Consider the following 43,676-nt stretch of genomic DNA (forward strand, 5'->3'; position numbering starts at 1 on the left):
GCCCTCGCCACGCTGCTCGACGACCTCCCACCCCGCCAGGCCACCCAGGCCGTCGACCGCCTCATCGCCACCTACCGGGGCGCCACTCCCACCCACACCCCCATCCTCCGCGACCGCGCCGACGTGGCCGCCTACGCCGCGTACCGCATGCCCGCCACCTTCGAGGCCGTCCACACGGCGCTGGAGGCGTTCGCGCAGACCGTCCCGGACTGGACCCCCGACAGCCACACGGACGTCGGCGGCGGAACCGGCGCGGCAACCTGGGCCGTCACCGCGACATGGCCCGGCAAGCGCAGCGTCACCGTGCTGGACTGGGCCGAGCCCGCCCTGGCGATCGGCAGGGAGATCGCCGAGGCCAACCCGGCGCTGCACAAGGCCCGTTGGCAACGAGCCCGGATCGGATCCGGCCTCACCCTGGACCCCACCGACCTGGTCACGGTCTCCTACGTCCTCAACGAACTCACCGCACCGGACCGCACCACCCTCCTCGACACGGTCGCGTCCGCAGCCCAGGCCGCCGTGGTGATCGTCGAACCCGGCACCCCGGACGGCTACACCCGCGTCATCGAGGCCCGCGACCACCTCATCGCCGCCGGCTTCCGCATCGCCGCCCCCTGCCCGCACAGCGCCGCCTGCCCCATCGTCCCCGGCACGGACTGGTGCCACTTCTCGGCGAGGGTCAGCCGCTCCTCGCTGCACCGCCAGATCAAGGGCGGCTCCCTCGCCTACGAGGACGAGAAGTTCGCCTACGTCGCGGCCACCCGCCTCCCGGCAACTCCGGCCCCCGCCCGCGTCGTACGCAAACCCCAGATCCGCAAGGGCCAGGTCCTCCTGGACCTCTGTGAGACCGAGCCGGCCCTGCACCGCACCACGATCACCAAGCGCCACGGCGACCTCTACAAGGCGGCCCGCGACACAGCCTGGGGCGACGCCTGGCCACCGGACGCGGACCAGGACTCCCCAGAGTCCTAGGACTCTTCGGCCGTGGCCGTGGCCGTGTCCTCTTCCCGCGGTGGGCTCTGTTTCGCCTGGAGCTTGCGCAGCAGCTCCTTCTTCTGGGCCTGGGCGTCGGCCCCGCCGCCGATCCGGCCGTTGCGGCCGCCGCCGCGCAGCGCCTTGCGGCCGAGGTTTCGGCGTGTGCCGCCGACTCCCAGCATGTTTCCGCTTCGGGTCATGTGAGGCTCCTTTCAGTACCGCTCAATATCACAAGCGGAACGAGACGTAGCGTCTCGCAATCTTGACTCTCACAGGGTCCGGCGAGACGCTCCGTCTTGTCAACCTGATAAATTCGACCCATGGCAGCCCAGAAGTCCGTCCAGCCCCCGCCCAGCTCCACCCGCCGCAGCGAGAAGTCCCGGCGGGCCATCTACGACGCCGCCCTCGCCCTCGTCGCGGAGGTCGGCTACCCCAGGACCACCATCGAGGGCATCGCCGCCCGTGCCGGTGTCGGCAAGCAGACGATCTACCGGTGGTGGTCGTCCAAGGCCGAGGTGTTGATGGAGGCGTTCCTCGATCTGGGGGAGCAGTCCGCGCAGAGTGCCGGGCACGAGCCGTACGCCATCCCGGACACCGGAGACCTCGCCGCCGACCTGAAGCTCGTACTGCGCGCCACCGTCGACGAGTTGAAGGACCCCCGCTTCGAGGCCCCGTCCCGCGCCCTCGCCGCCGAGGGCGTGGTCAACGAGCAGCTCGGGCGGGAGTTCGTGGCCAAGCTCCTCGAACCCTCGCTCCAGCTCTACGTCGACCGGCTGCGCGCCGCGCAGGAGGCCGGGGACGTGCGCCCGGACATCGACCCGCGCATCGCGCTGGAGCTCTTCGTGTCGCCGCTCGCCCAGCGCTGGCTCCAGTACACGGGGCCGATCACGTACGACTACACGGACACCCTCGTCGACTACGCCCTGTACGGACTCGCACCGCGCGGTCAGTAGGGAGGTAAATCCCGCCAAAGTGGTGCATTACCCCTGATCGCAGCGCTGTGTACACCTCGCCCCACCTGGCCCGGTTGTCCGCTACGGCCCCCCGGGGCGCACGATGGTGGGACCATAGGGCATGCTGTTCCGCACGACAGCGAGGCGAGGGGATAGATGAGCGCGGAGTTGGGCGGCCGGACCGGACTACAGGGCAAACTCTCCCAGTGGCTGCGCGGACGCCGCCCCAAGGACACCGCCGACGAAGGCGGCCGGGAGACCCTGCTGCTCGCCGCCGCCGCGGCGGGACTGCCGCTCGCGCCCGCCGCACACCCGGCCGGCTTCCGCTGCTCCTGCGACCGGGTGGGCTGTCCCACCCCGGCCCGGCACCCGGTGTCCTTCGCCTGGCAGACGCAGTCCACCACCGATCGAGGACAGATCGAGCGGTGGGCCCGGCACCAGCCGCAGGCCAACTTCATCACTGCCACCGGCATGGTCCACGACGTGCTCGACGTGCCGGTCGAGGCCGGGCGTGAGGCGCTTGAGCGGCTGCTCGACGCCGGCATCGAGGTCGGGCCCGTCGCCGTGAGCGACGACGGCCGCCTGCTTTTCTTCACCGCCACCCGCGGCACCCCCGAGGACGAGGACGAGTGGTGGCCCTGCGAGCTGGACTGCCACCCCGAGACCATGGACGAGCACCCGGGACTGCGCTGGCACTGCCGCGGGTCCTACGTCCTCGTACCTCCCGCCCAGCTGCCGGGCGAGAACCAGACCGTGCACTGGGTACGCGGACTCGAACACCCGCTGCCCGACCCGCTGAGCCTGCTGGAAACCCTCACCGACGCCTGCGCCCGCCACGCCGGCGCGGAGCCCGACCACGCATCCGCGGCCTGGCCCCTGCGCCGCCACTGAGCAGCCTTGAGGGGCGGTGTCACTCGCCCTTCGCCGACGTCAGTCCCTGGATCCGGCCGAGCACGTCCACCTTGCCGGAGCCCTTCGGGTCCAGGGCCACCTCGTTGGAGACGAACTCCATCGTCAGCGACTGCTTGATCTCGCCCTCCGTCAGCGCCTCCACGGCCTTGCCGGGCGAGGGAACCGAGGTCCCCGCGTAGGCCGTCCGCTTCTCGTAGTAGCGCGTGGTGAAGAACACCAGCGCGCTGCCGTCCGCGGTGCGCAGCGCCAGCGGGGCGTAGTCGCCGTCGGTCATCGGCTCGTCGATGAACTGGCTGACCAGGCCCGGCCGCTTGGCGTCCTTCTCCCGGTCCGCACGCCAGGTGCTGGTGTGCCGGCCCTGCGCGAAGGTGTCCCCGCCGTTCTTGAGGTAGCCCGCGTAGTCCTTGCTCAAGTCCCTGGGTGCCACGGCCAGTTCGGTCGAGTTCGCGGGCACCGCCTCGGCCCAGCCGTCCTTGTCCGTCTTGAACTTCGGTACGTCGTCGGGGGCCATCAGCGTCAGATACGACGCCTCCCACGGATCGTCCAGGCCGTCCCGGGTGAACACGAAGACCCAGCGCGCCTTGCCGCCCTTGTTCGCGGCCGTGTCGGCCACGAACCAGCGCGGCCAGCCCGCCTTCTTCGGGATCGTGAACTTGGTGTCCGACAGCTTCAGCGGGGTGTGCGCCGCGTTGCCCTCGGGGCTGAGCGCCTTGCCCGCCTTCAGCCGCGCCCCGTCGATGTCGCTCAGCGCGCCGGTGACATGGTCGGCGTAGAGGGCGTTGTCGTACGCCTTGTCCGCCTTGTTGTATGCGGTGGTGAACTCCTTGAGGGCCTCGGCGGCCTCCGCCTTGGTGGCCGAGGGGAGGATCTCTCGCTCCCCGTGGACCACCACGCATCCGCTCGCCGTCAACGACAAAGCGGTCGCACAGGCCGCTATCAGTGCGCTCCGGTCAAGCCTGCGGAGCCTTCGAGGGCCGCGTTCCCTGCTCATCAGGTCCCTTCACCTTCCCCTTCCCGGAGGCGAACCCTACCGGGGCGAGGAACAGCGCGAGCGTCGGGATCAAGTACAGCAGCCACACCGTGACCTGGAGGACGGTCGGATCCGGCTGGAAGTTGAAGATGCCCTTCAGCAGGGTGCCGTACCAGCTCGACGGATCGATGGTGTCGCTGATGTCGAACGCCTTGTCGCTCAGGCCCGGCAGCCAGCGCGCCTCCTGCAGGTCGTGGAAGCCGTACGCCAGCACGCCCGCCGCCACGACGACCAGCATGCCGCCGGTCCAGGTGAAGAACTTCGCGAGGTTGATGCGCAGGGCGCCCCGGTAGAACAGCCAGCCCAGCACGACCGCCGTGGCGATGCCGAGGGCGACGCCGACCAGCGGGCGCGGGGTGCCGTCGCCGGCCGCGCGCACCGACGCCCACACGAACAGGGCCGTCTCCAGGCCCTCCCGGCCGACGGCCAGGAACGCGGTCGCCACCAGCGCGCCCGTGCCCATCTGCAGGGCAGCGTCCAGCTTGCCGTGCAGCTCGGCCTTCAGGTGCCGGGCGGTGCGCCGCATCCAGAACACCATCCACGTCACCAGGCCCACCGCCAGGAGCGACAGGGAGCCGCCGAGCGCCTCCTGCGCCTCGAACGTCAGCTCCTGCGAGCCGAATTCGAGGGCGCAGCCGAAGCCGAGCGCGAGGGCGATCGCGACGCCGATGCCGATCCAGATGGGCTTCAGCGCGTCCCGCCGGTCCGTCTTCACCAGGTAGGCGATGAGGATGCAGACGACGAGGCTGGCCTCAAGACCCTCGCGCAGGCCGATCAGGTAGTTGGAGAACACGGGCTACGCCTCCTTGGCGAACAGCGTGCTGCCCCACCAGTCGTCCTTGTCACGGACGCCCGGCGGGACCGCGAAGATCGCCGAACCCACGTGCTGGATGTACTCGTTGAGGACGTCGATCGCCAGGCTGCGCTGGATGGGGATGAAGCCTTTGCGGACGTCCCGCTGGTACGCGAGGAAGAACAGGCCCGCGTCCAGGCGGCCCAGGCCGTCGGTGCCGTCGGTGAAGGAGTAGCCGCGCCGCAGGATCGTCGCCCCGTCGTTGGTGTCGGGGTGCGCGAGCCGCACGTGCGCCTCGGGCTTCATCGCCTTCAGGAACGGCTCGTCGCGCTCCTTGGCCTTGCCGACGGGGGCTCCCTCGCCCTTGTCGCGGCCGAAGATGTCCTCCTGCTCCTGGAGCGGAGTCCGGTCCCAGGTTTCGATGTTCATCCGGATGCGCCGGGCGACGAGATACGAGCCCCCGGCCATCCACTCCGGACCGTCCTTCTCGCCCACCCACACGAACTTCTTCAGACGGTCCGTCTCCGTGCCCGCGATGTTGCGGGTGCCGTCCTTGAAGCCCATCAGGTTGCGCGGGGTCTGCTCCTCCGGCGTGGTCGAGGACGTCTTGCCGAAGCCGAGCTGCGACCAGCGCATGACGACCTTGCCGAAGCCGATGCGGGCCAGGTTGCGGATGGCGTGCACGGCGACCTGCGGGTCGTCCGCGCAGGCCTGGATGCACAGGTCGCCGCCACTGCGGTTCTTGTCGAGGTTGTCGCCCGCGAACTTCGGCAGGTCGACGAGCGCCTCCGGGCGCGCGTCCGCCAGCCCGAACTTCTCGAACAGCGACGGCCCGAAGCCGATCGTCAGCGTCAGCCGCGACGGCTTGAGGCCCAGCGCCTCGCCGGTGTCGTCCGGCGGCGCCTCGGCCAGACCGCCGTACGCGCCCTCGCCGACGGCCTGCCCGGCGGTCATGCGGCGCGCGGCCACCGTCCAGTCCTTCAGCATCTGCACGAACTCGGCGCGGTCGTCGATCTTCACGTCGAACGCGGCGAAGTGCAGCCGGTCCTGCACCGGGGTGGCGATGCCGGCCTGCCGCTCGCCGTGGAAGTCGATCGCGGCGCCCGTCTCGGCTGCGGCCGGGGCCACGTCGTCGCCGGTGCGGGTCATCGCGACGGCACCGCCGGCCGCGACGGCACCGAGCGCGAGCCCGGCACCGCCCCAGCCGATCAGCGAACGCCGGGAGGGGGTCGTGGCGTCGTTCGAATCCGTCATGTCCTGCACCTACTTCACGACGACGGCGGCGGCGAGCTTGGACAGCGGCTCCGCGAGCGCGTTGACACCGTCCGACAGCTCCTTGCGGTCGGCCTTGCCGACCTTGTCGTACGAGGTGAACTCGTATGACGACTTGTCCGCGCGGTACTTGTCCAGCAGCGTGTTCAGCGCGCCGAACTGCTTGTCGAGCTCGGTCACCAGCGCCGGGTCGTTCTCCTTGACGACCGGCTTCAGCAGCTCGTACGCCTTCTGCGCGCCCTCGACGTTGGCCTTGAAGTCGACCAGGTCGGTGTGCGAGTAGCGCTCCTCCTCGCCGGTGACCTTGCCGGTGGCGACCTCGTCGAGGAGTTCCTTGGCGCCGTTGGCCATGGAGGTCGGGGTGATCTCGGCCTTGCCGACCCGGTTCTGCCAGTCCTTGAGGTCGGTGATGAGCTGGTCGGCGAGCTCGGTGTCGCGGTCGGTGAGCTTGTTGTCCTTCCAGAGCGAGCGCTCCAGACGGTGCCAGCCGGTCCAGTCCTTCTCCAGGTCCTGGCCCTCTTCCAGACCGTCCTCGCGCAGGTCGACCTTGGGGTCGATGTCGCCGAAGGACTCCGCGACCGGCTCGGTGCGCTCCCAGCCGATGCGGGAGGTGGCGTAGGCCTTCTTCGCGGCCTCGATGTCGCCGTCCTTGACCGCCTTGGCGAAGGCCTCGGTGAGCGGCAGGGTCTCGTCGGCCTGCTCCTGCGCGTACTTGCGGTAGGCGGCGACGGCCTCGTCGAGGCGCGGGTCGCGCTTGGCGGCCGTGCCCTTGCCGGTGGCCTTCACGGTCTGGCGGATGCCGTCGCCCTTCATGCCGGGCTTGCAGGCGATGGTGTAGTCGCCCTCCTTCACCTCGGCGGTGACGGTCTGCTTGGTGCCGGGGCCTATGTTCTCGCGCTCGGTGACGATGCGGTCGTCCGGGAAGAGGATGTAGACCTCGGTGACCTTGGAGCCCTTGTTCTCGATGGCGAGCTCGACGTGCCCGGCCGGGAACTCCTTCTTCGACACCTCGCACTTGTCGTCCGTCGAGGTCACGCTGACGACCCGGTCGTCACCTGCCGAACTGCCCTTCTCGGTGCACCCCGTGACGGCGGTCAGAGCCGCCACGGCGGCGATGGCGGTGCTGACAGGGAGTCTGACGGTGCGCATGAAGGCTCCAGAAGGTGGCCGGAAAGTGTGCGTGACGAGCCTCACAATAGGAAGGTGAGGCTCGCCTAACGGAGATAAGGATTACCTAAGTGGCCAAAATTGACCCCATAGAAAAGTCAAAGGATGGTCAAAGGTTCCGTCTCGGAGTCACCAGGACCGCTCCTGTTCGAGGGTGCGGAAGCACTTCGACGGGCTGGTCATAGACGTCCGACAGCAGCCTCTCGGAGAACACTTCGGCCGGGGCCCCGTCGGCTGCGACCCGTCCGGCGCGCAGGATCGCGACGCGGTGCGCGTACGCCGCCGCGAGCCCCAGGTCATGGAGTACGACCACGACCGCGTCCCCGGCCCGCGCCCGCTCCCGGCACACCCCGAGCACCAACTCCTGATGCCTGAGGTCGAGTGCCGCCGTCGGTTCGTCGAGCAGCAGCAGGGGGGCGCGCTGCGCGAGCACCCGGGCGAGCGCGACACGGGCCCGCTCGCCGCCGCTGAGCGCGGAGAACGGCCGCACGGCGAAGGCGGTCACCTCGGTGGCGGCCATCGCCTCGGCGACGGCGAGGTCGTCCTCGGCGGGGGAGGAGGCGTGGGGTGCGCGGCCCATGCGTACGACCTCCTCCACCGTGAAGGGGAAGGAGAGCGTCGCCGACTGCGGCAAGACCGCGCGGCGCAGGGCGAGTTCCGGGGCGGACCAGTCGGTCGCGGGGCGGCCGTGGATCCGTACGACACCCTCGGCGGCCGGCAGGTCGGCGGCCAGGGCGCTCAACAGGGTGGACTTCCCGGCCCCGTTGGGCCCGACGAGCGCGAGGACCTCACCGGCCCGGACGGGGACGGAGACGCCGTGCAGGACGGGACGGGTGCCGAGGCGGACGTGGAGGTTCTCGGCTTCGGCGAGGAGGTCGCCGGGTTCGGCTGCCGGTGGAGGTGTGGGGCGCGGGCGGAGGAGTCTCATGAACGGGTCCTTCGACAGAGGGTCAGGTGTCGGCGCGGTTGCGAGCGGCGCCCTTGGGGGCGCGAGGCTGTATCGACAAGCCCCCACCCACCCGCAGTCGGCGACAACCTCTAGGCCCACCCCCCTTGCCGCCGCCGAGTCCGACGCAGCAGCCAGAAGAAGAACGGACTCCCCAGCAGGGCGGTGAGCACCCCGAGCGGCAGCTCCGCGGGGGCGGCGACCGTACGGGCCGTCAGATCGGCGGCAAGGAGCACCACCGCGCCGAGCAGAGCACTCGCCGGAACCAGGAAGCGATGACCCGACCCCGCCGCCATCCGCAGCAGATGCGGCACGACGAGACCGACGAAGCTGATGATCCCGGAAACGCTCACCGCGGCGGCCGTCAGCAGGGCGATGACCAGCACGAGCACGATCCGCAGCCGCTCCACGTCAACGCCCAGATGCCGCGCGGGCCGCTCGCCGAGGGCCAGCAGGTCCAGCCGGCGGGCGTACAGCGGCGCCACGGCCAGTCCGAGCGCGGCGCACGGCAGTACGGCCAGTACCTTCGGCCAGGTCGCCTGGGAGAGCGAGCCGAGCTGCCAGAAGGTGATCTGCTGGATGGCGGCGGCATCCGCGAAGAACAGGAACAGACCGATCACCGCCCCGCCGAAGGCGTTCACGGCGATGCCGGTGAGGATCAGCGTCACGACTTCCGTACGGCCGCCGGAGCGCGACATGGCGTAGACGAGGAGGACGGTGGCGAGTCCGGCGATGAACGCGAAGACGGAGACCGTCCAGGTGCCGAGGAAGTTCACGCCGAGCGCGATGGCGCCGACCGCACCGACCGCCGCGCCCGAGGAGACGCCGATGACGCCGGGCTCGGCGAGGGGGTTGCCGAACACGCCCTGCATCAGCGCGCCGGCGCAGCCGAGGGAGGCGCCGATGAGGAGGGCGAGGACGATGCGTGGGAGGCGGACGTTCCACAGGACCGACTCGGCGACCCGGTCGAGCTGCGTACCGCCGAGTCCGACGCGGTGCTGCACGGAGGCGAGGACGTCACCGAGCGGCACCGGGTACGCGCCGATGCCCGCGGCGATCGGGGTCAGCACGAGGAGGGTGAGGACCAGTCCTGCGGTCAGCAGCCAGGCGGTGGTGTGGCGTCCGGGCGGTGGAGCGTGGTCCGGGGCCGCCTCGGGGGCGGTCTTCTCCAGTACGGTCACGCTGCTTCCCCCTAGTGGAGCTCACCGTTTCGGCAGGTAGTTTAGGTTAGCCTTGCCTTTGTTCGCCATGGGGGCCGCTCCCGTGCCCGCCGCTGCCCGCCCGCCCGCGCGGTGCTTGAATGCCCCCGTGACTGACTACGACGTCCTGCGCGTCTTCTGCGGGCCGACGGGCGGATACGGCAACGAGCTCGGCGTCGTCCGCGAGGGTTCGGTGATCCCCGAGCGCGGCGAGCGGCAGGCGTTCGCGGCGAAGCTCGGGTTCAGCGAGACCGTGTTCGTGGACGACCCCGAGCGCGGGGTCATCGACATCTATACGCCCTCCGTGCGGCTGCCCTTCGCCGGGTATCCCTGCGTCGGTACGGCCTGGCTTCTCGACGTGCCCGAGCTGGTCACCCCCGCCGGTGTGGTGGGCGCCCGGATCGACGGGGAGTTCTGCTGGATCGAGGCCCGGCCGCAGTGGGCGCCGCCGCGCACCCTGCGGCAGTACGGCAGCGCCCGCGAGGTCGACGCACTCGCCGTGCCCCCGCAAGGGGAGTGGATATACGCCTGGGCCTGGGAGGAAGAGGCCGCCGGCCGTGTCCGCGCCCGAGGGTTTCCCGGCCGGGGAGACGGCATCGAGGAGGACGAGGCGACGGGCGCGGCCGCCATGCAGCTCACCCACCGGCTCGGCCGGGCGCTCAACATCACGCAGGGCGCGGGCTCGCAGCTTCTGACGGCTCCTCAGCCCGGGGACTGGATCGAACTCGGCGGCCGGGTGGTCCTGGAGCGCTGACGGCCTCACGCCGACAGCGGGAACTCCTCGCCCAGTGCCCGGAACACCGCCGTGTTCAGCGCGAACGCCCGCTTGCACTCCGCCACGATCCGCTGCTTCTCCAGGTCGTCCGCGCGCACGGCGTCCAGCAGCTCCCGGTAACTCCGCTTGAACGCGGCCGGGTTGGAGATCTGCTCGAAGACATAGAACCGGACCCCGTCGCCCTTGCGCGCGAAACCCCAGGTCTTCTCCGCCTTGTCGCGGATGATCTGGCCGCCGGAGAGGTCGCCGAGGTAGCGGGTGTAGTGGTGGGCGATGTAGCCGGCCGGCCACTGCCGGGCGCACTCCCGGACCCGCTCCGCGTAGGCCTCGGTGGCCGGCAGGGCGGACACCCGTGAGCGCCACTGGGGGCCCCGCAGATGCGCCAGGTCCCGCTCCAGCGACGCCTGCCGGAACAGCTCCGGCTGGATGAACGGACCGGCCACCGGGTCCGACGCCAGCCGCTCGGCGCCGGCCTCGAGGGCCTCGTACACGAACCACAGCTGCTCGGTGTACCGCGCGTACGCGTCCACGCCCAGCCTGCCGCCGAGCATGTCGCTCATGAACGTCGAGGTCTCCGCCTGCACGTGCTCTTCGTGGGAGGCGGTGCGGATGACTGTCGAGAAGGAGTCCATACCGACATTTTCTGAGGTTAGGCTTACCTAAGTCAATAGGTTTGCCGACGTCATGTCGGTAAAAGCGTACCGAGAAAACCCGCCCTCCGCAGAGGACGGGTTTCGACGGAACGTACGACTTCGGCTACGGCAGCGTCAGGATCTCCGCGCCTGTCTCCGTCACCACCAGCGTGTGCTCGAACTGCGCGGTGCGCCCGCGGTCCTTCGTGACGACCGTCCAGCCGTCGTCCCACATGTCGTACTCGTGCGTGCCCAGCGTCAGCATCGGCTCGATCGTGAAGGTCATCCCGGGCTGGATGACCGTCGTCGCGTGCGGGCTGTCGTAGTGCGGGATGATCAGGCCCGAGTGGAAGGACGAGTTGATGCCGTGGCCGGTGAAGTCGCGGACCACGCCGTAGCCGAAGCGCTTGGCGTACGACTCGATCACGCGGCCGATGATGTTGATCTGACGGCCCGGCCTGACCGCCTTGATCGCGCGGTTCAGGGACTCGCGGGTGCGCTCCACCAGCAGGCGGCTCTCCTCGTCGACGTCACCCACCAGGTACGTGGCGTTGTTGTCGCCGTGCACCCCGCCGATGTACGCCGTCACGTCGAGGTTGACGATGTCGCCGTCGCGCAGGACCGTGGAGTCCGGGATGCCGTGGCAGATCACCTCGTTGACGCTGGTGCACAGGGACTTCGGGAAGCCGCGGTAGCCGAGCGTCGAGGGGTAGGCGCCGTGGTCGCACATGTAGTCGTGCGCCACCTTGTCCAGCTCGTCCGTCGTCACACCCGGCGCGATCAGCTTCGCCGCCTCGGCCATCGCACGCGCGGCGATACGGCCGGCGACCCGCATCGCCTCGACGATCTCCGGAGTCTGCACCTCCGGACCCGTGTACGGCGTCGGCGCGGGCTTGCCGACGTACTCGGGCCGGCGGATGTTTCCGGGCACGGAACGGGTGGGAGACAGCTCCCCTGGTACGAGCAGCGACTGGCCAGACATGCCAGCGAGTCTAACCAGCGGCCATGGGGGAACATGTCGGTGGCGAGAGGAGCTGGTCATGGCCTTGTTCAAGAAGCGCACGGTCGGGAAGCCCGGCGAGTGGTACTACTGCCTCGTCCACAAGAAGGTCGAGGAGGGGCCGGACTGCCCGGCCAAGGACCGTTTCGGGCCCTACGCCACCCGCGGGGAGGCCCAGCAGGCGATGGACCTCGCGCGGGAGCGCAACCTGGAGTGGGAGAACGACCCGCGGTGGCACGACGCCCCCACGGGCCCTGCGGACGACACCTGATCAGCCCGGCGCCGGTTCCGGTGCGGCTGCTGCCGCCGTCCGCTGCTCCCGCAGCCGTACCGCGTGCTCGTTCGTGCGCGCGTCGTACGTCATCAGCTTCGGCAGGCACAGCGCCAGCAGCCCCACCGCGCCCACGCACAGCAGGCCGCCCGACCAGACGGAGGTCCGTACGCCCTTCCAGGCCGCGACGCCGCCCATGTAGGTCTGGCCCAGTTGCGGGCCCACCGAGTACGACAGCAGTTCGATCCCGGCGAGCCGGCCGCGCAGCTCGTCCGGGATCGTCTGGTTCCACATCACTCCGCGGAAGACGCCGCTGACCATGTCGGCCGCGCCGCCGAGCGCCAGGAACAGCAGCACCAGCCATACGTTCCGCGACACACCGGCGGCCGCCACGGCCACGCCCCACAGCGCGGCCGCCAGCACCACGGCCCGCCCGTGCCGGTGCACCCGCGAGGTCCAGCCGCTGGTCAGGCTCACCACCATCGCGCCGGCCGGCATCGCGGCGTACATCAGGCCCAGCGACCAGGGGGCGTTCAGCTCGTCCGCGAGGAACGGCAGCACTGCGAGCGGCAGCGCGAACAGCATCGCCGCGATGTCGACGACATACGTGCCGAGCAGCTCCTTGCGGCTCCAGGCGTACCGGGCGCCCTCGGCGATGGCCTTCAGGGACGGCTTCGCGGCCTCGTGGGAGGCGGGGGAGGGGGCGAGGCCGATGACGAAGACGACAGATACGACGAACGTCACCAGGTCCGCGCCGTACGCCCAGCCGAGCCCCGCGTACGCGACGACCACACCGGCCAGGGCGGGACCCGCGACACCGCCGACCTGCCAGCGCAGCGCGTTGAGCGAGGCGGCCGCCGGGAGATGGTCGTGGGCGACGATCCGGGGCAACAGGGCGTCCATGGCCGGGCGCTGGACCGACACCAGCGCGGAGGACAGGGCGGCCACGACGTACAGCGGCCAGATCGCGGGGCTCGGCAGCAGCGCGTTGACCAGCAGCACCGCGCTCAGCACCGCCTGCCCGGCCTCCGTCCACACGATCAGCCGCCGCTTGTCGAGCGCGTCGGCGAGCGCGCCCCCGTACAGCCCGAACACGATCAGCGGCACCAGCTCCACGGCCCCGATCGCCCCCACCGCCGCGGCGGACCCGGTGAGCTCCTTGATCTGCACGGGCAGCGCGACGAAGGTCAGGAAGCTGCCGAAGTACGTGATCAGCCCCGCCAGCCACAGCCTCCGGAAGTCGGCGGAGGCCCGCCAGGGGGCGAGGTCGGGGAGCACGGAGCGAAGGCGGGAGGAAGGGGTGGGGTCGGGTGTGGGGGAGTTGGCGGTCACGAGGGGTCATGGTCGGACGGGTAGGTGGCTGGGGCAACCGGTTTTCGGGTGGGGTCCAGCCGACGCGATGGCAACGCAGTCCAGGGGCGCGGGGATGCCCCCGACAGCCGATGTCCGCCCGACGACCGCCCGACGGCAGAAGCCACCCCCGTCATCCGGCGCATTCACCACCGCGGCGGTGGCGGTGCCGTCAGTGACTGCGCCAGCCTCGACAGGCGGTCCCGCAACCGTCGGCGCCCCCGCCCGGAGGGCACCGCGTTCTCGCCCGCCGCCGCGCTCACCAGGTGCTGCACCGTGTCCAGGTCCAGCTCCGCGCCCTGCGGCACGACCAGCCGCTCGTGGGCCATCGTCGTCAGCTCTCCCTCGCCGGTGCCGAGCGCCAGCACGGTCGCCCCGGCCCGCCGGGCGTCGTGCACCCGTTCCAGCAGCGGTGCCCCCGGCTCGGCGGGCGACACCACCAGCAGCGTCTCGCCGCGCCGCGCCGCCGCCAACCGCCCGAGCCCGACCGCCAGATGGGCCGGATCCGAGGCGCGCGCGTCATGCCGTACGAGGGTGGGAGCGAGCTCCGGCGTTCCCGACCACGCGGCCTCGTCCACCAGATGGGCCGCCAGATGCCACGGCTCGTACTCCCGCGTGCCGACCAGCAGCAGCCCGCCGCCGTGCGCCACCGCCGACGCCCGCAGCGCGCCCGCGAACCGCCGGGTCGACCCCAACCATTCGGTTCCGGCGAGTACTTCGCGCAGCAACGCGACACGTACGGCATCCATGCGACCGCATCCTGCCGTAACCGACCACTCGTGACCCGGAGTTCACCACGAATTCGCCCAACCTGGGCAGAGGCAGTCGTTACCCGTCCGTACCGCGACCACCCGCCGCCGGGCCGTGGCGGCCGGCCTCCGAGGAGCCCTCATGACAGAGACCAGCGTCCCCTTCCGCGCCGGCCGCGAGGGCTACGCGAGCTTCCGTATCCCGGCCGTCGTCGCCACCGCCTCCGGCACGCTCCTCGCCTTCTGCGAGGGCCGGGTCAACTCCGCCCGCGACTACGGGCACATCGACATCGTCCTGAAGCGGTCGACGGACGGCGGCCACACCTGGGGTCCCCTCACGGTGGCCGCCGACAACAACTGGCACCTCGCCGGGAACCCCGCCCCCGTCGTCCTCGACTCCGGTCGCATCCTGCTCGTCTACGTCCGCTCCACCGCCGGCGCCAGCGAGGACGCCATCCTCCGCGGCGAGGTGAGCGACACCGACGGCCGCCGGGTCTGGGTGCGCCACAGCGACGACGACGGCGTCACCTGGTCGAGCTCGAAGGAGATCACCGCACAGGTGAAGAAGCCGGGATGGCGCTGGTACGCCACCACGCCCGGCCACGCGATCCAGCTGGGCACCGGACGGGTCGTCGTCGCCGCCAACCACACGATCCCGCCCGCCGGCACCGACAGCGGCACGGAGGCCAGGTACAACAGCGGCCACTGCCTGCTCAGCGACGACCGCGGGGCCACCTGGCGCATCGGCTACATCGACGAGAACACCGACGGCTACATCAACGTCAACGAGAGCACGGCCGCCGAACTCCCCGACGGCCGCGTCTACTTCAACACCCGCAACGACTCCGTGTCGCCCGGCAACCGCGCCGACGCCTACTCCGACGACGGCGGTCAGACGCTGGTCAAGCCCTTCCGCCCGCAGGCCGGCCTCGTCGCCCCCATCTGCGAGGGCAGCGTGCTCCAGCTCCGCGACCCGGACGTGCTCCTCTTCTCCGGTCCCGCCGACCCGGCCGCCCGCGCCCTGATGACGATCCGCGTCTCCACCGACCACGGCGTCACCTGGCGGTCCGCATACACGGCGGACGGGCTGCCCGCCGCGTACTCGGACCTGGTCCGGATCGACGAGGAGACGGTCGGACTCCTCTACGAGACCGGTGACTTCGGGCCGTACGAGAGCATCACCTTCCGAAGGGTGCCCGTGAACCGGCTCACCTGAGCCGTCGGCCCGGCACGGGCGGACGTAAAGTCGGCCCATGACCTCTACCGACAGTGCACAGCAGCCCACCGACGCCCCCGCGAAGGCCCCGGCCAAGGACCCCTGGGACCTCCCCGACGTCTCCGGGCTCGTCGTCGGCGTGCTCGGCGGGACCGGGCCCCAGGGCAAGGGCCTCGCCTACCGGCTCGCCCGGGCCGGCCAGAAGGTGATCATCGGCTCGCGGGCCGCCGAGCGTGCCCAGGCCGCCGCCGAGGAGCTCGGGCACGGCGTCGAGGGCGCCGACAACGCCGAGTGCGCGCGGCGCAGCGACATCGTGATCGTCGCCGTGCCGTGGGAGGGCCACGGCAAGACCCTCGAATCGCTGCGCGAGGACCTGGTCGGCAAGCTGGTCGTCGACTGCGTCAACCCGCTCGGCTTCGACAAGAAGGGCGCCTACGCGTTGAAGCCGCAGGAGGGCAGTGCCGCCGAGCAGGCCGCCGCCCTGCTGCCCGAGTCGCGGGTGACGGCGGCCTTCCACCATCTGTCGGCGGTGCTGCTGGAGGACCCGGCGATCGACGAGATCGACACCGACGTGATGGTGCTCGGGGAGGACCGGGCGGACGTCGAGATCGTCCAGGCGCTGGCCGGCCGTATCCCCGGCATGCGCGGCATCTTCGCGGGGCGGCTGCGCAACGCGCACCAGGTGGAGTCGCTGGTCGCGAACCTGATCTCGGTGAACCGGCGGTACAAGGCGCACGCGGGGCTCCGCGTCACCGACGTATGAGGGGATGCACCGACGGATGAGGGGATGGGGGACACTGTTCGCGTAGCAGTGTCCCCCGAAGGAGCCGAGTGAAATGCCCCGCCTTGGTGTCTATGCCTTGATCGTCTGTGTGCTCGCCGTGGCCGCGGCCGTGGTCTCCTTCGCGCAGGGCAACTTGCTGGGGATCGTGTGGGTGCTGCTGGCGGGACTGTCGTCCAACATGACCTGGTACTACGTCAAGCGGGGCAGGGACGGGCGACGGGACTCCGCCGCGAGCTGACCGCCGTCACGAGCCGATCGTGCAGAGCTCGTTCGAGTCCCGCCAGAAGCGGAACAGGTCGTAGCCGCAGTAGGTGTCGAAGTCGCTGATGCCGAGGCCGCGCAGGATCGTGTCGATCACGTCGAAGAATGCGCTGTTGACCGGGCCCAGCCACAGCAGCGCGAACACGAACAGCAGGCCGAACGGGGCGAACGGCTCCACCTGGCGCTTGATCTTGTGCGACAGCCAGGGCTCGATCACGCCGTAGCCGTCCAGGCCCGGGACCGGCAGGAAGTTCAGGATCGCGGCCGTGACCTGGAGCAGCGCGAGGAAGGCGAGCGCGAAGCGGAAGTCCCTCGGGACACCGTCCAGCGCGTCCAGCCAGAACGGTGCGGTGCACACCACGGCGAACAGCACGTTGGTCAGCGGCCCCGCGGCCGAGATCAGACTGTGCCGCCAACGGCCCCGGATCCGTCCGCGCTCGATGAAGACGGCGCCGCCCGGCAGGCCGATGCCGCCCATGATCACGAAGACGACCGGGAGCACGATGCTGAGCAGCGCGTGCGTGTACTTCAGCGGGTTGAGCGTGAGGTAGCCCTTCGCGCCGACCGAGATGTCGCCGCTGTGCAGGGCCGTACGCGCGTGTGCGTACTCGTGCAGACACAGCGACACGATCCAGGACGCCGTCACGAACAGGAACACGGCCAGGCCGGGCTGCTCGGCGAACCCGGTCCAGGTGGCCCAGCCCGTCACCGCGGTGACGGCCAGGATCCCGACGAAGACGGGGCTGATCCGCCGTTCGCTGCGGCGGCTGAGGGCGGTCGTCATGTGGGGAGCTCCTGTGGGAAGGGACGGGACGGGACGGCGGGCCTGCCCGACCGTACCGGGCGCACCGGGAAAACGTCTCGCGGTGGGTGGCTGGTTCCAGGGAAGGTGGGGCCATGGGGCTGTGGCATGTGTTCTACGCGGACTGGCAGATGGAGTGTTGCGGTACGCCGTTCAAGGTGGGCGACGAGGTGAGCTGGCCGTTGCTGTTCCAGACGTCCGAGGACGTGCTGGGCGGTGGCTGGCACGATCAGCTCACCAGGATCGCCGGACCGGTGGAGGACATGGCGGGGGACGACGAGGGCCCGGTTCGGGTCCTGCGCGAGGAGAACGGGCTGGTGGTGGCCCTGCGCGGGCATCCGCCCGACACCGCCGCCGACGAGGAGGCGGGCGCCGTGCGGCCGGGGGACCGGCTCCGCCTGGCCGGCCTCCTCACGGCCGAGTTCCACGGCGACGCCCTGCCCGAAACGAGTGGCAGCATCCGGGCGATCCAGGTCCTGGAGCAGGGCTTCGCCGAGACACCGCCGGGTTCGTGGACGCGCGAGCCGGTCCCCGGGCAACGCTCGCTTCGCTCGGTGCGGGAGTGCCCGAAGTGGTTCGCGGATGCCGAGGCGGGCGTGCTGGTGACCCTGGAGGTGCCCGGCACGGACTCCCGGCTGTCGTACGCGGTACGCGAGGCCCGCGGCCTCCCGCACGAGAGCACGGCCCCCGGCGCCGAGGTGACGGGCCTGACCCCGGCCGCCCTGACCGAACTGCTGGAATCCCTGAGCACCGTCCCGGAACCGGGCTGACGGCGCCCCATGTCCTCGCCACTGCCCGCAAGCGGGCTGCCACCCCGCCTCACGTACTCGCCCGCCGCGCCCGCCAACCCTGTGACCGTCCCCGACCGACCAGAGACAATGGACCCCGTGCGCTATCGCATCCTCGGCACCACCCAGGTACTTCGCCCCGACGGCCGCCCCGTTCCGGTCGGCGGGGCGCGGCTTCGCGCACTGCTGACCGTGCTGGCGCTGCGGGCCGGCCGGACCGTGCCCGCAGGGCTGCTGGTCGACGAGGTGTGGGGCAGCGAGCCGCCCGCCGACGCGACGGGCGCGCTCCAGGCACTGGTCGGACGGCTGCGGCGGGCCCTCGGGGCGGACGCGATCGTCTCGGCGGAGGGCGGATACCGGCTCGCCGCCGCGTCCGACGACATCGACCTGCACCGCTTCGAGCGGCTCGTCGGCGAGGGGACGCGCGCGTTGGCCGACGGCGACCCCGCCAAGGCGGCCGGCGTCCTGGACGACGCCCTCGCCCTGTGGCGCGGCCCCGCCCTCGCCGACCTCCCCGACCACACCGCCGAGGCGGCCCGCCAGGAGACCCGTCGCCTGGACGCCCTGCGCGCCCGCCACGGCGCCGCCCTCGCCCTCGGCCACGCCGAGCAGTCCCTGCCCGAGCTGACCGCCCTGTGCGACACCCACCCCCTGGACGAGCCCCTCCAGGCCCTGCGCCTGCGCGCCCTGCGCGACGCGGGCCGCACGGCCCAGGCGCTGGCCGGCTACGAGGACGTACGACGACTCCTGGCGAACCGGCTCGGCTCGGACCCGGGCCCGGAACTGCGGTCGCTGCACGGGGAGTTGCTCCGGCCGACGCAGGACGGACGGGGGACCGGGCCGGGCGCGGGCGGCGGGAGCGGCGCCTCCCACCGCGGTGAGCACGGCCTCGGGGACGGCCGCGGCGTCGTCGACCGGCGCGAGCTCGGCCAGCCACACCCCGTCCGGCGCACCGCCGCGCACCCTCTCGGCGGCCTCCTGCGACAGCCGCGTCTTCCCGGCACCGCCGCCCGGCTGGTCACCCTGCTCGGCCCCGGCGGTGCCGGGAAGACGCGGCTGTCGCAGGAGGCCGCCGAGAGGGTGCGCGGCGGTGCGCCGGACGGGGTGTGGCTGGCCGAGCTCGCGCCGGTCGACGACGCCGCGGCCGTCCCCGAGGCCGTGCTCACCGCGGTCGGCGCCCGCGAGACCGTGCTGTACGGCGCCGGCGCCGAGGCCATGCGAGCCGGCAACGAACGGCACGACGACCCCGTGGAGCGGCTCGCCGAGCACTGCGGCAGGCGCCGCATGCTGCTGATCCTCGACAACTGCGAGCATGTCGTCGAGGCCGCCGCCCGGCTCGTCGAGGAGCTGCTGGAGCGCTGCCCGAACCTGACGGTGCTGGCCACCAGCCGCGAACCCCTCGGCGTACCCGGGGAGTTGCTGCGCCCCGTGGACCCGCTGCCCGAGCCGTTCGCGCTGCGACTGCTCGCCGACCGGGGCGCGGCCGCGCGACCGGGGTTCCGGATAGAGGACGACCCGGCGGGGTGCGCGGAGATCTGCCGGCGGCTCGACGGTCTGCCCCTCGCGATCGAGCTCGCCGCCGCCCGGCTGCGCATGCTGACCCCACGCCAGATCGCCGACCGGCTCGACGACCGCTTCCGGCTGCTCACCTCCGGCAGCCGCACCGTCCTGCCCCGCCAGCAGACGCTGCGCGCCGTCGTCGACTGGTCGTGGGAGCTGCTCGACGAGGACGAACGGGAGGTGCTGCGGCGGCTGTCCGTCTTCGCGGGCGGCTGCGACCTCGCCGCCGCCGAGGCGGTGTGCGGGCCGTTCGCCCTGGAGGCGCTCGGCTCCCTCGTCGACAAGTCCCTCGTGGTGGCGGCGCCCCTGCCCGGAAAGGGCACCGACGGCGAGATGCGCTACCGGCTGCTGGAAACCGTCGCCGAGTACGCGGGCGAGCGGCTCGACGAGGCCGGGCAGCGGGCGCAGGCCGGACGCGCGCATCTGACGTACTACCGCGAACTCGCCCGCACCACCGACCCGTTGCTGCGCGGCCCCGGCCAGTTCGCCGCGATCGAGCGGCTGGAGCGCGAGTACGAGAACCTGCGCACCGCCCTGCGCCACGCCGTCGCCGGCCGCGAGGAGCAGGAGGCGATGTGCCTGATCCTGTCGCTGGCCTGGTACTGGCAGATGCGCGACCTGCGGATCGAGGCCCGCAACTGGTCACGTGAGGTCATGGCCCTCGGCCCCGACCCGTTCCCCGAGCCGCCGCTGCCCGCCGCCCCCGTGTGGGAGCGCTGCACGGCCGCCCCGCCGCCGTGGACCGGCGAGGTCCTCGCCGAGGCCCGGCGCGGCACCCACCTGGTCCATCTCGCCTGCATGGACACCGAGTTGGACGCCTGGCAGACCCCCGAGGCGCAGACGAAGCTGCGGTCCATCGCGGCCACCTACGAGCCCGGCCAGCCGCAGACCTGCCGCGTCCCCGGCATGCTCTGGTTCTTCGGCGTCATGCTCTCCGGAGACGTGGAGCGGCTGCGGACGGTCGTCGACGCCACCGTCCGCACCTCGCGCGAGACACCCGGCTACGACTGGGAGCTCGCCTCCAGCCTCCAGTGGCGCGCCAACCTGTACTCCAACCGCGGCGACTGGGCGGGCGACGCGACCCGGGACGCCGAGGAGTCGCTGGAGATCTACCGGCGCATCGGCGATCTGTGGGGCACCGCCGAGGCGCTCGCCGCGCGGGCCGAGTCCCATGAACGCAAGGGGCGCTACGACCTCGCGGGCGCCGACTACGAGGCGGCGATCGAGATCGCCGAGCGGCTCGGTGCCCGCGCGCAGGGCGAGGTGCTCAAGGCCCGGCTCGGCAGTGCGCTGCTGGAGGCCGGGGAGTCCGAGCGCGGCGAGCGGATGCTGCGTGACGTGATCGCGGGAGTGGACGGCGCGAGCAACGAGGCCATGCCCTTCGCGCGGCTCGCCATCGCCGGGTGGCTCTCGCTGACCGGCCGGACAGCCGAGGCGCGTGAGCAGATCGTGTTGCTGCGCGAAGATTTCAAGATCGCCCACTTCATCATCTTCGACGCCTTCATCCTCGGCGGGGAGGCCTTCGTGGAGGCGGCCGACGGCTGCTACGAGGCATGCCTGGACAAGGTCCGCCTGGCCCTGGAACGGGCCGAGGACCCGCTGTCGCAGGCCATGGCCCCGTACATGCGCGCGATGTACCTGCACGTCGCCGCGCTCGCCCTCGCCGGCGTCGACGGCGGGAGCCGCGCCCGCGACGGAGCCCGCTGTCTCGCCGCGGGCGACGTGATGCTGCCGGCCAGTCATGCCCCGACGACGATGGAGCGCGAGACACACGCCCAGGCCGCGCGGGCGCTGCGGGCGGCACTGGGCGACGAGGGCTTCGAGACGGCGTACGCCGAGGGCGGCGGGCTCTCCCCCCGGGAGGCCGCCGCCCTGGTCTGACGCGATCACGCGGCGCCCGACGCGTCAGCTCTTCGTACGGAACTTGTGGATGGCCACCGGCGCCATGACCGCGGTGATGGCCACCGACCAGCCGAGCGTCACCCACAGGTCGTGCGCGACCGGCCCGCCCACCATCAGTCCGCGCGAGGCGTCCGCGAGGGTGGACAGCGGGTTGTAGTCGGTGAAGCCCTGGAGCCAGCCCGGCATCGAGCCCGTCGGCGCGAAGATCGACGAGCCGAACTGGAGCGGGAACAGCACCAGGAAGCCCATCGCCTGCACGGACTGCGCGCTCTTCATGATCACGCCGAGGGTGAGGAACACCCACATGATCGACGACGCGAACGCCGTCGACAGGGCCACGGTCGCGAACAGGCCGGGCCAGCTCGTGATGTCGAACCCGACCAGGACCGCGACGATCATCAGTACGGCGGTGGCGAACAGCATCCGCAGCAGTTCCACCGAGATCTTCGCGAAGAGCACCGAGCCGCGCCCGATGGGCAGGGACCGGAAACGGTCCATGACACCGGAGTTGAAGTCCTGGCTGAACCCGGTGCCGACGCCCTGGGAGAGCGTCATGCTCATCATCGCGATCATGCCGGGGATCACGTACTGCACGTACTGGTCCTGACCGCCGCCCAGCGCCTGCCCGATCGAGCCGCCGAAGACGAACACGAACAGCAGGGTGAAGATGACCGGCATCAGCAGCGCGTCGGCCATGGACTCCGGGTCCTGCCGGATCCACAGCAGATTGCGGCGCACGAGCGCACCGGTGTGCCGCAGGTGCCCGCGCAGCGTGATGCGGGCGTCGTCGGTGGTGCGGGGTTCGGTGGTGACGGTGGCGGCGCTCATACGGCGACCTCCTCGCGGTCGTCGGTGGGCACGGTGTCCTGCGGGGCGCTGGCGCGGTGGCCGGTGAGGGACATGAACACCTCGTCCAGGCTGGGCAGTTCGGTGGTGATGGAGGCGAGCGTGACGCCGCGCGCGGTGATGGCGCCGACGACGGCGGTCAGCTGCTCGTCGCTGAGGATCGGGACCAGGAGGGTGCCGGAGGCGGTGTCCACGGTGGTGGCCGCGAGCCCGGTGATGCCGAGGTCGTCGAGATACCCGGCGAGCGGGCGCAGTTGCAGGGCGTCGACCGGGCGGACCCTGAGCGTGCGCCCGCCGACCTTGGCCTTGAGCTCCTCGATGCCGCCGCCCGCGACGACCTTGCCCCGGTCGACGACGGTCAGCTCGGAGGCGAGCTGCTCGGCCTCCTCCATGTACTGCGTGGTCAGCAGCACGGTCACACCGTCCCCGACCATGGCCTTGACCTCGTCCCACACCTCGTTGCGGGTGCGCGGGTCGAGCCCTGTGGTCGGCTCGTCGAGGAACAGCACGTTCGGCCGTCCGATCATGGAGGCGGCCAGGTCGAGGCGGCGCCGCATTCCACCGGAGTAGGTGGAGGCCGGCCGCTTCGCCGCCTCGGTCAGCGAGAACCGCTCCAGCAGCTCGTCGGCACGTGTGCGTGCCTCCTTGCGGGGCAGATCCAGCAGCCGCCCGATCAGATACAGGTTCTCCCACCCGGGGAGCTTCTCGTCCACGGAGGCGTACTGCCCGGTCAGCCCGATCACGCGGCGCAGCTGCCGAGGCTGGCGCACCACGTCGTATCCGGCGACGGTCGCCTGCCCGGCGTCCGGCGCCAGCAGTGTCGACAGGATCCGCACCAGGGTGGTCTTGCCCGCCCCGTTCGGTCCCAGCACCCCCATGACGGTGCCCTCACGTACGTCCAGGTCCACACCGTCCAGAGCCTTGGTCTCGCCGTAGTGCTTGACCAACCCCCGCACGGAGACGGCGCTGCTCACGCCGCCCGGCTTGTTGTCGATTCGCTTCATGGGGACGACGGTGCCACCCCACACCGACAAAACACCGACAGTCCACCGACACCGCCGCCAAGAGGCCACCAACAGCAGCGACGGGGCCACGGACGGGCGTGCGCAGTGCCTGCGCTGCGCGCCGTGCCTGCGCCGCGCCTGCGCTGTGCCGTCGGGCCTGCGCCGTGCCGTCGGGCCTGCGCTTTGCCGAGGACCGCGCGTGCCGCCTGGGCCGCTGCTTGTCGACGGGCTTGCGCGATTCCGGCGGGCCTGTGCCCTGTCGCCTGGGCCGCGGTCTGCCGACGGGCCCGATTTGTTGACCGGCCCGCGGCCTGCGGACGGTCCTGCAACTTGTCGACGGGCCCGCGACCAGCCGCCTGGGCCGCTGCCTGTCGACGGGCCCGCACGCTCCCGGCGTGCCTGCGACCGGCCGCCAGGGCCGCAGCCTGCCGACGGGCCCGAGACCTGTCGATGGTCCCGAAACTTGTCGGCGGACCTGCTCCCTCCCGCGAAGCCGCGACCTGCCGAGGGCCCCCAATGTGCCGACAGACCTGCAAGCTGCCGCCGGCCGCGCCCCGCCGCCGGGTCCGTGCCCCATGCGCAGGCCCTCAACTCGCCGCCGGGGCCGTGCCCTACCCACCGGCCCCCAACCCGCCTCCAGCCCTCTGCGCCGCAGGCACCCCGCCGACAACAAACACCAAGGGGCGCCCGGTGATCACCGGGCGCCCCTCACCGCAGGACCCGCGAAGGTCAGTGCTGGACCGTTTCTGGCTGCTGTGGGACGTGTCCCGCGACCAGGTGTTCTCGCACGGTCCGCGGAGCGACCCGGCGCCGGTCCACCGCGTACGCGGTGCCCGCGACCCCGAGTCCGAGCACGGCCAGCGCCGCGCCCGCCAGGGCAGGGGAGGTGACTCCGAAGCCGGCCGCGAGGGCGAGGCCGCCGATCCAGGCGCCGCCCGCGTTCGCGAGGTTGAAGGCCGCCTGGTTGGCCGAGGAGGCCAGGGACGGGGCCGACGACGCCTTCTCCATCACCATCAGGTTGAGCGGGGAGCCGGTCACGAAGGCCGCCATGCCGAGCAGCATCACCGCCAGGGCCGCGCTCCACGCCGTGGACATCAGGAGCGGGAACAGGGCCAGCACCGCGGCCAGGGAGAGCAGCCCCCCGAAGAGCGTCCGCCGCATGGCGTGATCCGCCAGCCGTCCGCCCAACAGGTTGCCGATCGTCGCGCCCACGCCGAACAGCGCGAGCAGCAGCGTCACGCTGGCGTCGGCGTACCCGGCGGAGTCGGTCAGCATCGGCGTGATGTAGCTGTACGCGGCGAACAGCGCGCCGAAGCCCGCCACCGTCGTGCCGAGCGCCAGCCACACCGGGACCGAGCGCAGGGCGGCCAGCTCGCCGCGCAGGCCTGCGGCCGGAGCCGCGTGCGCCGCGCCGCGCGGTATCAGCAGCGCCAGCGACACGATCGCCGCGAGGCCGATCACGCTCACGCCGAGGAACGTGGCCCGCCAGCCGAGGTGCTGCCCCAGGAGCGTGCCCACCGGCACACCCGCGATGTTGGCGACCGTGAGGCCCAGGAACATCAGCGACACGGAGCGGGCCTTGCGCTCCGGTGCGACCATGCTCGTCGCCACGACCGCGCCGACGCCGAAGAACGCGCCGTGCGGCAGGCCGCTCAGGAAGCGGGCGGCCATCAGCCAGTGGTAGTCGGGGGCGAGGGCGGACAACGCGTTGCCCGCGACGAACAGGGCCATCAGACCGATCAGGACCGTGCGGCGGGGCATACGTGCCGTGAGCGCCGCCAGCAGCGGGGCGCCGATCACGACACCGAGCGCGTACGCCGAGACCAGATGCCCGGCGGTGGGGATCGAGATGTGCAGGTCGTTCGCGACTTCGGGCAGCAGGCCCATCATCACGAACTCGGTCGTGCCGATACCGAAGGCGCCTACGGCGAGGGCGAGCAGGGCCAGTGGCATGAAGTGCCTTTGCCTTTCGGGGTGTCGAGAGCGTCGTTCCGTGACTCGTATGTTCAAGTACGGAACAAAGCGTCTCAGGCCCAGCATTCCGGCAGATGACAACCCGGTTGCAAGGATCCATCCAGAAGGCGCTGACCTGCGACTTTCAGGACGCGGATGTGTCGACCTTCACACGCGCGGCCACCGGCAGATGGTCGCTCCCGGTCGCCGGCAGCGTCCACGAGCTCATCGGCTCGACGCCCTTCACCATGATCTGGTCGATCCGCGCCATCGGGAACGACGCCGGCCAGCTGAACCCCATCCCGCTGCCCGAGGCGCCCTGCGTGGAGCGCATCTGGGCGGTGACGGCCCGCAGGGCGCGGTCGTTCATCGTGCCGTTCAGATCGCCGAGCAGGACGGCCTTGTGCAGCGGCTCGTCGGCAATCGCCTCGCCCAGCGCGTTGGCGCTCTTGTCGCGCTGCCGGGCGGTGAACCCGGCCTCCATCTTCACGCGCACCGACGGCAGATGGGCGACGTACACCGCGACCTGCCCGGCGGGCGTCGTCACCGCGGCCCGCATGGCACGGGTCCAGCCCAGCTTGATGTCGACGGCCCGGACGCCGCTGAGCGGGTACTTGCTCCACAGCCCGACGGTGCCCTGCACCGAGTGGTACTTGTACGTCGACGCCAGCGCCTTCTCGTACGTCGGGACCGCGTCCGCCGTCAGCTCCTCCAGGGCCACGACGTCCGCGCCGGACGCGGCCACGTCCTGGGCGGTTCCGGACGGATCGGTGTTGTCCGCGTTGACGTTGTGCGTGGCCACCGTCAGGTCGCCGCCGGTGCCGGTCTTGTCGGAGAGCTGGCCGCCGAAGAGGTTCAGCCAGACGATCGCCGGGATCAGCAGGGCGATCAGCGCGGTCGCGGACTTCCGCAGCAGGGCCAGCAGGAGAAGAACCGGGATGAACAGGCCCAGCCAGGGCAGAAACGTCTCGGTCAGCGAGCCGAGGTTGCCGATGGCGTTCGGGATCCTCGCGTGCAGCCCCATGACCAGGGCGAGGATCGCCGCGAGGGCGGCCAGCACGATGCCGCGCCGCCAGATGCGGGGGTCGCCGCGCCAGCCCGAGACCAGGCGGCTTTGCAGGCGCCGAAGCCCGGATTCCTGGCGCTCGGGCCCCGAGCCGCTGCTGTCCGTCTCCGTCACGTACGCCTGCTGCGCCATACCGTCGCCTCACTACCTGCCGTGCACACCGTCGTCCCCCCGCGCCCATGGAAACCCTAGGGGATGATCGGTTCCGTTCCTGCCGTACCCATGACGGCCGTACGGGGGCGAGGACGTACAAGTCGGCTTCGCGAGTTCCGGTCCGGGCCGGGGAAAGCGCGCTCTGTGACGAAACGCGCACATGCGTACTACGGAGTGGGTGAACTGACGGGCCGTAGACCTTCGAGCACCGCGTCGGCCATCTGCTCCGCCAGCCCTTCCGGGAGTTCGGCGTCCGGGCGCATGACGGCACGCACCAGCATCGGGCCGAAGACCATGTCGTTCATCACGTCGACGTCGATGTCCGTGCGCAGCTCGCCGTTCTCCTGCCCGCGGCGCAGGATCTCGTGCTGTTTCCTGCGCCGCGGTTCGACGACGTTCGCGTGATAGGCGTCCCAGATCTTCGGGCTGCGCTTCATCTGGGCGATGACGTTGTGCAGGAGCACCGACGACCGGGTCATCAGGCCGCGCCGGCGCAACTGCTCCAGCAGCGTCACGAGATCGTCGCGCACCGAGGTGCCGGGCAGCTCGGGGTCCGGGGGCTCGGCGGCGCGTACGACGTCGACGAAGAGCTCCTCCTTGCCGCTCCAGCGGCGGTAGATGGTGGCTTTGCCGACGCCCGCCGTGCGGGCGATGCGCTCGATGGAGAGCTCCGCGAGCGGCACCCCGTCCTCCAGCAACCGGATGACGCCCTCGATGATGGACCGCTCCACGGCCTCGCTGCGGGGGCGGCCCCGGACGGGTCCGTCCGGCCGGGGATTGCTGTCGGCGGGGCTCACTTGGTCGGTCCTTTCCGTGGGCTGCGCTGATTGTCCCCCGGGTAGGCCGCCGCCGGTGCGGCGGCCGGGCCGCGGCGAGTCCTGCGCGGCCACGGCCCCGGCCCCCTCCCGGCACTCCCGTCCGCCCCGCCCGGCTCTATTCGGATGCCACCAACTCCCGTTCCTCCTCGCCCTTTTGAGGCGCCGTCGGCCGCCCCGGCAGGAACAACGCCACGACCACCGCGCCGAGTACGGCGATGCCCGCACCCCACAGCGCCGTGACGTGCATGGCGTGCAGGAACGCGTCGTTGGCGGGGCCGACGAGCGCCTCGCCGCGCGGGCCGAGCTTGTCGGCGACGCCGAGCGTGGCCTCGATGGATTCGCCGGCCGTGTGCCGCAGGCCCTCCGGCAGCGCCGTGAGCCGGTCCTCGATGTCGCCGCGGTACGCCGTCGACAGGACCGAGCCGAGGACGGCGATGCCGAGGGCGCCGCCGACCTGGCGGAAGGTGTTGCTGAGGGCGGAGGCGGAACCGGCCTTCTCGCGGGGCAGGGCCTGCATGATGACGACGCTGACCGGCGTCATGATGTGCGCCATCGCGGCGCCCATGAGGAAGAAGACGACCTCCAGGACCCAGATCGGCGTGTCCGCCTCGAAGGTCGCGAACGCGGCCAGCGTGAGCGCGATGAGCAGCATGGCGCCGGTCGTCGTGGCCCGGTTGCCGAACCGGTCGACCAGGAGCCGGGCCCGCGGCGCGAAGATCATCTGGGCGGCGGCCAGCGGCAGCATCAGCAGACCGGTCTCCAGCGGCGAGTAGCCGCGCACGCTCTGGGTGTAGAAGACCGAGAAGAAGGTCACGCCCATCAGGGCGAAGAAGACCAGCGCGATGACGCCGATCGCGGCCGAGAAGACCTTGTTGCGGAAGTACGTGATGTCGACGGAGGGGTGGTCGCTGCGCTTTTCGAACACCACGAAGGCGGCGAGTACGGCGAGACCGGCGGCGATCGTCGCGAGGACCGTCGCGTCCGTGAAGTCGGCGAGCTGGCCGCCCTTGATGATGCCGTAGACGAGCAGGACGAGGCCGACGACGGAGAGCACGACGCCGACGGGGTCGATGCGACCGGGGTTCGGATCGCGCGAGTCCGGGACCAGCCACAGCATCAGCGCGAGGGCGAGGAGCACGATCGGCACGTTGATGAGGAAGACCGAACCCCACCAGAAGTGGTCGAGCAGAACACCGCCGGTGATCGGGCCGATGGCGATGGCGAGGCCGACGCCGCCGGCCCAGATGCCGATGGCCTTGGGCTGCTCGTCGCGCTCGAAGACGTTCATCAGGACGGCGAGGGTGGCCGGCATGACGAAGGCGGCGCCGAGGCCCATCACCGAGCGGAAGGCGATCAGCTCACCGGGGGAGCCGGAGAACGCGGCGAGCGCGGAGCCGATGCCGAACACGGCGAGGCCGCCGAGCAGCACCTTCTTGCGGCCGAGCCGGTCGCCGAGGATGCCCGCGCTGAAGAGCAGGCCCGCGAAGACGAGGGTGTAGGCGTTGATCGCCCACTCCAGCTCGCTCTGGGTGGCGCCGAGGCCGGTCGGCGCCGGGGTCGAGATCGTCTTGATGGCGACGTTCAGGATGGAGTTGTCCAGCACGACGATCAGCAGGCTGAGCATCAGCACACCCAGGATCGCCCAGCGGCGCCGATGTACGGCCTCCGGTATACGGGAGCCGGTGTCAGGGACGGGAGAAGTCATGGCGTCGAGCCTAGAAGACTTTCGATACGGCACCGTCTCGTATCGTAAATTTTTACCGAGCTCTTACACGGGGTGCATCTCACACGAGGGGGCTTGGCCGCGACTGGCACGAAGTGCCACCATGGAGGGGATCCGGGGACGCCGTCAGGGCGCCTCGAGATGACATGAAGGAGCCGTTGCCATGACGCAGCTCTCGGCTGCCCAGACGCCTCAGGCGAAGCCCTCCGACGGCAGCAATGCGCTGTACGGGGGGAAGGGCACCCGCCGCATCACCGTTCGTGACATCGCCGCCGCCAAGGAGCGCGGCGAGAAGTGGCCCATGCTCACCGCCTACGACGCGATGACCGCGTCCGTCTTCGACGAGGCCGGCATCCCGGTCATGCTCGTCGGCGACTCGGCGGGCAACTGTCACCTCGGCTACGAGACCACCGTGCCCGTGACGCTCGACGAGATGACCATGCTCTCGGCGGCCGTCGTACGCGGCACCTCCCGCGCCCTGATCGTCGGCGACCTGCCCTTCGGCTCGTACCAGGAGGGCCCGGTGCAGGCCCTGCGCTCGGCGACCCGGCTGGTCAAGGAGGCCGGCGTCGGGGCGGTCAAGCTGGAGGGCGGCGAGCGCTCGCACCGCCAGATCGAGCTGCTGGTCGAGTCCGGCATCCCGGTGATGGCCCACATCGGCCTGACCCCGCAGTCCGTCAACGCCATGGGCTACCGCGTCCAGGGCCGCGGCGAGGAGGCGGCCGCGCAGCTGCTGCGCGACGCCAAGGCGGTGCAGGACGCGGGCGCGTTCGCGGTCGTCCTGGAGCTGGTGCCGGCGGAGCTCGCGGCCGAGGTGACGCGTGTGCTGCACATCCCCACGGTCGGCATCGGCGCCGGCCCGGAGACCGACGCGCAGGTCCTGGTCTGGACGGACATGCTGGGCCTGACCGGCGGCCGCGTCCCCAAGTTCGTCAAGCAGTACGCCAACCTGCGCGAGGTCATGGGCAACGCGGCGAAGGCGTTCGCGGACGACGTCGTCGGCGGAACGTTCCCGCTGGAGGCGCACTCCGTCCACTGAGCCCTCCCGGGCCCCTGAACCACTGCGGCACCAAGCGCCCCGCCGATCTTCCCCCGTCGGCGGGGCGCCCCTTTTGCCCGGTGATCAGCGGCGGCGGTAAGACTCCACATAGCCGCCCGCCGGCGTGCCGACGCCCGTCACGTCGTCGTAGCCCTTCACGGCGCTCAGTGAGCTGTCCTTGCCGAGGCTGCGTACGGACGTGGCCAGTCCCTCCGTCGCGTCGTAGCCGTTGACGAAGTCGACGCGGGCCACCGCGAGTCCGGAGCCCGTCGGGTTGTCCTTGACGTCGTGGTACGCCTTCGAGCCGTAGCGCGCGTAGATCGCGGGGTTGGCGAAGCCGAGCGGCTTGCCGCCCGCCGCCTCCTGGGCGAGGGCCTGCACGCCGGCGATGACCGGCGCCGCGAGCGAGGTGCCGCCGAGGCGGTACTCGTCGTAGGCCTGGGTCCTGCCGTCCGGCAGGGTCTGCGTCTGCCCCACCAGGAACCCGGTGTTCGGGTCGGCGATCGCCGCGATGTCCGGCACGACCCGGTTGCCGTCGGCGCTGTTGGCCTTGGCCAGCGCGTCCGGGACGAGGCCCTGCTGGTAGTACGGCTCGGCGACGGTCCTGCTCGTGCCGCCGCCCGCGCCCGAGGTGAACGCGCCGGGGAAGCCGGTCCAGCTCTTCCCGTCGGCCGCGAGGCTCGCCTTCTGCGTGCCCCAGCCGGTCTCCCACAGGTACTTGTCGCCCTTGCCGACCGCCAGCGAGGTGCCGCCGACCGCCGTCACCCACGCCGAACTCGCCGGGATGTCCACCTGCTTGGTGCCGGTGCTCGCGACCTCGTCGCCGTCGTCGCCCGAGGAGTAGTAGAAGCCGATGCCCTCGACCGCGCCGAACTGGAAGACCTGGTCGTAGGCCGCCGCGAGATCCGGCGTCTGGTCGGCCTCGACCTCGCCCCAGGAGTTGGAGACGATGTCGGCGAGATGGTTGTCGACGATTTTGCCGAGCGAGTCGAGCAGATCCTCGTCGTAGCAGGAGGCGGCGCCCACGTAGGTGATCTGTGCGCCGGGCGCGACCGCGTGCGCGGCCTCGACGTCCAGGGTCTCCTCGCCGTACCAGCCGGCCGCCCCGCACTCCTTGGTCCGCGTGTACTTCGCGGGCAGGACCTGGCGCAACTGGCCGCTCTTCCAGGCCGCGTCGCCGTTGCGCTTGGCGTAGGTGGCCGCGTCGAAGGCGATCGTCGGGGAGGCGTACGCGTCGGTGATGGCGATGCGCACGCCCTTGCCGGTGCGCGTGCCGGCGCCGTACGCGGCGCGCAGCTGCTTGCCGGTGTAGCCCTTGACGGCGTACGGGATCTTCGTGCCGTACGCGTCCGGCAGCGTGCTCGCCACGTTCGAGCCGTGGTACGTGGAGAACGGCCCGGCGTTGCGGAACACCGTCTCCGGCGGCGGGAGTTGGTCCCGGTGGCTCGCCAGGTGCGGCGCGTTGTCGAGGCCCGTGACGGTCAGTACGGCGTCCTTGACGCCGTCCGGCACCGAGGCTGTCGTCGTCGGCGCGCGGTAGGTCTTCGCGCCCTTGGTGTAGTTGTGCAGCTGGGTGCCGAACGCCTTCTCCGCGGCGGCCACATCGCCGCTGACGGCGACATAGTGCCGGGTGACGGCCGTGACCTTCAGTCCCGCCGACGTCAACCAGCCCTTGACGGCGGCCACTTGGGCCTTGGTCGCGCCGAAGCGGGACTGTGCTTGGGCCGCGGTCAGGTACTTGCCGTGCGTCGCCGAGTCCGGGTCGGAGACGGCCTTGGCGTAGGCGGCGAGGCCGGTCGCGTCCTTGCCCTGCAGGTAGACGCGTGCGGCGACCTGTGCGCCGTCCGAGGCCGCGCCCTGGTCCGCCCGGGGCGTCGCCCACGCGGGCTTGGTGCCGGCGAGCCGGTCACGGCCCGGGGCGTCGGCGGCGTGCGCCACCGGTATGCCGAGCGCCAGCGCGCCGGTGAGGAGAGGCAGTGTCGCCGCCAGACTCACGCAGGCGCGCCGCGCGGCACGTCGAGATCTCATGGAACCCCCTGTGCGATTCGTGTGCGAGTGGATCACCCGACGGTGGCCACTTAAGCGACGAACCGTTCACGCCAGGGGAATGCCCGGCCCAAGAAGGTCCCAACTACGTTAATGACAAAGCCATTTCCAGGCCTACGACCGCGGCTTCGCGCCCCGCTCCTTGAGCATGTCGGCCATCAGGTCGATCTCCGACCGCTGCCCGTTCACCATCGTCTGCGCGAGCCGCTTCTCCACGCCGACCCCGCACCGGTCGAGGCAGCCCTCGGCCATGTGGATGCCGCCCTTGTGATGGTCCGTCATCAACTGGAGGAAGAAGATCTCCGCCTGCTTGCCGTTGAGGGTCCCGAGCTTCTTCATGTCCGCATTGGTGGCCATGCCCGGCATCAACGAGCCGTCCCCCGCGGAGGGCATGTCGCCCATGCCCATCCAGGTCATCGGCGCCTTCGACGACACCTTCGGCAGATCCCACAGGTCCAGCCAGCCCAGCAGCATGCCGCGCTGGTTGGCCTGCGTCTGCGCGATGTCGTAGGCCAGCCGCCGCACGTCCTCGTCATCGGTGCGGTCGCGCACGATGTACGACATCTCCACGGCCTGCTGATGGTGCACCGCCATGTCCCGCGCGAAGCCGGCGTCCGCCGAGTCGGCGACCGGGGTCGTGCCCGAACCGCCGTCCTCGGCGACCGCGTAGGTGATCGCGCCCGCGGCGACGAGCACCGCCGCCGCGGTCCCTGCTATCCAGCCGACGTGCTGCTTCACTCCGACAGACCGTTCGTGCACGCCGCGCCCGGCTCGGGCGTCTGCTTGCCCTGGACGTACGTCTCGAAGAACTTGCCGACGTTCGGGTCACTGGCGCTCGTCACCGTGCGCTGGTGTCCCCACGCGCTGAGCATGATCGGGTCCTTCTGCTGCTCGTCCGGGCTCATCAGCGTGTACGGCGTCTGCTTGACCTTCGCCGCCAGCGCCTCGACGTCGGCCTTGGCGGCCTTGCTGGTGTAGGTCACCCACACCGCGCCGTGCTCCAGCGAGTGCACGGCGTTCTCCCGGGCCAGTTCCTTGGTGTAGACGTCGCCGTTGCAGTTCATCCAGGCCCGGTGGTGGTTGCCGCCGACCGGGGGCTCCATCAGGTACTTCACGCTGGTCTCGACGTGGGTGCTGGCCAGCGTCCCCTTCCAGGTCTTCACGCCGTCCGCGCCGGCGACGAACTTCCCGGAGGTCTTCTTGTCGGGCTTCGCCTCGTCCTTCTTGTCGGACTGCGACTGGACCAGCACGACTCCGCCGACGACGAGGCCGGCGACGACCACCGTGCTGGCGGCGATGGTGAGGATGCGGTTGCGGCGCTCACGGGCCCGCTCCGCACGCCGCATCTCCTCTATTCGCGCCTTGCGCTCAGCGCTGTTCTTGTTCTTGGCGGAGCCCATGAGGTCATTGTCCTTCTGGCGAAAGGGACGGTCGGGTCCGCTGATCGTAATGGGGAAGGAGTGACCTCTCGTAGGGAGGTGGCGGGAAAGTCCGGATCGCAACCGACCCACTCTGCCGACGCCCGCCCGTCGGCCGATATTTTGAACCGTGGATGCGCATTATCTACGCTTCCCGGTATGCGGCTGTTGCGCTCCACCGACCTGGCCCTGCGCCTCCTCATGCGGCTCGCCGTCCTCGGGGACGCCACGCCGACGACCCGCGAGGTCGCGGCGGACATGGAGGTGCCGTACACGCATGCCGCCAAGGTCGTCGCCGAGCTCCAGCACATGGGGCTGGTCGTCGCCCGCCGGGGCCGCGGCGGCGGGCTCTCGCTCAGCGACCGGGGCCGTACGGCCTCCGTCGGCGCGATCGTGCGCGCCTTCGAGGGGGACGGCGACGTCGTCGAGTGCGAGGGCGACCACCCCTGCCCGCTCAACTCCGGGTGCCGGCTGCGCGGCGCGCTGCGGCGGGCCCAGGAGGCGTTCTTCGCCTCGCTGGACCCGCTGACGGTGGCCGACGTGACCGCGGACCCGACCGGGCCGCTGCTGCTCCGGATCGGCCGGGCGCCCTGAGGCCGCTTGGGCCTCAGCCCTCCTGTGCCAGCCAGAGGTCCGGCCCGAACACCTCGTAGTGGATGTCGGCCGGTGCCACACCCTTGCCGATCAGCTGCGTCCGCACCGTCCGCATGAAGGGCAGCGGACCGCACAGGTACGCGCGCGTGCCCCGCGGTACGGCGACGCCGGTGAGGTCGACCAGGCCGGTGCGGTGGGCCGCCCCGGCGCCGGTCTCGTACCAGAAGTGGACCGACGCGTCCGCGAGCTTCCCGGCGTACGCCTCGTGGTCCGCGCGCAGGGCGTGCCCGGCGGGGGAGCGGTCGCCGTGCACGACCAGCACCGGGCCCTCGTGCCCGTGGTCCGCGAGCTGACCCAGCATGGCGACCATCGGGGTCACGCCGATACCGGCGGAGGCGAGGAGCAGCGGCGCGTCGGCGCGGACGTCCGTGAGTACCAGATCGCCGTACGGCGCCGACATGCGCAGCCGGTCGCCGACGCGCACGCGCGCGTGGAGGTGGTTCGAGACCTCGCCGTCGGGCGTGGCCCCGCCGTGCACCCGCTTCACGCTGAACTGCCGGATCGGTGAGCCGGGTGCGGCGCAGAGGCTGTACTGGCGTATCTGCCGGGCGTCGTCAGCCAGCTCGACCTGGACCGAGACGTACTGGCCGGCCCGGAAGTCCGGCGCCGGGCGGCCGTCGGCCGGGCGCAGCCGGAACGTGGCGACGTCGGCGGTCTCCTCGACGCGTGCGACGACCTCCCACTCCCGCCACCGGTTCCCGCCGCGCTCCTCGTACAGCCGCCTCTCGATCGCGGTCAGCGCGTTCGCCATCAGCCAGTAGACCTCGTCCCAGGCGGCGGCGACCTCGGGCGTGACGGCCTCGCCGAGCACATCGGCGATCGCGGCGAAGAGGTGCTCGTGGACGAGCGCGTACTGCTCCGCCGTGACGCCCAGGGAGGCGTGCTTGTGGGCGATACGGCTCAGCATCACGTCGGGCCGCTCGCCGGGGCGGTCCACGAGGTGCGTCGCGAACGCGGCGATCGACCCCGCGAGCGCCTGCCGCTGGGTGCCGGCCGCCTGGTTGCCGCGGTTGAACAGGTCGCGCAGCAGCTCGGGGCGGGCGGCGAACATCCCGGCGTAGAAGCGCTCGGTGATCTCACCGATCGCCCCGCCGACGAGGGGGAGGGTGGCGCGCACGGTGGCGGCGGACTGCTCGGACAGCATCGGATCTCCTCTGGTTCGGTCGAGGTACCTCCATTAAAACTTGCATCTAAGATGCAAATTAAAGCGGGGTGGGTCCAGCGGGGCCGGGCATTACGGATGTGGGTCCGAGCAGGCAAGATGGGCGGCAGAGCAGTCCACCGGACACCATGGCGACGACAGGACACCTGCCGTAGGCCGGGTGTTCGACCCGAGGTCGCCACGGCGATCAAGGTCCGCAACGCGCCTGAAACGGTGTTGTGGTGTGATGCTCAGGTGCCCGACCGCCTCCTGCGGGACACGGAGACAGGCGGCCTGACCAGCAAGGATGGGAAGCGGAAGATGGACAAGCAGCAGGAGTTCGTGCTCCGTACGTTGGAGGAGCGCGACATCCGGTTCGTACGCCTGTGGTTCACCGACGTGCTGGGCTTCCTCAAGTCCGTGGCCGTGGCACCCGCCGAGCTGGAGCAGGCCTTCGACGAGGGCATCGGCTTCGACGGCTCGGCGATCGAGGGTTTCGCCCGCGTATACGAGTCCGACATGATCGCCAAGCCGGACCCGTCGACCTTCCAGATCCTGCCCTGGCGCGCCGAGGCCCCCGGCACCGCCCGCATGTTCTGCGACATCCTCATGCCGGACGGTTCCCCGTCCTTCGCCGACCCGCGCTACGTGCTCAAGCGCGCCCTCGCGCGCACCTCCGACCTGGGCTTCACCTTCTACACCCACCCGGAGATCGAGTTCTTCCTGCTGAAGGACCGCCCGCTCGACGGCACCCGCCCGACCCCGGCCGACAACTCCGGCTACTTCGACCACACCCCGCAGAACATCGGCATGGACTTCCGCCGCCAGGCGATCACCATGCTGGAGTCCATGGGCATCTCGGTCGAGTTCTCCCACCACGAGGGCGCGCCGGGCCAGCAGGAGATCGACCTGCGCTACGCCGACGCGCTCTCCACGGCCGACAACATCATGACGTTCCGCCTGGTCATGAAGCAGGTGGCGCTGGAGCAGGGGGTCCACGCGACCTTCATGCCGAAGCCGTTCTCCGAGCACCCGGGCTCCGGCATGCACACCCACCTCTCCCTCTTCGAGGGCGACCGGAACGCCTTCTACGAGTCCGGCTCGGAGTACCAGCTCTCCAAGGTCGGCCGCTCCTTCATCGCCGGCCTGCTGAAGCACGCGGCCGAGATCTCGGCCGTCACCAACCAGTGGGTGAACTCCTACAAGCGCATCTGGGGCGGCTCCGAGCGCACCGCGGGCGCCGGCGGCGAGGCCCCCTCGTACATCTGCTGGGGCCACAACAACCGCTCGGCCCTGGTCCGCGTGCCGATGTACAAGCCCGGCAAGACCGGCTCGGCGCGGGTCGAGGTCCGTTCCCTGGACTCCGGCGCCAACCCGTACCTGGCCTACGCCGTCCTGCTGGCCGCCGGCCTCAAGGGCATCGAGGAGGGCTACGAACTGCCGCCGGGCGCCGAGGACGACGTCTGGGCCCTGTCCAACGCCGAGCGCCGCGCCATGGGCATCGAGCCCCTCCCGCAGAACCTCGGCGAGTCCCTGACCCTCATGGAGAACAGCGACCTGGTCGCCGAGACGCTGGGCGAGCACGTCTTCGACTTCTTCCTGCGCAACAAGCGCCAGGAGTGGGAGGAGTACCGCTCCGAGGTCACCGCGTTCGAACTGCGCAAGAGCCTGCCGGTGCTGTAGGGGCAGGTCAGGGCGTATTCCCCGCTGATTCGACGAAGGGGGCTGACGGTCATAGACCGTCAGCCCCCTTGTCGTTTCACCATCCTTGGGCCGTCTCTGGGCCGCCTGAGTCGCGTCGGGCTTTCATCGGGTGATCGAGATTGCGAAGGGCGCGAATCCACTGGATCGGATCACGTGCGGTACGAACAGGATCGCGGCCTCGGCGGCCCGCGCGGTCTCGATCCCGCCGAGGTCCGTGATCCACTCCTGCTGCCAGCTGAGGTCGGCGAGAAGCCCGCGTACGACCTGCTTGGCCTCCGGGTCCCTGCCGGAGAGGAAGGCGGTCGGTGTCTGGGTGAGCGCGGCGGGCGCGGTCATCACCGTGTAGAGCATCGTGTTGAGCGTCTTGACGACGCGCGTGTCGGGGAGAGCTTCCTGAAGCTGCTCCGCGAGGCTTGAGCCGGGGTAGAGCAGGTCGGCCGGCAGTCCGTCCGGTCCGTCGGCGGTGGCGTTGGAGACGTCTACGAGAATCTTGCCCCGCAGTTCCTCGCGCAGCGCGATGAGCCGCTCCAGCGAGCCGGCGCCCGGGGTGGCGTTGATGACGATCTGCGCTGTCCGGGCGGCGTCGGCGGCAGAGCCTGGTGAGCGGTCCGCCACGGTCACCTCGTGCCCGGCCCGGGTGAGGGCCAGGGCGAGGCTGCCGCCGACGCGGCCGTTTCCGAGAACGGCGATCATGGTCATGCTGATGTGGTCCTTCCGGTGCTTGTGGTTCTCGTGGGAGTCAGCGGGAGAGCGTGGTGACGGCTTCGGTGTGCACGCCGGGCGCGGCGGCCAGGAAGCTCTCGCTCTCCGGGGTCCAGGGGCGGCCCTCGGCGTCGGATATCTGCCCGCCGGCCTCGGCGACGAGCAGCGCCCCGGGAAGCAGGTCCGCGCGGGCCCCGGCGAACTGCCAGAAGGCGTCGATCCGGCCGGCGGCCACGTTCAGCAGGTGCAGGGTGGCGGGCACGGATGTCCGCACCACGAGCGCATCGAAGAGCATCGCGGTGATCGAGGAGCCGATGCGCCGCACGACCTTCTCGTCCTCGTCCGGCCTGGCCTGGCTCGTGGCCACGAGGCTCAGGCCGAGGTCCGTGGTCTGGGACACGTGCAGCGGGCGGCCGTCGAGGTAGGCGCCGGCGCCGGCGAGTGCGGTGTAGGTCTCACCGGTCAACGGCAGGTGAACCGCGGTGAGCACCGGCTGGTTGTCGCGCACGAGAGTGGCGGTCACCGCCCACTCCGGCAGGGCGTGCAGGTGGTTGACGTTGCCTTCGGCCGGATCCAGGACCCACCATTCGCCGGGGGGCAGGGCCCCGCCCGCGAGCTCGTCCTCCACCAAGCGGGCGTCCGGGCGCAGGAGGGTGAGGCGGGGGCGCAGGACGTCGAGGGCCACGTCGTCGTTGGCGGCGAGCGCGCGCATCAGCTCCTCGCGGGTCTGGTAGCGGACCACGTCGCCGAACCGCTCCCGCAGTGCCGAACCCGCCGCGCGCACGGCGATCGCGGTCTGCGCGAGCAGGTCGGCGTCGGACGCGGAGCCGGCGGTTGCAGCAATTGCGGTGGTCTGAATCGACTCGGGCATGGCGGTGCTCCCGTCTGAGCAGGGGGGTGATGAGGCGGACCAGGCGAAACCGTGTTTCTTTCGCGCCCGCATCTCGAAGGTAGGAGGGCCCGTCATTAACTGCAAGTGCATGTAAAGCACGGCTAGGATGAGTCTCATGCAATTGGATTTGAACCTGCTCGCCGCGCTCGATGCGCTCCTGGAGGAAGGCAGCGTGGCCGGAGCTGCTGAGCGGCTACACGTCACCGCCCCCGCGATGAGTCGAAGCCTCGGCCGGATCCGGCGCACGACGGGGGATCAGATCCTGGTGCGTACCGGGCGCACGATGACCCCGACGCCGTACGCGATCGCCGTCCGGGAACAGGTGCACGAGCTGCTGCAGCAGGTCCAGGGCGTGCTGGCACCGAGCCGCGAACTCGACCTCACGACGCTCGAGCGCACCTTCACACTCCGCTGGCACGATTCACTCGTCGCCCTCGGTGGCCCCGCGCTTCTCGCGGCCGTACGCAAGCAGGCGCCGGGCGTGCGTTTGCGCTTCCTCGCGGAATCGAGCGTCGACACCCCCGAGCTGCGCCGCGGCGAGGTCGACCTGGAGGCGAACGCGAACCGCCCGACCGCACCCGACATTCGCGCCGATCGGGTAGCTGAGACCCAGCACGTCATCGTCGTCCGGCGGGGGCACCCGCTCACCCGAGTCAAGGCTGTCACCGCCGCGCGGTACGCCGCGGCCGAGCACATCACCGTCTCGCGGCGCGGAAGGCTCGGCAACGCCCTCGACGACACTCTCGCGCAGCTCGGCCTCACCCGACGGGTAGTGGCGACCGCGCCCACCGAAGGGGCTGCGTTCGAGTTCGTGCGCGGCTCGGACCTCCTCGTCACAGCCCCCGAATCGACGACGGTTTCAGCGGCCACGGTTCTCGGTCTGACCCTGCTCCCACTGCCGTTCGAACTGCCGCCGGCCGCGGYGTACCTGTCATGGCATCAGCGCTATGACACCGACCCCGCACACATCTGGCTACGCGATCTGGCGCGGACCGCGTTGGCGCCCTGACGTAACCCACACCCTCAAAGCTTGCCGGTGCTGTAGTGCTCAGTCGCCGTAGGGACGCGGGGGCGTGCAGCTCCCCGCGTCCCCTGCGGCGTTACTGCCCGCCCTTGTTCGACAGTTCCGTGAGGAGTCGGTGCAAGGGCTCCGTCGCCCGGCGCCGGTACTCCTGGATCGACCAGCCGTTGCCGTCGGGGTCCTTGAAGTACATGAACGTGGCGCCGTCGTCGGGGGTGTACTGGACCGGCTCGGAGATGTCCAGGCCGCGTTCGACCAGTTCCGCGTGGGCCGCCTTGATGTCGGCCACGCAGAGCTGCAGGCCCTGGTAGGAGCCGGGCTCGGGCCTTGTCTCGCCCTTGGTCATGTCCCAGATGCTGTCGCCGAGGGCGATCGAACAGCCGGAACCCGGAGGGGTCAGCTGGACGATGCGCATGCCCGGCATCACCTCCTGGTCGATATCGACGTGGAAGCCGACCTTGTCCCGGTAGAAGTCGCGGGCCCGGTCGATGTCGCTGACGGGCAACGGGATCACTTCCAGGGTGAAGTCCATCGCTAGTCCTCCATGGTGAAGCGCCAACGGGTCTGGCTGAACGGCTCACCCTTACCGAAGCCGAAAACCGTTCGGGGCGCCACCGAAAAGACATAGGCATGTCCCGCTCCGTGCTGGAAAGAGCCGTCCGCCACGTCGAAGTGCCAGAAGGGGCCGTACTTCGTCTCCCACGCTTCGGCCAGCTCGCGCAGCCGCGCCTCGTCGGTGATCCGTTCCGCCTCGCCCTCGACCACCAGGTCGTAGCCCTCGTCCCAGAGGTTCGTGCCGGTCGTCAGGACGAGGTGCGGGTTCGCCGCGAGGTTCCTCGCCTTGCGTTCCTCCGGGCCCGTGCAGAAGTGCAGCGCGCCCCGCGACCACACCGCCGGCAGCGGGGTCACATGGGGACGCCCGTCCGGCCGTACCGTCGAGATCCAGAACAGCTCGGCCTCGGACAGCAGCTTCTCCGCGTCGGTCCACGCGGTCGCGGTGGCCGTCTCGTCGCTGTAGCGCGCGTCCAGTCGGGTCTGTGGTTGCTTGTCGGTCATCGGCCGCCCTCCAGATGTGTCGCCGGGCCTTTCCGTCGACAAGGCAGACCGCTCGGGGCGCCGGAACTCATCGGCGCCACTTCCAGGGTCTGCGGTTAGGCTCGACCGCGTACGACCTTGATCGGGTGCGTACGAACCCGATCGGACGGGAGGGCGAGCATGACGGCGCCGGGGCGCAGGAGCAGTACCTTCACGCGGCTGCTGCGGCACGGATTCACCGACCCGTCGGCCGCCGAGCGACTCCTGGAGAGCCCCGAGCTCGCGCCGATCCGTGACGATCCGGTGCTGCTGGAGGCCCTCGGCGCCACCGCCGACCCCGACCTCACCCTGCACGGCCTCGTCCGGCTCGTCGAGGCCCAGGCCGAGCCCGCCGCCCAGCGGGAGCTGCTCGACACGGTGATAGCGGCCAAGCCCCTGCGCGACCGGCTGCTCGGCGTGCTCGGCGCCTCCGCCGCGCTCGCCGACCACCTCGCCCGGCACCCCGGCGACTGGCAGGCGCTGGTCATGTACGAGCCCCGCGACCTGCACCCCGGGGTCGAGGAGTTCGAGCAGGGCCTCGTCGACGCCACCGACCCGGTGTCCCTGCGCGTCGCCTACCGGCGCTGCCTGCTGTCCATCGCCGCGCGCGACGTGTGCGGCACCACCGACCTCGCCCAGACCGCCGCCGAGCTCGCCGACCTCGCCACCGCGACCCTGCGCGCCGCCCTCGCCATCGCCCGCGCCGCCGCGCCCGAGGACGCCGCACAGTGCCGGCTCGCGGTGATCGCGATGGGCAAGTGCGGGGGCCATGAGCTCAACTACGTCTCCGACGTCGACGTCATCTTCGTCGGTGAGACCGCGGGCGGCGCCGACGAGGGCAAGGCGCTGCGGTCGGCCACCAAGCTCGCCTCGCACATGATGCGGATCTGCTCCGAGACCACCGTCGAGGGCTCCATCTGGCCCGTGGACGCCAACCTGCGCCCCGAGGGCAGGAACGGCCCCCTGGTGCGCACGCTCAGCAGCCACCTCGCGTACTACCGGCGCTGGGCCAAGACCTGGGAGTTCCAGGCGCTGCTCAAGGCCCGCCCGGTGGCGGGCGACATCGAGCTGGGCGAGGAGTACGTCGACGCGCTGGAGCCGATGGTCTGGAAGGCCGCCGAGCGCGAGAACTTCGTCGCCGACGTGCAGAAGATGCGGCGGCGGGTCGTCGAGACCATCCCGGTGACGGAACTGGACCGCCAGCTGAAGCTCGGGCCGGGTGGGCTGCGGGACGTCGAATTCGCCGTACAGCTGCTCCAGTTGGTGCACGGCCGGGACGACGCCTCGCTGCGCAGCGGGACGACCCTGGACGCCTTGCAGGCACTCGCGGCGGGCGGATACGTCGGGCGGGCCGACGCGGCGCAGCTCGACACCGCCTATCGCTTCCTGCGCTCCATGGAACACCGCATCCAGCTCTACCGGCTGCGGCGCACCCACCTGGTGCCCGAGGACGAGGCCGACCTGCGGCGCATCGGCCGCTCGCTCGGGCTGCGCGTCGATCCGGTGGCCGAGCTGAACCGCGAGTGGAAACGGCACGCGAGTGTCGTACGGCGGCTGCACGAGAAGCTCTTCTACCGGCCGCTGCTCGACGCCGTCGCCCAACTTGCCCCCGGCGAGGCCCGGTTGAGTGCCGGGGCGGCGCGGGAGCGGCTGGTCGCGCTCGGGTACGGCGATCCGGCCGCCGCGCTCAGGCATCTGGAGGCGCTGGCCTCCGGGGTCACGCGGAAGGCGGCGATCCAACGCACGCTGCTGCCCGTCCTGTTGGGCTGGTTCGCGGACTCGGCCGACCCCGACGCGGGGCTGCTGAACTTCCGCAAGGTGTCGGACGCGCTCGGCAAGACCCCTTGGTATCTGCGGCTGTTGAGGGACGAGGGCGCCGCCGCCGAGAACCTCGCCCGGGTGCTGTCGGCCGGCCGGCTCGCCCCCGATCTGCTGATGCGGGCGCCGGAGGCGGTGGCGCTGCTCGGTGACGGGGACGGGGGGAGCGGGCTGGAGCCCCGCTCGCGCGCGCACCTGGAGCAGGAGATCCTCGCCGCGGTCGGCCGTGCGGTCGGGGCCGTGCAGGCGGTCACGGCGGCGCGAGGCGTGCGGCGCCGGGAGCTGTTCCGTACGGCGGCCGCCGACATCGTCGACTCCTACGGCACCGAGACGAAGCCCACCGAGGCCGATCAGGGTGCGCTGGTGGACCGGGTCGGGGCGGCGGTGTCCGATCTGACGGCGGCGACGCTGGCGGGGACCTTGCGGGCGGTGGTGCGTGAAGGGTGGGGGGACACCCTGCCGACCCGGTTCGCGATCATCGGCATGGGGCGGTTCGGTGGGCATGAGCTGGGATACGGCAGTGACGCCGATGTTCTGTTCGTGCACGAGCCGCGGGACGGGGTGGAGGAGCGCGAGGCCGCCGACGCCGCGAATCGGGTCGTCTCGGAGATGCGGCGGCTGCTGCAGATTCCCAGTGCCGATCCGCCGTTGTTGATCGACGCCGATCTGCGGCCGGAGGGCAAGACGGGGCCGCTGGTGCGCACGCTGAACTCGTACGAGGCGTACTACCGGCGGTGGTCGCTGGGGTGGGAGTCGCAGGCGCTGCTGCGGGCCGAGCCGGTCGCGGGGGACGAGGATCTCGCGGGGCGGTTCGTCGAGCTGATCGCTCCGCTGCGCTATCCCGCCGAGGGGCTCGGCGAGGATGCCGTACGGGAGATCCGGCGGCTCAAGGCCCGGATGGAGTCCGAGCGGCTGCCTCGCGGCTCCGATCCCAAGCTGCACACCAAGCTGGGGCCGGGCGGGCTGTCCGACGTGGAGTGGACGGTGCAGCTGCTGCAGCTGCAGCACGGGTGGGCCGAGCCGGGGCTGCGTACGACTCGGACGCGGGAGGCCCTTGCCGCTGCTTGCGCGGCCGGGCTCATCCCGGGCGAGGAGGCGGCGATCCTGGACGAGGCATGGGTGCTGGCGACGCGGGTGCGCAACGCGGTCATGCTGGTGCGGGGGCGGGCCGGGGACACGTTTCCCTCGGACGCTCGTGAGCTGGGGGCCGTGGGCCGTTACTTGGGGTACGAGCCCGGTCACGTGGGGGACATGCTCGATGCGTATC

At 71.2% G+C, this 43,676-nt stretch carries 41 protein-coding genes; 15 read left to right on the plus strand and 26 right to left on the minus strand.

Annotated elements, in window-relative coordinates; translation table 11 throughout:
- Positions 1–972, plus strand: a 972-nt coding sequence (locus EAO75_RS19430; protein ID WP_147997970.1) for a small ribosomal subunit Rsm22 family protein, incomplete at its 5' end; no start/stop codon positions are given.
- Here EAO75_RS19430 and EAO75_RS19435 read toward each other — a convergent pair.
- Complete coding sequence (locus EAO75_RS19435) at positions 969–1,175, minus strand: DUF6243 family protein (RefSeq protein ID WP_222723976.1); 207 nt, start codon at positions 1,173–1,175, stop codon at positions 969–971. The two genes, EAO75_RS19430 and EAO75_RS19435, sit on opposite strands and share 4 nt — an antisense overlap.
- A gap of 120 nt (positions 1,176–1,295) precedes the next feature.
- Between EAO75_RS19435 and EAO75_RS19440 the strand changes: the two genes are divergently transcribed.
- Complete coding sequence (locus EAO75_RS19440) at positions 1,296–1,928, plus strand: TetR/AcrR family transcriptional regulator (RefSeq protein ID WP_147996348.1); 633 nt, start codon at positions 1,296–1,298, stop codon at positions 1,926–1,928.
- A 156-nt stretch (positions 1,929–2,084) separates the two neighbouring features.
- Positions 2,085–2,819 carry a bifunctional DNA primase/polymerase gene (locus EAO75_RS19445; RefSeq protein WP_147996349.1) on the plus strand — a complete coding sequence of 245 codons (735 nt, stop codon included), beginning with the start codon at positions 2,085–2,087 and terminating at the stop codon, positions 2,817–2,819.
- 19 nt (positions 2,820–2,838) lie between these two features.
- On the opposite strand, the gene EAO75_RS19450 is transcribed toward EAO75_RS19445, so the two are convergent.
- The 6 genes from EAO75_RS19450 to EAO75_RS19475 all read right to left on the minus strand — a co-directional run bounded on the left by EAO75_RS19450 (position 2,839) and on the right by EAO75_RS19475 (position 9,229).
- Positions 2,839–3,831 carry a hypothetical protein gene (locus tag EAO75_RS19450; protein WP_147996350.1) on the minus strand — a complete coding sequence of 331 codons (993 nt, stop codon included), beginning with the start codon at positions 3,829–3,831 and terminating at the stop codon, positions 2,839–2,841.
- Positions 3,791–4,663, minus strand: a complete 873-nt coding sequence (efeU, locus tag EAO75_RS19455; protein WP_147996351.1) for an iron uptake transporter permease EfeU — start codon at positions 4,661–4,663, stop codon at positions 3,791–3,793. The genes EAO75_RS19450 and efeU overlap by 41 nt, the downstream gene beginning before the upstream one ends.
- A gap of 3 nt (positions 4,664–4,666) precedes the next feature.
- Positions 4,667–5,917 carry an iron uptake transporter deferrochelatase/peroxidase subunit gene (gene efeB / locus EAO75_RS19460; RefSeq protein WP_147996352.1) on the minus strand — a complete coding sequence of 417 codons (1,251 nt, stop codon included), beginning with the start codon at positions 5,915–5,917 and terminating at the stop codon, positions 4,667–4,669.
- 9 nt (positions 5,918–5,926) lie between these two features.
- A complete protein-coding gene (gene efeO, locus EAO75_RS19465; RefSeq protein ID WP_147996353.1) occupies positions 5,927–7,084 on the minus strand; it encodes an iron uptake system protein EfeO in 1,158 nt (385 codons plus the stop codon).
- Positions 7,085–7,211: 127 nt separating this feature from the next.
- A complete protein-coding gene (locus tag EAO75_RS19470) occupies positions 7,212–8,030 on the minus strand; it encodes a heme ABC transporter ATP-binding protein (RefSeq protein WP_147996354.1) in 819 nt (272 codons plus the stop codon).
- 110 nt (positions 8,031–8,140) lie between these two features.
- Positions 8,141–9,229: a FecCD family ABC transporter permease gene (locus EAO75_RS19475; protein WP_147996355.1), complete on the minus strand. Its 1,089-nt coding sequence runs from the start codon at positions 9,227–9,229 to the stop codon at positions 8,141–8,143.
- 127 nt (positions 9,230–9,356) lie between these two features.
- On the opposite strand from EAO75_RS19475, the gene EAO75_RS19480 reads away from it, so the two are divergent.
- A complete protein-coding gene (locus EAO75_RS19480) occupies positions 9,357–10,001 on the plus strand; it encodes a PhzF family phenazine biosynthesis protein (protein ID WP_147996356.1) in 645 nt (214 codons plus the stop codon).
- 5 nt (positions 10,002–10,006) lie between these two features.
- On the opposite strand, the gene EAO75_RS19485 is transcribed toward EAO75_RS19480, so the two are convergent.
- Positions 10,007–10,654: a heme oxygenase (biliverdin-producing) gene (locus tag EAO75_RS19485; protein ID WP_147996357.1), complete on the minus strand. Its 648-nt coding sequence runs from the start codon at positions 10,652–10,654 to the stop codon at positions 10,007–10,009.
- A gap of 124 nt (positions 10,655–10,778) precedes the next feature.
- Complete coding sequence (map, locus tag EAO75_RS19490; RefSeq protein ID WP_147996358.1) at positions 10,779–11,636, minus strand: type I methionyl aminopeptidase; 858 nt, start codon at positions 11,634–11,636, stop codon at positions 10,779–10,781.
- A gap of 58 nt (positions 11,637–11,694) precedes the next feature.
- Between map and EAO75_RS19495 the strand changes: the two genes are divergently transcribed.
- Positions 11,695–11,925: a hypothetical protein gene (locus tag EAO75_RS19495; protein ID WP_147996359.1), complete on the plus strand. Its 231-nt coding sequence runs from the start codon at positions 11,695–11,697 to the stop codon at positions 11,923–11,925.
- Here the strand turns inward: EAO75_RS19495 and EAO75_RS19500 are convergent, their stop codons facing one another.
- Together EAO75_RS19500 and EAO75_RS19505 are read right to left on the minus strand one after the other, a co-directional pair.
- The gene (locus EAO75_RS19500) at positions 11,926–13,257 is read right to left on the minus strand and encodes an MFS transporter (protein WP_147996360.1); all 1,332 of its coding nucleotides are present in this window, start codon (positions 13,255–13,257) and stop codon (positions 11,926–11,928) included.
- 164 nt (positions 13,258–13,421) lie between these two features.
- Complete coding sequence (locus tag EAO75_RS19505; protein WP_147996361.1) at positions 13,422–14,024, minus strand: hypothetical protein; 603 nt, start codon at positions 14,022–14,024, stop codon at positions 13,422–13,424.
- A 142-nt stretch (positions 14,025–14,166) separates the two neighbouring features.
- On the opposite strand from EAO75_RS19505, the gene EAO75_RS19510 reads away from it, so the two are divergent.
- The 3 genes from EAO75_RS19510 to EAO75_RS19520 all read left to right on the plus strand — a co-directional run bounded on the left by EAO75_RS19510 (position 14,167) and on the right by EAO75_RS19520 (position 16,262).
- The gene (locus EAO75_RS19510; RefSeq protein WP_147996362.1) at positions 14,167–15,240 is read left to right on the plus strand and encodes a sialidase family protein; all 1,074 of its coding nucleotides are present in this window, start codon (positions 14,167–14,169) and stop codon (positions 15,238–15,240) included.
- A gap of 37 nt (positions 15,241–15,277) precedes the next feature.
- Positions 15,278–16,003 (plus strand): NADPH-dependent F420 reductase, encoded by a 726-nt coding sequence (gene npdG / locus EAO75_RS19515; protein ID WP_147996363.1) that lies wholly within the window; start codon positions 15,278–15,280, stop codon positions 16,001–16,003.
- 73 nt (positions 16,004–16,076) lie between these two features.
- The gene (locus tag EAO75_RS19520; RefSeq protein WP_147996364.1) at positions 16,077–16,262 is read left to right on the plus strand and encodes a hypothetical protein; all 186 of its coding nucleotides are present in this window, start codon (positions 16,077–16,079) and stop codon (positions 16,260–16,262) included.
- 6 nt (positions 16,263–16,268) lie between these two features.
- Here the strand turns inward: EAO75_RS19520 and EAO75_RS19525 are convergent, their stop codons facing one another.
- The gene (locus EAO75_RS19525; protein WP_147996365.1) at positions 16,269–17,069 is read right to left on the minus strand and encodes a site-2 protease family protein; all 801 of its coding nucleotides are present in this window, start codon (positions 17,067–17,069) and stop codon (positions 16,269–16,271) included.
- Between the two features lie 113 nt (positions 17,070–17,182).
- Here EAO75_RS19525 and EAO75_RS19530 point away from each other — a divergent pair, with 113 nt between their 5' ends.
- Positions 17,183–17,857 (plus strand): DUF6578 domain-containing protein, encoded by a 675-nt coding sequence (locus tag EAO75_RS19530; protein WP_147996366.1) that lies wholly within the window; start codon positions 17,183–17,185, stop codon positions 17,855–17,857.
- A gap of 108 nt (positions 17,858–17,965) precedes the next feature.
- On the plus strand, positions 17,966–21,316 hold the full coding sequence (locus EAO75_RS19535; protein WP_147996367.1) for an AfsR/SARP family transcriptional regulator: 3,351 nt from the start codon (positions 17,966–17,968) through the stop codon (positions 21,314–21,316).
- A 24-nt stretch (positions 21,317–21,340) separates the two neighbouring features.
- On the opposite strand, the gene EAO75_RS19540 is transcribed toward EAO75_RS19535, so the two are convergent.
- The 6 genes from EAO75_RS19540 to EAO75_RS19565 form a co-directional block, all read right to left on the minus strand.
- Positions 21,341–22,165, minus strand: a complete 825-nt coding sequence (locus EAO75_RS19540) for an ABC transporter permease (RefSeq protein ID WP_147996368.1) — start codon at positions 22,163–22,165, stop codon at positions 21,341–21,343.
- Positions 22,162–23,187 carry an ATP-binding cassette domain-containing protein gene (locus EAO75_RS19545; protein WP_147996369.1) on the minus strand — a complete coding sequence of 342 codons (1,026 nt, stop codon included), beginning with the start codon at positions 23,185–23,187 and terminating at the stop codon, positions 22,162–22,164. The genes EAO75_RS19540 and EAO75_RS19545 overlap by 4 nt, the downstream gene beginning before the upstream one ends.
- A gap of 729 nt (positions 23,188–23,916) precedes the next feature.
- On the minus strand, positions 23,917–25,140 hold the full coding sequence (locus EAO75_RS19550) for an MFS transporter (protein WP_147996370.1): 1,224 nt from the start codon (positions 25,138–25,140) through the stop codon (positions 23,917–23,919).
- A 145-nt stretch (positions 25,141–25,285) separates the two neighbouring features.
- Entirely contained in the window at positions 25,286–26,338 is a 1,053-nt protein-coding gene (locus EAO75_RS19555; RefSeq protein WP_147996371.1) for an endonuclease/exonuclease/phosphatase family protein, read from the minus strand.
- Positions 26,339–26,526: 188 nt separating this feature from the next.
- Complete coding sequence (locus EAO75_RS19560) at positions 26,527–27,156, minus strand: TetR/AcrR family transcriptional regulator (protein WP_147996372.1); 630 nt, start codon at positions 27,154–27,156, stop codon at positions 26,527–26,529.
- Between the two features lie 136 nt (positions 27,157–27,292).
- On the minus strand, positions 27,293–28,882 hold the full coding sequence (locus EAO75_RS19565; RefSeq protein ID WP_147996373.1) for an MFS transporter: 1,590 nt from the start codon (positions 28,880–28,882) through the stop codon (positions 27,293–27,295).
- Between the two features lie 181 nt (positions 28,883–29,063).
- Between EAO75_RS19565 and panB the strand changes: the two genes are divergently transcribed.
- Positions 29,064–29,939, plus strand: a complete 876-nt coding sequence (panB, locus tag EAO75_RS19570) for a 3-methyl-2-oxobutanoate hydroxymethyltransferase (protein WP_147996374.1) — start codon at positions 29,064–29,066, stop codon at positions 29,937–29,939.
- Positions 29,940–30,023: 84 nt separating this feature from the next.
- Here panB and EAO75_RS19575 read toward each other — a convergent pair whose 3' ends face one another.
- From EAO75_RS19575 to EAO75_RS19585, 3 genes are all read right to left on the minus strand, one after another.
- Positions 30,024–31,967, minus strand: coding sequence for a protease pro-enzyme activation domain-containing protein (locus EAO75_RS19575; RefSeq protein ID WP_147996375.1), 1,944 nt, complete (start codon positions 31,965–31,967; stop codon positions 30,024–30,026).
- 132 nt (positions 31,968–32,099) lie between these two features.
- Positions 32,100–32,723, minus strand: coding sequence for a DUF305 domain-containing protein (locus tag EAO75_RS19580; protein WP_147996376.1), 624 nt, complete (start codon positions 32,721–32,723; stop codon positions 32,100–32,102).
- The gene (locus tag EAO75_RS19585) at positions 32,720–33,385 is read right to left on the minus strand and encodes a DUF3105 domain-containing protein (protein ID WP_147996377.1); all 666 of its coding nucleotides are present in this window, start codon (positions 33,383–33,385) and stop codon (positions 32,720–32,722) included. The genes EAO75_RS19580 and EAO75_RS19585 overlap by 4 nt, the downstream gene beginning before the upstream one ends.
- A gap of 177 nt (positions 33,386–33,562) precedes the next feature.
- Between EAO75_RS19585 and EAO75_RS19590 the strand changes: the two genes are divergently transcribed.
- Positions 33,563–33,997 (plus strand): Rrf2 family transcriptional regulator, encoded by a 435-nt coding sequence (locus tag EAO75_RS19590; protein WP_147996378.1) that lies wholly within the window; start codon positions 33,563–33,565, stop codon positions 33,995–33,997.
- 13 nt (positions 33,998–34,010) lie between these two features.
- Here the strand turns inward: EAO75_RS19590 and EAO75_RS19595 are convergent, their stop codons facing one another.
- Positions 34,011–35,201, minus strand: a complete 1,191-nt coding sequence (locus EAO75_RS19595) for a globin domain-containing protein (RefSeq protein WP_147996379.1) — start codon at positions 35,199–35,201, stop codon at positions 34,011–34,013.
- A gap of 318 nt (positions 35,202–35,519) precedes the next feature.
- On the opposite strand from EAO75_RS19595, the gene EAO75_RS19600 reads away from it, so the two are divergent.
- The gene (locus EAO75_RS19600) at positions 35,520–36,881 is read left to right on the plus strand and encodes a glutamine synthetase family protein (RefSeq protein WP_147997972.1); all 1,362 of its coding nucleotides are present in this window, start codon (positions 35,520–35,522) and stop codon (positions 36,879–36,881) included.
- 123 nt (positions 36,882–37,004) lie between these two features.
- On the opposite strand, the gene EAO75_RS19605 is transcribed toward EAO75_RS19600, so the two are convergent.
- Both EAO75_RS19605 and EAO75_RS19610 read right to left on the minus strand, forming a co-directional pair.
- Positions 37,005–37,601: an NADPH-dependent F420 reductase gene (locus EAO75_RS19605; protein WP_147996380.1), complete on the minus strand. Its 597-nt coding sequence runs from the start codon at positions 37,599–37,601 to the stop codon at positions 37,005–37,007.
- Between the two features lie 40 nt (positions 37,602–37,641).
- Positions 37,642–38,475: an inositol monophosphatase family protein gene (locus EAO75_RS19610; protein WP_147996381.1), complete on the minus strand. Its 834-nt coding sequence runs from the start codon at positions 38,473–38,475 to the stop codon at positions 37,642–37,644.
- 136 nt (positions 38,476–38,611) lie between these two features.
- Here EAO75_RS19610 and EAO75_RS19615 point away from each other — a divergent pair, with 136 nt between their 5' ends.
- The gene (locus tag EAO75_RS19615; RefSeq protein ID WP_147997973.1) at positions 38,612–39,505 is read left to right on the plus strand and encodes a LysR family transcriptional regulator; all 894 of its coding nucleotides are present in this window, start codon (positions 38,612–38,614) and stop codon (positions 39,503–39,505) included.
- A gap of 91 nt (positions 39,506–39,596) precedes the next feature.
- Here EAO75_RS19615 and EAO75_RS19620 read toward each other — a convergent pair whose 3' ends face one another.
- Complete coding sequence (locus EAO75_RS19620) at positions 39,597–40,049, minus strand: VOC family protein (protein WP_147996382.1); 453 nt, start codon at positions 40,047–40,049, stop codon at positions 39,597–39,599.
- A 2-nt stretch (positions 40,050–40,051) separates the two neighbouring features.
- Entirely contained in the window at positions 40,052–40,573 is a 522-nt protein-coding gene (locus EAO75_RS19625) for a pyridoxamine 5'-phosphate oxidase family protein (protein ID WP_147996383.1), read from the minus strand.
- Positions 40,574–40,732: 159 nt separating this feature from the next.
- Here EAO75_RS19625 and EAO75_RS19630 point away from each other — a divergent pair.
- The coding region (locus EAO75_RS19630) for a bifunctional [glutamine synthetase] adenylyltransferase/[glutamine synthetase]-adenylyl-L-tyrosine phosphorylase (RefSeq protein WP_147997974.1) at positions 40,733–43,676 on the plus strand (2,944 nt) is incomplete at its 3' end.

The organism is Streptomyces sp. UW30, from assembly GCF_008042075.1.
Taxonomy (GTDB): domain Bacteria; phylum Actinomycetota; class Actinomycetes; order Streptomycetales; family Streptomycetaceae; genus Streptomyces.

Excerpts from the sequence above, each read along its gene's own strand:
- EAO75_RS19555 (WP_147996371.1), bottom strand. The coding sequence starts at position 26,338 with ATGGCGCAGCAGGCGTACGTGACGGAGACGGACAGCAGCGGCTCGGGG.
- EAO75_RS19485 (WP_147996357.1), bottom strand. The coding sequence starts at position 10,654 with ATGGACTCCTTCTCGACAGTCATCCGCACCGCCTCCCACGAAGAGCAC.
- EAO75_RS19545 (WP_147996369.1), bottom strand. The coding sequence starts at position 23,187 with ATGAAGCGAATCGACAACAAGCCGGGCGGCGTGAGCAGCGCCGTCTCC.
- EAO75_RS19520 (WP_147996364.1), top strand. The coding sequence starts at position 16,077 with ATGCCCCGCCTTGGTGTCTATGCCTTGATCGTCTGTGTGCTCGCCGTG.
- map (WP_147996358.1), bottom strand. The coding sequence starts at position 11,636 with ATGTCTGGCCAGTCGCTGCTCGTACCAGGGGAGCTGTCTCCCACCCGT.
- EAO75_RS19575 (WP_147996375.1), bottom strand. The coding sequence starts at position 31,967 with ATGAGATCTCGACGTGCCGCGCGGCGCGCCTGCGTGAGTCTGGCGGCG.
- EAO75_RS19565 (WP_147996373.1), bottom strand. The coding sequence starts at position 28,882 with ATGACTTCTCCCGTCCCTGACACCGGCTCCCGTATACCGGAGGCCGTA.
- EAO75_RS19610 (WP_147996381.1), bottom strand. The coding sequence starts at position 38,475 with ATGCCCGAGTCGATTCAGACCACCGCAATTGCTGCAACCGCCGGCTCC.
- EAO75_RS19540 (WP_147996368.1), bottom strand. The coding sequence starts at position 22,165 with ATGAGCGCCGCCACCGTCACCACCGAACCCCGCACCACCGACGACGCC.
- EAO75_RS19470 (WP_147996354.1), bottom strand. The coding sequence starts at position 8,030 with ATGAGACTCCTCCGCCCGCGCCCCACACCTCCACCGGCAGCCGAACCC.
- EAO75_RS19525 (WP_147996365.1), bottom strand. The coding sequence starts at position 17,069 with ATGACGACCGCCCTCAGCCGCCGCAGCGAACGGCGGATCAGCCCCGTC.
- EAO75_RS19435 (WP_222723976.1), bottom strand. The coding sequence starts at position 1,175 with ATGACCCGAAGCGGAAACATGCTGGGAGTCGGCGGCACACGCCGAAAC.
- efeB (WP_147996352.1), bottom strand. The coding sequence starts at position 5,917 with ATGACGGATTCGAACGACGCCACGACCCCCTCCCGGCGTTCGCTGATC.
- EAO75_RS19535 (WP_147996367.1), top strand. The coding sequence starts at position 17,966 with ATGGACCCCGTGCGCTATCGCATCCTCGGCACCACCCAGGTACTTCGC.
- EAO75_RS19510 (WP_147996362.1), top strand. The coding sequence starts at position 14,167 with ATGACAGAGACCAGCGTCCCCTTCCGCGCCGGCCGCGAGGGCTACGCG.
- EAO75_RS19440 (WP_147996348.1), top strand. The coding sequence starts at position 1,296 with ATGGCAGCCCAGAAGTCCGTCCAGCCCCCGCCCAGCTCCACCCGCCGC.
- EAO75_RS19450 (WP_147996350.1), bottom strand. The coding sequence starts at position 3,831 with ATGAGCAGGGAACGCGGCCCTCGAAGGCTCCGCAGGCTTGACCGGAGC.
- panB (WP_147996374.1), top strand. The coding sequence starts at position 29,064 with ATGACGCAGCTCTCGGCTGCCCAGACGCCTCAGGCGAAGCCCTCCGAC.
- EAO75_RS19620 (WP_147996382.1), bottom strand. The coding sequence starts at position 40,049 with ATGGACTTCACCCTGGAAGTGATCCCGTTGCCCGTCAGCGACATCGAC.
- EAO75_RS19605 (WP_147996380.1), bottom strand. The coding sequence starts at position 37,601 with ATGACCATGATCGCCGTTCTCGGAAACGGCCGCGTCGGCGGCAGCCTC.
- EAO75_RS19530 (WP_147996366.1), top strand. The coding sequence starts at position 17,183 with ATGGGGCTGTGGCATGTGTTCTACGCGGACTGGCAGATGGAGTGTTGC.
- EAO75_RS19585 (WP_147996377.1), bottom strand. The coding sequence starts at position 33,385 with ATGGGCTCCGCCAAGAACAAGAACAGCGCTGAGCGCAAGGCGCGAATA.
- EAO75_RS19550 (WP_147996370.1), bottom strand. The coding sequence starts at position 25,140 with ATGCCACTGGCCCTGCTCGCCCTCGCCGTAGGCGCCTTCGGTATCGGC.
- EAO75_RS19590 (WP_147996378.1), top strand. The coding sequence starts at position 33,563 with ATGCGGCTGTTGCGCTCCACCGACCTGGCCCTGCGCCTCCTCATGCGG.
- EAO75_RS19600 (WP_147997972.1), top strand. The coding sequence starts at position 35,520 with ATGGACAAGCAGCAGGAGTTCGTGCTCCGTACGTTGGAGGAGCGCGAC.
- EAO75_RS19595 (WP_147996379.1), bottom strand. The coding sequence starts at position 35,201 with ATGCTGTCCGAGCAGTCCGCCGCCACCGTGCGCGCCACCCTCCCCCTC.
- EAO75_RS19505 (WP_147996361.1), bottom strand. The coding sequence starts at position 14,024 with ATGGATGCCGTACGTGTCGCGTTGCTGCGCGAAGTACTCGCCGGAACC.
- EAO75_RS19625 (WP_147996383.1), bottom strand. The coding sequence starts at position 40,573 with ATGACCGACAAGCAACCACAGACCCGACTGGACGCGCGCTACAGCGAC.
- npdG (WP_147996363.1), top strand. The coding sequence starts at position 15,278 with ATGACCTCTACCGACAGTGCACAGCAGCCCACCGACGCCCCCGCGAAG.
- EAO75_RS19495 (WP_147996359.1), top strand. The coding sequence starts at position 11,695 with ATGGCCTTGTTCAAGAAGCGCACGGTCGGGAAGCCCGGCGAGTGGTAC.
- EAO75_RS19445 (WP_147996349.1), top strand. The coding sequence starts at position 2,085 with ATGAGCGCGGAGTTGGGCGGCCGGACCGGACTACAGGGCAAACTCTCC.
- efeO (WP_147996353.1), bottom strand. The coding sequence starts at position 7,084 with ATGCGCACCGTCAGACTCCCTGTCAGCACCGCCATCGCCGCCGTGGCG.